Source organism: Empedobacter sp. ULE_I140, assembly GCF_053482575.1.
In genome coordinates this window covers 57,672-115,342 of record NZ_JBQMTX010000001.1, presented here as the reverse complement: position 1 = coordinate 115,342, position 57,671 = coordinate 57,672, and the positions used below count along the sequence as shown (strand labels likewise).

Here is a 57,671-nt window from a genome sequence, read left to right as displayed (position 1 = left end):
ATTTTATTTATTGAGAATTGATTAATACAATTATATTACATTGATTTTACATGCTGTTGTTTACGTTTCGAAATACATTTGTCAAAGAAAATTAATCGAAAATTATTAATAATTAAAACAATAAAACAATGAAAAAATTTTTCGCAGTAGTTGCAGTAGCAGCTTTATCTTTAGGAGCAGTATCTTGTGGTGAGAAAAAAGCAGAAGAAGCAGTAGAAAATACAACTGACTCTTTAGCAACTCAAACTGACTCTTTAGCAGCTCAAACTGATTCTTTAGCAGCTAAAACTGATTCTTTAGTAGAAAAAACTGATTCTTTAGCAACTAAAGTTGAAGGTGCAGCTAAGGAAGTAGCTCCAGCTACTGAAGCTCCAGCAAAATAATTTGAAATAACATTCAGATCATATAAAGAAACCACTTATTAGATAAGTGGTTTTTTTATGCTGTTTTTCGATGTAAATAGCGAGTTAACTTGATAGATAAATCTAAAAGTATAATTTTAGAATTACCATTTCGCTCGATATGATACGACGCTTCATTAATTTCATTTAAAATATCTTCGATATTAGCTCCATGTATAAAAGGCGCAAAACCTTGCCATTTAAAACCTTCTGCATTAATTTGTAAAAAAACTAAATCATCAGATTGATACGTTTTTAACAAAGCTTGACGAAAAATCTCTGAACAATAATTCAAAAAATCTTTTTGTTCACTTCTCGACCAACTTGCAATTTGATTCGACCAATCAATCAAATCTTTTAAAACGGTTGGCGTTTTGGCTGCCATAAAGGCTTTTCGAACCCAAGTCACAAAATACTTATCGATTAAATGTTCGTCATCATTCAATTGATGCAACGCTTCTCGTACATTTCCTTGCGATAAAAAAGCGATATGTTGCGCTTTTTCTGGATTAATATTTTTCTTCTCAATTAGATAATTCTTTATATCCGATTGCGATAAACGAGGAATTTTAACCAATTGACAACGAGAAGTAATAGTTTGTAGAATCAAATCTTCACGTTCTGTTACCAATAAAAAAAGTGTTTTTTGAGGCGGTTCTTCAATTATTTTCAACAATTTATTTGCAGCTGCAGTAGTCATTTCCTCAGCTTGCCAAATAATCATGATTTTATAGCCTCCTTCGTAACTATTTAGCGCTAATGTTTTGACGATTTCATCCGCTTCATCAACAGGAATAACGCCTTGTTTTTTCTCAATACCAAGATGAGACATCCAATCCGTTAAATTTCCATAGACATTTTCGTCTACAAAAGTTCGCCAATCGTTTAATAAATACTTAGCAAGTGGCTTTTTTACACTTTCTGTTGCTGAATAAGGAAAAGAAAAATGTAAATCGGGATGTTGTAATTTATCAACTTTCAGATTGCATTGTTCGTTATTCAAACCACACAAAACTTCACGTGCATAAGCAATTGCCAAAGCCAAAGTTCCCGAACCTTCTGGACCAGAAAAAAGCTGAGCATGACTTATACGACCATCTTTTATAGATTGTTGAAGCTTGTTTTTAATCTCCTGTTGTCCAATTATATTTTCCCAAAGCATAGTCCAAAGTTACTATTTTTATTTTTCAGAATTTATCATACTTTTTAATCGATTGATTTCTTCTAAATTAGCAATTCCAGAATCATCAATCATCGCTGATGAATGAAAGTAAGTAGCGTTTGTATATGAATCAATTTCTTCAATATTTGTTGAGCGCAAACCACCTCCAGGCATAATTGTGATTTGATTTTCTGCTTTTTTAACAAGGTTTTTTAATTCACGTTTTCCATCATAAACATTACTATCTAAACCAGAAGTTAAAATAGTTTTGAATCCTAAATCAATCACGATTTGAAGTGAATTTTCGGCATCAGAAGTTCTGTCAAAAGCGCGATGAAAAGTACAAGGAAAAGGTTTTGCAAGTTCAATTAATTCATGATTTCGTTCAAAATCGATTTCGTTATCTTCATTCAAAATTCCAAAAACAAAACCATCAATTCTAAAATTTTTAATCATGATGATTTCAGATTTCATTTGTTCAAATTCTTCATCAGAATAACAAAAGTCTCCATCACGAGGGCGAATCATCACCATAATTTCTTTATCTGTTTCTTTTCTTAATGTTTTGATATCTTCAAAACTAGGTGTAATTCCGCCTGTTGAAACATCAGCACATAACTCGATTCTATCTGCATTTGATTTTGCTGCAACTAAAGCTGATTCTAAATTAAAGCAAGCAATTTCTATTTTTTTCATTTTGTAATAGATTTTCCGTCAATTAAACGATTTCCAGTTTCATCATAAACCGCAAAGTTAAAGCCAGGATGAATACAATATGAACCATATTCGCCTTGTTTGTTAATTGCAATAAAACCAACTTGAATCGCCGATAAATCTTTTTTACGCGATTTTGTTAATTTAATGATTCGATGAACAGCCTCCTTACATGCATTTTCTGGCGAATAACCTTGACGCATCAACTCCACAACCAAATGACTTCCCGCAATACGAATCACTTCTTCACCATGACCAGTAGCGGTTGCTGCACCAATTTCGTTATCAACATATAAACCTGCGCCGATAATTGGTGAATCACCAACACGTCCGTGCATTTTGTACGCCATTCCGCTCGTAGTACAAGCTCCAGAAAGATTTCCATAGGAATCTAAGGCAATCATTCCAATTGTATCATGATTTTCGATATTGATAGGCATCTGATAATTAGTATCTTTCAACCATTCTTTCCACTCTTTTTCGGAAACATCAGTTAATAAATTCTCTTTTTTGAAGCCTTTTTCCAACGCAAATTGAAGTGCACCATTTCCAACTAACATCACGTGTGGTGTATCTTCCATTACCTTTCGCGCAACAGAAATTGGATGTTTGATATACTCTAAACTAGCAACAGAACCAATATTTGCTTGATCGTCCATAATACATGTATCTAAAGTTACTTTTCCATCGCGATCAGGACGTCCACCATAACCAACACTTCGTTCATTTGGATCAGCTTCGACCAATTTTACGCCTTGCTCTACAGCATCTAAAGCTGTTCCATTATTACCTAAAACTTTCCAAGCTTCGGCATTAGCTTCAATTCCAAAACGCCAAGTAGAAAGAACAATTGGTTTATTGATTTTTGTTGAAGTAGTTGATCTTTTAGATGTAGTTTGCGCATTAAGATCAAGTTTTGTTGTACCTAAAAGTAAGCCTAAAGCTCCAAGATTTTTTATGAAATTTCTTCTATTACTCATGTGTTAATCGATTTCTAAATTGTGTTAAAACAAATATAATCCATATTATTGTATAACAGAATTTCTGTCAATCAAAACACTAAAAACTAATGAGATCAACTTTACTATCATTTATTCTGATGATGTTTTCATCATTAATTTTTGCTCAGAAAAATAATTATGCACAATATGTTAATCCGTTTATTGGAACAGGTGGACATGGACATACATTTCCTGGAGCGACTTTACCATTCGGAATGGTTCAACTTTCTCCAGATACTCGAATTGATGGAAGTTGGGATGGTTGTGGTGGTTATCATTATTCAGATGATTTTATTTATGGTTTTTCACATACACATCTAAATGGAACTGGAGTTTCTGATTATGGTGACATTATGTTGATGCCAACGCTTAATCAGAAAGGATTTATTCAAGCTGATTATGGTTCTAAATTTTCGCATAAAAATGAAAAAGCTACAGCAGGATATTATCAAGTTTTGTTAGATAAATATAATGTCAATGTCCGATTAACAACGACAACTCGCGTTGGTTTGCATGAGTATACTTTTAATAAAGCAGGTGATGCAAAGATCATTTTAGATCTTAATCATCGTGATAAATTAGTTGATGGAGAAGTGAAAATTGTAGACGCTAAAACACTTTATGTTTACAGAAATTCGGAAGAGTGGGCGAAGAATCAAAAGATTTTTGCCAAAATAGAATTTAATGTTCCGATGAAATTAACTGCTTCAAAAGACGGAAATATTACATCTAAAACATTCAAAGGAAATGAAATTGCCTTGGCTTTTGGTAAAAAGGTAAAGAAAGGTGAGAAGATTATGGTAAAAGTGACCTTATCTACAACTGGATATAATGGAACGGATGTTAATAGCAAAGAATTAACAACTTTTGATTTTTCTAAAACGAAAGCCGCTGCTGAAAAAGCTTGGGACAAAGAATTATCGAAGATTGAAGTGAAATCTTCAGATAAGAATAAACTAACTATTTTTTATACAGCGATGTATCACACGATGATGCAACCAAATATTTCGCAAGATTTGAATGGAAATTATCGTGGAATGGACGATCAAATTCATTTGGCAAATAACTTCGATTATTATTCGGTTTTCTCGCTTTGGGATACTTTTCGTGCGGCGCATCCTTTGTATACGTTGATTGAGAAGAGAAGAACGATTGATTTTATTAACACATTTATCAAGCATTACGAACAAGGTGGACGTTTACCTGTTTGGGAATTAGCAAGTAACGAAACCTATTGTATGATTGGTTATCACTCGGTTTCTGTGATTGCTGATGCAATGGTAAAAGGTTTCAAAGGCTTTGATTATGAGAAAGCTTATGAAGCAGCAAAACATTCGGCAATGTTAGATCATTTGGGATTGAAAGCTTACAAACAAAACGGATTTATTTCGATTGACGATGAACATGAATCAGTTTCTAAAACATTAGAATATGCGTACGATGATTGGTGTATTGCGCAAATGGCATTGATTTTAAATAAACACGACGATTATAATTACTTTATCGAACGTTCTCAATATTGGAAGAATTTATTCAATCATGAGACAAAATTTATTCAGCCAAAGAAAAATGGAGGTTGGCTAAAGCCTTTTGATCCGCGTGAAGTAAACAATAATTACACAGAGGCGAATGGTTGGCAATACACGTTTTTTGCACCGCAAGATATTAATGGAATGATTGATTTTTATGGTGGAAAAGATGGTTTTGATGCAAAATTAGATGAATTATTTAATGCACCATCAGAAACAACAGGTCGAGAGCAAGTGGATGTTACGGGACTTATTGGGCAATATGCGCAAGGAAATGAGCCAAGTCATCACGTGGCTTTTTTGTACAATTACATTGATAAGCCAGAAAAAACAAAAGAATTGGTTCATAAAATTTTGAATGAACATTACAAAAACTCGCCAGATGGATTGATTGGAAATGAAGATTGTGGGCAGATGAGCGCGTGGTACGTTTTGGCTTCGATGGGAATTTATAGCGTTACGCCAGGTTCGGGAATGTGGACGACTGTTGAGCCGTATTTTGATGAAATCACGATTAATCTAGAAGATGGAACGAAGCGTATAATCACGAAAAATAATTACAAAGAAAATCAATTTTTAGGATTTGAATTCTTGAAAGATAGAGAGGTTAAACCTATTTCTGAAAGTGAAAAAATTGTAACGGTTCCAGTTTTGATTGCTGAAGACAGATCATTTCAAAATAAAATGAATGTTGAAGTAAAATCTTCTGAACCAAATGCGAAAATTTATGTTTCTGTGAATGGTAAAAAAGCTGAAATCTATAAAAAACCAATTTCAATCAAAGAAACAACTACAATTTCTTCTTTTGTGGAAGTGAATGGAAAGAAAAGTAAAACAATTTCTGGAACATTTACTAAGAAACCAAATGATTATACAATTCAGTTGAATTCTACCTACACACCGCAATATCATGCAGGTGGATATGATCAAAATTTTGATGCAATTGTTGACATGAAAAAAACGAAATCCGTTTCTTCGGTTGTCATGAATTTCTTGCAAGATTCTCGTTCTTGGATTGTCTTACCTACAAAATTAGAAGTCTATACATCGAAAGATAATCAGAATTTTAAATTGGTTGGAATGTTAGAAAAACAAGTTGATGCATTTGATAATAACGTGTTTTCTGATTCATGGAAAATTCAGTTTAAAGAAGAAAAAGCACGTTACATCAAAGTAAAAGCAACAAATTATGGTGCTTTCCCAAAAGGTCATTTAGCAGAACCTTTTCAAGGAAAGTCGTATATTTTTGTAGATGAAATAACAGTGAAATAGTGAATAAAAAGTTAATTGTTTTTAATTTAATCGTTATTGGATTAATACTTTTATTTCCAATAATAAATTTTTGTTGGATACATAGTTCTTCAAATTATACTTTTTGGGATATTTATTATCAAACCGAATATCATGAAATTATTTACATTCTTATTGGAATAATTATTTTCTCAAGTTTAATTAGTTTGTTTAAATACAGTAAGTTGATTAATGTTAATTTAGTTTTAACTTCAGTTTTTTTTATGATTATAATTGGAGTATTTATAAATGACATAATTAAATTAAAAAAGGAAGAAAAAGAATACATAGAAAGAGCAAAAGAAGATATTAAAAATGATAAAATTATTTTTCTTCATTCAGGAGGATTTCCTTTACCAGAATTTAGTTCTGAAACCTATGCTAAAATTGACAGTATTCACAATAAATATGGAGTAGATTATATAAATATTGGAGTTTTAGATTTTAAACATGATAAATTAGAACTAAAATATGAAGAAACTGTAAAGCCTTATCTTGAAAAACGTAATGGTAAAGATTGGAAGAAACGAATGCAAAAAGAATTAGATGCAATAAAAAAGGAAAAACTTTATTAACTAAACTTTAGTTAACTTTTTCGTAACTTTATATTCGAAATCGAAGAAAATGCAAACAGAAATTTTAAACAAAGCATTACAGAATCGTTCTATCAATCCAACAGCGATGCGTTTGTTGGTTTTAGATAAATTGATGAAAACTGACGTTGCATTAAGTTTAGCTGATTTAGAAATTGAGATGGATCAAGCAGATCGCGTTACGATTTATAGAACATTAAAAACGTTTGAAGAAAATAAATTAATTCATTCCATAGAGGACGGAACGGGTTCTATAAAATATGCGCTTTGTGAGTCGAGTTGCAAATGTACGCCTGAGTTTACGCATGCTCATTTTCATTGTAACAATTGTAATCAGACGTTTTGTTTGAGAAATATTCATTTGCCAGAAATCAATCTACCCAAAAATTTCGAAGTCGAACAATCTTCTTTTATCTTAAAAGGAATATGCGATCAATGTAAATCCTAAACTTTGCAACCAGATTGCAGCAACAACTTTATAATTTTGAAATATAAATTTTTAATTATGTCTAAAGCTTGTTGTAGTACGTCAAATGACGAACATAAAGATACTCATAATCACAATCACGAAGGTCATGACCACGAACACAATAATAGTAAAATTTTATTAGGTGCCAGTTTAGCTATTTTCTTTGCCGGAATTTTTGTTCAATATGTTTTAAAACCAACTTGGTTTGTTGATAATCAAATTATTCGTTTGATATGGTTTGGCATTTCTTATATTATAGTAGCATTTCCTGTTTGGGGAGAAGCCTTTAAATTAGCTAAAAAGCTAGATTTCTTCAATGAATTTTCGTTGATGGGAATTGCGACTTTAGGTGCTTTCATTATTGGCGAATATCCAGAAGGTGTAGCGGTAATGTTGTTTTATACAATTGGCGAAATGTTCCAAGAAGCGGCGGTTAATAAGGCAAAAGGAAATATTAAAGCCTTATTAGATGTTCGTCCAGACACAGCGCATGTTTTACGAAATGGTAATTTCGAAACAATAAAACCACAAGATGTGGTAATTGGAGAAACAATTCAGGTAAAAGTTGGGGAAAAAGTTCCGTTAGATGGAATTATGATTTCAGATAAAGGAAGTTTTAATACTGCGGCTTTGACGGGAGAAAGTAAACCTTCAACGTATAAAATAGGAGAAACTGTTTTGGCAGGAATGTTAAATCTTGAAAATGTAATTGAAATTCAAACGACGAAAAAATTTGAAGATAGTTCGATTGCAAAAATTTTACAAATGGTTCAAGATGCAGCTTCTCGCAAAGCTCCAACTGAATTATTTATCCGAAAATTTGCAAAAATATATACGCCAATTGTTTTCTTTTTAGCGGCTGCTTTGGTGATTACTCCTTATTTCTTTGTTGATAATTACGATTTTAATGATTGGTTATACAGAGGTTTAGTTTTCTTGGTTGTTTCTTGTCCTTGTGCATTAGTTATTTCGGTTCCATTGGGTTATTTTGGTGGAATTGGAGCAGCTTCACGCAACGGAATTTTAGTAAAAGGTTCTAACTTTTTAGATTTAATGGCGAAAGTAAACACAGTTGTGATGGATAAAACAGGAACAATGACGGAAGGCGTTTTCGAAGTTCAAAAAATTGAAACTAATCTTCCTGAAAACGATTTTTTAAATCTTGTTTCGGCTTTAGAAAAGCAATCTACGCATCCAATTGCGAAAGCGATTGTGGCAAGTCATCCTTCAGAATTGAAAGCGATAGAAGTGGAAGAAATTTCTGGAAAAGGTTTGAAAGGAAAAGTTGATGGAAAAATAGTTTTAGCTGGAAATACTAAATTATTAGATCATTTCTCGATTCAATATCCACAAGAAATTCATGATATTGTAGAAAGTATTGTGGTGGTTGCAGTTGATGAAAAATATGCAGGATATATTACAATTGCTGATAAAATCAAGGAAGATGCGCAACAAGCAATTCAGAAAATGAAAGCTTTAGGTGTTTCGAAAACGATTATGTTGAGTGGAGATAAAAATACCATTACGCAAAAAGTTGCAAAAGAAGTTGGTGTTGATGAAGCTTTTGGTGGATTGTTACCAGAAGGAAAAGTAGAGAAAGTTGAAGCATTGAAAAAAGATCAAAATCAAGTGGTGGCTTTCGTAGGTGATGGAATCAATGATGCGCCTGTTCTAGCGCTTTCTGATGTCGGAATTGCGATGGGTGGACTTGGAAGCGATGCTGCGATAGAAACTGCAGATGTTGTAATCCAAACCGATCAACCTTCTAAAATTGCAACGGCGATAAAAATTGGTCGTGAAACAAAAAAGATTGTGATTCAGAATATCATTTTAGCAATGGGCGTTAAAATTATCGTGCTTTTCCTTGGAGCAGAAGGAATTGCCAATATGTGGGAAGCTGTTTTTGCAGATGTAGGTGTTGCTTTATTAGCAATTTTGAATGCTGTTCGAATTCAACGAATGAAATTTTAGATAAAAAATAAAGCGATCAATTGATCGCTTATTTTTTTATGTATAAATCTTTCATCAAATCTAAATCAACCTTTAAAATATCAGTTAAATAATTTTCGACTGAACCAAAATTCTTATTAATCGCTTCATAAGAGCTTTCCAAATATTCAGGTAAAACATCAATTAGATATTTATAATTCGGATCGATCTTTAAGATGTGTGCATATTTTTGTTCCAAAAAGATATTAGAAGCCAAGTAATCATCCATAATTGTATCTAAATCGACTTTCAAAGCAGATAAAATCATTGCTGTTGCAAATCCAGTTCGATCTTTTCCTGCAGTACAATGAAATAAAATTGGCGTTCTATTTTTATGTTGAATAATATCAAAAAAGCTTTTGTATTGCGTTTGACATGTTTTATCTAAAACAAAATCCTCGTAGATTTTACACATAAATTCTTTCGGATTTGAAATTCCAGCTTTGAATTGTTTCACTAAATTTTCGAAATGTCCAGAAGAAATATCCAAATGAACTTCGTGATTACAACTATTTGGAATGCGATCTTGATTTTTTAAACGTTCGTAAGTCGTGCGTAAATCAATAATTGTTCGAATTGGAAAATCGTTTAAAATCTCCAAATCATCATCTGTCAAATTTGCTAAATCATCAGATCGAATTAACAATCCTTTTCTAATGACTTCATTTTTTGTGTTAATTATTCCACCTAAATCTCTGCAATTAAATCCGCCTTCAAGTGGAAGAGTTCTTTGTTCGAGCGAGATTTCGCATAAAGTATTTTCCATTTTCTGTTCGTTTTTTAGGTTATTTTTAATATGTAAAAGTTAAGGTTAATTATTTAGTTATCATATTAAAATCGTATTAAAAAAAGTATAACTTTTTACTTTAACATTTTATTATTCTTATTCAATCTAAATTTACTTTATATTCGCATAGAATTAGAATAAATCTAAATAATCTGATGGGAGATAAAGTGAAAATTGCGAAGGAGAAGTTCATCTTAAAAAAGAAAGAATTTGTGACACCACATCTTATTCGCGTTCATTTGGAAAATGATGATGTATCTTTTTTTAAGGATACAACGTTGGGCGGAACATGTAAATTACTTTTTCCACCGCTTGGGATCCGTGATATTCACTACGCTGAGTATGATGAAGAGAATCAAAAATGGATTTCGCCATCAGAAAAATTTAAACCAGTTTCTCGTACCTATACGTTGCGCGATATTGATGCAAAAAACAATGTGATTGTGATTGATATTGCAAATCATGGATTGAATGGTCCAGGATCGCGTTGGGCAAATGAGGCGAAAGTTGGAGATATGATTGGAGTTTCGATGAAGTCAAAAAAGAAAGATTTGGCTCCAAAAACAGATTTCATTTTCTTGGCTGCAGATTTAACAGGCTTGCCTGTAATTTCAGCAATTATAGAGTCGCTTCCTGCTAAAACAAACGGAATTGTTTGTGTGGAAGTCCCAACAGAAGATGATATTCACCAAATTGAAACGAAAGCAAATTTAGAATTTAAATGGATTGTTAATCAAAATGTAGGAAGCGGAACAGCTTTATATAGTTTGACAAAAAATCAGAAATTTCCGAAGCGCAAAGACGGAAAACGATTTGCTTATGTTGCGGGGGAATCTAAATCTGTAAAGGAAATAAAATCATTTTTTAAAGATGATTTAGAATGGAAAAAAGACGAATTTTATTGTACATCGCATTGGAAAGCAGGAAAAGCAGAGAAAAATGCATTAGAAAATTGTCACGATAAAATAGAACAAGAATTGTTGGTAAGAGTTTTCTAAAAACAAGAGGGATATTTAATCAAAAAGCTTTATCAGAAATGGTGAAGCTTTTTTTGTTATCTTTAAATTTCTAATTGCATTAAAATGAAGTATATCTTATTGTTGTTGTTTTCAGTTTCAGTTTTTGGTCAAGAAAAATTTAAAGTAGAATATGAAAGACGGAATTTTATTAATTTGAATGATCCGAATCCAGAATCGAAAAGATTAAGAGAGGAAATGTTTTCGAAACCAAAATATATTGCTCTTTCTGTCGATGCAAATCAATGTCTTTCACAAGAAATAGAACGAATTGATAATTCACAAGGACCAAAATATTCGATGAAAGTTTTAGGTGGTTTTAAAGATTTGGAAAGCTTTTATGATTTCGATACGAATTCAAAAATAATCATGAGAGAAATGGATTCCAAATTGTATAATATCTCTGATTCCATTGCAACTTATAAATGGAGTATTACGCGAGAATCCAAAAAAATAAAAGGTTATGATGTACGAAAAGCAGTAGCTGTTGACGCTAATTTCAACATAGAAGCGTGGTATGTTCCTTCGATAAAATCAAAATGTGGACCAGATGAATACAATGGTTTGCCAGGATTATTATTAGAATTGAAGAAAACTTCTTTGAAAGATGAAAATCAATATACAACTTATAAGTTAGAATCAATTTCGATTGACGATAAGCTGAAACTACAAAAACCAACGAAAGGAAAAGTAATTTCGACATCAGAATTTGATAAAATTGAGAAAGAATATTATCAAAAAATACAAGAAAATATCAACAAAAAAACAGGAGTTGATAAAGATGATTAACAAAAAAACGGCTCAATTTTGAGCCGTTTTTTTGTTATTTTGATTCAATAATCGTAAACTTACTTATTAAGAAATTCATCAATTTCAGTGTGGTTATTCAACCAATCTTTTGCCATTTCGAATGCAGATAAATTTTTGCTTAATTCTAGTGGGTGTTCCTTAAGTAATTTTAAAAATTGTTGATTAATCAAATCAATTGTGTAGCGTTCCGCTTGATTAAGCTGTTGTTTTTCTCGGTTTGATGCGTAATAATTATTTTCATTAATAAAATTGAAATAATCATTGACCAATTCCCAAAGTTCAGGAATTCCTTTTCCGATTAATCCAGAACCGATAATTGATTTTCTTTTCCATTGAGAAGATTTGGTTGGTAAAAATTGCAATGAACGAACAATATCCAATTTTGCATCTTTCACTAATTTTTCTTGAAACGAATCTGATTTATTGACAAAAATTAAATCAGCCATTTCCATAATTCCTCGTTTTATTCCTTGTAAATCATCTCCAGAACCCGGAAGTTGAAGAAATAAGAAGAGATCTGAAATTTCATTTACTAAGGTTTCAGATTGTCCAACACCGACAGTTTCAATCAAAATATTTTCAAACCCTGCTGCTTCGCATAATAAAATTGCTTCATATGTACGTGAGGTAACACCACCTAAAGAACCGTTAGAAGCGCTTGGACGTATATAAGCATTCTCTTCTCGCGATAAGTCCTCCATGCGTGTTTTGTCGCCTAAAATACTTCCTTTTGAAAGGGAACTACTTGGATCAATTGCTAAAATCGCTACTTTTTCACCTTTACTTAGAATATATTTCCCCAAAGATTCGATAAAAGTACTTTTACCAACACCGGGAATTCCTGTAATGGCAATTCTTTTTGAAGTTTTGGAAACAGGTAATAAACTAATGATATGTTGCGCTAATTTCAAATCGTCTAAACGATTGCTTTCGGCTAGTGTAATAGCTCTTGATAAGGCAAAACGATCGCCTTCTTTTATTTTTTGAGCAAGTATTTCGGGGTCAATTTTTCGCATAAGACACAATCTTAGATTAAAGATAAAGTCTTAATTAAGAATAAAAAAATACAATCGAAATTTGTGAATGTATTTTATATAGCTCTTGCATTGATTGGTATAAAAAATAAAACAAATATAATTGTTTATATATTTTAAATTCAATTATATAAACTTCATTAATTCGTAATTATGAATTTTTTTGTTCCTCTTTAATTCTTTTTATAAAAGCAGAAGGAGATTCATTCATGATTTGAGTAAAAGTTGTTGTAAAAGTACTATGAGAAGCAAATCCGCAATCACTTGCTAAATAGCTTACTTTCGTGTTAATGTATTTCGGCTCATTTTGAAGTCGATTGACGATATAATTTACTCTCAATTCATTCAAATAAGAATTAAATTGCTTTTGACGATGAGTTTTAATGATTTCAGAAAGATATTTTGTATTCGTTTCAAATTGTTTTGATAATGAAGCAAGGTTAATATCTTTCTTAGTAAAGCCTTTATTCTTCTCAAATAACTCTAATTTTCGAAGTAAGTCATTCTCGGTTTTAGATGAAATGCTAAGGTTATTCGTTGGTTTTTCTTCAATCATAACCTCTGTTGGTGGAGTTGGAGAAATGATTTTATTTGTAACCTCTTCTTTGATTGGTTCAGAAGGAATTTCTTTAATCTCTTTTACAGAACTTATTTCTTCGACAGAAATCTCAGTTGATTGTTTAGTTTTTTTGGAAACAAAGTAAATAATTAATCCTAAGATAATTATCGCTGAAATTAATAATAAAATGATTAACCAAGTTTCCATTTTTTGTAAAATTTATATTCCGAATTAATAAAATAAAACCAATTGATAATCATTAAAATAATTGATTTTCAATGATTATACTATTTGTAAAAATACTCCGAAATTTTGAAATAAAAAAGGCTAACTTTTAAGAGTTAGCCTTTTTTTTGAAATTCATCTTTGCTTGGAGAACAACCACAGCCTTTTGAGCATCCGCCTCCTTTTGAACTAAATGAGTTTCTAATTAATTTTACAACATACCAAACTGCAAATCCGAAAAGGAAAGCGATAAAAATATATTGTATCCAAATATTGTCCATACTATTATTTTAAAAAATGATATGCAATAAATGCAACTACATATGCCAAACCTGTCATAAACCCTGTCTGAATCAATGTCCATTTCCAAGAATTTGTTTCGCGTTTTACGATCGCAATTGTACTCATACATTGCATTGCGAATGCATAAAATAACAACAATGAAACTCCTGTAGCGAGGTTATATGCTGGTTCTCCTGTGTTTTGGTTGATCTCATTTTTCATACGATGAAGTAAACGATCTTTTTGACCATTGTCCTCTACATCAACTTCTCCTAAACTGTAAACCGTTGACATTGTTCCGACAAAAACTTCACGCGCAGCGAATGACGAAATCAAACCAATTCCCATCTTCCAATCGTATCCTAATGGCTCTACAACTGGCTCTATAACTGAACCTAATCTACCCAAATAAGAATGTTCTAATTTATAAGAAGCAATTTCATTTGCTAAATCTTCTTCATTCATTTTTGGATGATGAGCAGTTACAATTTCTTCTGCATTTTTGAATTGTTCTCCAGGTCCGAAAGCTCCTAAAACCCATAGAATAATCGAAATTGCAAATATGATTTTACCCGCATCAACTAAAAATCCTAACGTTTTTTCCCAAACATTAATTCCAACATTTTTCCAATCAGGAAGTTTGTACGTTGGCATTTCTAAAATTAGGTAACTTTTATGTTTTGCTTTAATGATTAAATTCAATAAAATAGCACTTCCTAATGCGCCTAAAACACCTAAAATGTACATCACAAATAACGCCAAAGCTTGGTAACTTAATCCAAAAATATGTTCGTCGGGAATTACTAAAGCAATTAAAACGATGTAAATTGGTAAACGAGCCGAACACGTCATAAAAGGCGTTACAAGTATCGTTAATAGACGTTCTTTATCATTTTCGATATTACGCGCAGACATGATTGCAGGAACGGCACAGGCAACACCAGAAATTAATGGAACGACACTTTTTCCGCTTAATCCAAATGGTTTTAACCATCTGTCCATTAAATAAACCACGCGGCTCATGTAGCCCGTTTCTTCCATTATTGAAATGAATAAAAACAAAATGGCAATTTGCGGAACGAAAACGGCAATCCCTTCTATACCTGGGATTATTGCACCTCCAATGATTTCGTTGATAGGACCTTCGGGAATTAAACTAATTGCTTTTTCGTCAATCCAACCAAATAAATCTTCGACCATTGTCATTAATGGTGCAGACCATGTGTAAACGGCTTGAAAGATTAATAATAAAATTCCTAAAAAGATGATGTATCCAAAAATTGGATGAATCAATGTTTTATCAATTTTATCGGTTAAGGTTTCATTTCCGTCAAAATTATACGAAATAATATCGTTTAATTTTTCCTCTAAAATTTTATTTCGATCTAAGGCTTCTTTGACTTGTAATCGTTTCGAAACAATAGAATTTTCTTTTTTAATTGTATCTAATTTACTTAAATTTTCTTTCGATTCGAACGGAACTTCTTTCTGTGAAAGATATTGCCAAGCTAAATAATCAGATTTAAGATTAAATTCATTCTTGATTTTTTCTACAATAGAAAGATACTCTTTTGGAATTACGTAATGACGATTATATGGAGTTGCGTCTTTTGTAAAAGCTTCTACTAATTCATCAATTCCTTCGCTTGTACGCGCGTTTGTTAAGTATATTTTTGTTTGAAGAAAATCTTCTAACTTTTTCAAATCAATATTAAGTCCCTTGCTTTTGATTTCATCTTTCATATTGATGACAAAAATTGCAGGAACGTCTAAATCTCGAACTTGTTGATACAACAAAATCGATCGTTTTAGATTAGATGGTTCACCAACAACAACCGCCAAATTTGGGTAATGGTTATTGGTTTTGTCTCCTAAAGTTTTGAGAACAATTTCTTCATCCAAAGAGCTTGGATAAATTGTATACGTTCCGGGAAAATCTGTAATTAGAAATTTATTTCCGTTACGTTCGATATTTCCTTCACGTTTTTCTACCGTCACACCTGGGTAATTCCCAACTTTTTGACGAAGATTTGTTAATTTATTAAATAACGAAGTTTTACCAACATTTGGGTTACCAATTAAGGCAATTTTATAATGATTCATTATTTTTTTGTTATCAAAATTTTATCGGCTTCGTTTCTTCTTAAAGCTAAAACAGACTTGTTAGAGATGATACTAATGCAAATAGGACCACCAAACGGAGCCTTATTTTTTACCAATAAACTTGTTCCTGGAATAAAGCCCATTTCGTAAAACTTAGCAGGTATGTCTTCTGTACTAAATCCAGTTACAACTGCTTGTTCACCAATTTTTAAATCTTTTAAAGAATAATTTTCAACCATTTCTACCAATCTATCTATGATTTTACTAGATGCAAAGATATTTATTTTTAATTAATCCAAATAGAAGATATGTCATAGTTTTTTTATCTTTCTAATTAAATTTCAATGAATTCAAGTATCTAAATTCAAAATTTTGATTATCTTTGCACTCAATTTTCATTTATAAACATTAATTTATGTACGCAATTGTAGAGATAGCAGGGCTTCAATACAAAGTTGAAAAAGACCAACAATTGTTTGTAAACCGTTTAGCTGGTGAAGCAGGTGACGAAGTAAAATTCGACCGTGTTTTATTAACAGATAACGGAGCAATCACTGTCGGCGCCCCAGTTATAGACGGAGTTACCGTAGTAGCTAAAATCGTTGAACACGTGAAAGGAGACAAAGTAATCGTTTTCAAAAAGAAAAGAAGAAAAGGTTACCAAAAGTCTAACGGTCATCGTCAACAATTCACTAAAATTGAAATTGCTTCAATCGGTTAAGATTGAGCAGAGATTAATTATTAACTCTTAAAAACAAAACGAAATGGCACATAAGAAAGGGGTCGGAAGTTCGAAAAATGGTCGTGAATCACATTCGAAACGTTTAGGTGTTAAAATTTTTGGTGGACAAGCAGCAATCGCTGGTAACATTATTGTTCGTCAAAGAGGTACTCAACATCATCCTGGTGATAATGTAGGAATCGGTAAAGATCACACATTATTCGCTTTAATTGACGGAAAAGTAGTTTTCACTAAAAAACGTAACGATAGATCTTACGTTTCAGTTGAACCATTATCTTAATTGATAATTTGACAGCGAAAATGCTAACAATATAAAAGCTCGAACTTATTGGTTCGAGCTTTTTTTGTTTTTTAATATTGAAGCAATTATAAAAATAATGATTCCAATAATTAAAATTGGAAACCAAAATACGAGACAGATTTCAGAAATTTTTATAGCAAATTTGTTGTAATTTCCTCTTGAAGAAAACATTGCAATCGCATAAATAAACATTAGAATTGATAAAGATATCAATCCAATTCCTGTTTTGAATAGCGTGTTATTTATTGATTTTTTAGACATAATTTTAATAATAATCTAAAATACAACTTATTTCAACTAAAAAAGCACTCAATTTCTTGTATGTTTTTGATATTATAAATCTGAAATAATAATTTCTGTTTGAGTAATAATTAAAAATTCAAAGCCGAGAGTTGGTTTAGAATAATAATAATGATGTTGATTATTTTTTAGAGTTTCTAAAAAATCAATTGGTAAATACTTTATATTCTTTTCAATATAATCTTTTTTATGTTCAAGAAAAATATTGAAATCATTTGTATATTCTATCGAACCTTGAATATTTTCTTTATGAAAACTAGAGAAATCTTGCCAAAAAACATCATTAAAAGTAATTTTCTTAATTGCATTTTTTTCAAAAGGTAAATAACCAAGATTCATTATAATTGATTTATTTTTGAAATCGATATTCAAATCAAAAATAGTTAAATCGCCTATTAACTCTGTTAGTTTTTCTGTGTTCATCGAAGTTTTATAAAATCTAAAATACAACTTATTTCAACTAAAAAAGCATCCAATTTCTTGAATGCTTTTTGATTTTATTATTTTGAAGAGAAGCTGAAATGAAATCAGCTTGACACGTTTTGTTTTGATAATTCGTTAAGTCATCTGAACTCGTTTAAGGATCACATTTTTTAATTAGCGAATTATCTCATTAACCTATTCTTCTTCCGTTTCAACTCCCCAACCTTGTGCAGTTAATGGAACCATTTGCTCACTTCCACGAGTAATCAAATAGTTTTCTTCGTTTTTACCAGTTACATGACCAATTACCGTTAAATGTGGATTTCCTTTGATTTTTTCAAAATCTTTTTGATCAATTGTAAACAATAATTCGTAATCTTCTCCACCGCTTAAAGCACATGTGATTGGATTGATTTTGAATTCTTCGGCTGTGCGAATAACAACAGAATCTAACGGGATTTTTTCTTCGTATATATTAATTCCAACACCACTTTCTTTTGAGATATGAATAATTTCAGAAGATAATCCGTCCGAAATATCAATCATAGAAGTTGGTTTAACTTTCAACTCTTTCAAAAGATTGATAATATCCAAACGCGCTTCAGGTTTTAATTGACGTTCAATTAAATATGAATAATTTTCGAAATCTGGTTGATTATTAGGATTCACTTTTGAAACTTGCGCTTCGCGTTCCAAAACTTGCAAACCAAGAAAAGAAGCACCTAAATCTCCAGAAAGAACAACCAAATCATTTTCCTTCGCACCATTTCTATAAGTCAAATCTTTTTCTGGAGCCGAGCCAATTGCAGTCATACTCAAAACAAGTCCGCTAACAGAAGAAGTTGTATCGCCTCCCACAATATCGATATTGTATTTATCGCAAGCGTATTTCATTCCGTTGTAAATTTCGTCCACAGCTTCTATCGTAAAACGATTCGAAATTGCCATCGAAATCAACAATTGTTTTGGAATAGCATTCATCGCCAAAATATCACTAATTGCCGTCACAACCGCTTTGTACCCCAAGTGACGTAAAGGCATATACGACCAGCTAAAATTTACGCCTTCTACTAACATATCAGTAGAAACCACAATTTTCTCTTTTTTATAATCAAGAACAGCCGCATCGTCACCAATTCCTTTGATAGAACTTTCTAATTTGATTGGAAAACCTTCTTTGATTTGGTTAATTAAACCAAATTCTCCAATTTCGGCTAAACTTGTTTTTGAAACGTTTTTATCTTCTAACATGATTTTATTTTTGAGTAAAGATTGAAGGATCTATATTTTCTGAACGAAAAGGTAAATTGATAATGTCCTGTTTCGACATTGTTTTGACGGTTTGTCCTTCAAATGATTTTTTAATATTTTCTAACATTTCTGTTGGTGGTGCTTGCATTTTTCTTTTCGACATCGAAAACCAAACACCTGTCAATTCAGAATGGCAAAGATGTACACCATCTTGGTTATATAAATTATGAATAAATTGATAAATCATTCCATCTTCCGACATTCCACCAATTTCTACCGAAATATAAATTTCTTCACCTTCCATAGCTTCCTTAAAAAAAGAAAATTGTTCGTGCAAAATAGCTGGTCCAATTCCATATTCCTCCAAATTTTTCATCGAAATGCCATAATCTCTCAAAAAAGCAATACGTGCAAAACTTGTAAAATTCATATACGAAGCGTTCGCTAAATGGCGATTAGCATCCAAATCTGACCATCGAATAATGGTTTTTTGAAAATATTTATTATTCATGAATTGAAAAATTATTTAAGGTACAAAGTTACGGATTACTATTTATACGAAAATGATAATATTTTTAATCATCGTAAATAATAAAAAACAATAAGATTTAACATCAAATTAAAATATAGATATTTAATAATTTGTATCTTTAAAAAGCTATTAAACAGACAGATTATGAAAAAAATATTATTTCCAACAGATTTTTCAGAAACAGCAAATAATGCGTTTTTGTATGCGTTAAATTTAGCCGAAAATCAAAATGCAGAATTATATGTTTTGCATGCTTTTCAGTATCCAATGGTAAGTGGAGGAATCGATGCTGGTATTTTGCAAGATGTTTATAATACAATTGAATTAAATAATTTCGAGAATTTAAAAGATCATATTCCGTTCTTGAGAAAAATGGCTGAGGATAATGGTTTTGCAAATGTTGATTTGAAATTTTTCGTAAAAGAAGGAATGCTTTCGTTTGTATTGCCAACATTTATCGAAGATGAAAAAGTGGATTTTGTAGTAATGGGAACGACTGGAAATACAGGATTTGATAAAGTCCTTTTTGGTTCGAATACGATGAATGCAATAAAACATCTTAAAATTCCGGTATTGAGCGTGCCAAATGGTTACGAATTCAAAGGAATAAATAATATTGGATTTACGACAATTTTCCAAGATAAAGACCGCAAAGCCTTAGATTATTTAACCGAAATTGCTTATCGCTATAAAGCAAAAGTGCATTGCTTACACGTTTCGAAAGATGGAAATTACGATATTCCGACGCTTAATCATTGGAAAGAATATTATAAAGATGAACCTGTAGATTTTTTTATTTATACTGCGGATGAATCTGTAGATGCAGTTTTGGAATTTATTAAAGAAGAAAAAATTGATTTGTTGACAGTAGTTAGCCGTAACAAAGGCTTCTTCGAGAAATTATTTTCACCAAGTTTTACAAAGAAAATTTTGACACAACACAACGTGCCTTTGTTTGTTTTCCACGAATAAGATAATTTATACTGAATATACAAAAAGCTTAATCTGTAGAAATAGATTGAGCTTTTTTCGTGTTGAAATAAAATTATTCGTAACTTTTGAGTACAAAACACGAAAAGATGAAAAAAATATTGTTCCCGACAGATTTCTCAGAAACAGCTAATAACGCTTTTTTATATGCACTAAATCTTGCAAAAAGTATCGATGCACAAGTTTATGTGTTGCATGTTTACGAATTGCCAATGATTACAGGAAGTTTGAGTGCTGGATTGATTCAGAATGTATATGAAACGGTAGAATTAGGAAGTTTTGACAACTTCAAAGATAATATTCCGCAATTAAGACAAATAGCTGTTGAAAATGATTTGAATGAAATTCCAATCAAATTTATCTTAGAAGAAGGAAATTTCTTATATATTTTACGTGAAATTATTGGAGAAGAAAGCGTTGATTTTGTAGTGATGGGAACGGACGGAAATTCAGGAATAGAAAAAATGCTTTTCGGTTCGAATACGATAAATGCGATTACGTCGATGAAAGTTCCAATTCTTAGTATTCCGCACGGAATGTCTTTCAAAGGGTTTAAAAATATTGGTTTTACTACTGTTTTTGATCAAAAAGATAAAGATGCGTTGAAATATTTGATTGAAATTGCTAATCGTCATCATGCAAAAATTCATTGTATGCACGTTTCGAAAGACGGAAAGTTTAATGAACAAGCGATGAAAGATTGGCAAGATCAGTTTGCTGGAGATCCAATTGTATTCGAAGTTTATCATGATGCAGATCCTGTAAATGCAGTGTTGGATTTCATTAAGGAAAAACAAATAGATTTGTTGACGGTTGTAAGCCGCAATAAAGGGTTTTTTGATAAGATTTTTTCACCAGGATTTACAAAGAAAATTGCAAATAAAAATATTACACCTTTGTTCGTTTTTCATGAACAAAAAGTTTAGAAGGAGATGTGAAAACATTTCCTTTTTTTATCAAAAATTCTGTTAAAAATAAAACTTTACCTTTGTCTCGTGAAAAGAATAGCCATAGTAGGAGGTGGTGCCGCAGGATATTTTGTTGCTGCAAACCTTGGAAAAACTGTAGGACAACAAACTATATTGTTTGAACAAGCAAATTTACCGCTTCAAAAAGTACGCATTTCGGGCGGAGGAAGATGTAATGTTACGCATGCATGTTTTGATCCGCTTGATTTGGTCGAGTTTTATCCGCGTGGAAGAAAGGAATTATTAAGTGTTTTTTACACGTTTCAACCGGGTGATACAATGGCTTGGTTTGATGAGCGCGGAGTAGAATTGAAAATAGAAGACGATAACCGTATTTTTCCAGTTAGCGATTCTTCACTTTCGATTATAGAGGCTTTGACAAAAGCGGTTGATAAAAATAAAGTTCAGCTTAATTTCTCAGACGGTGTGCAAGAAATTAATAAAGTTGATGGTGGTTATGAATTGATAACAAAATCAGGAAAACATTTTTTCGAAACGGTGATTGTGACAACAGGAAGTACGCCTAAATTTTGGAAAAGTTTGAAAAATATAGGTTTGAAAATCGTTCAACCAGTTCCTTCTTTATTCACGTTTAATTGCAAAGATCCTCGAATTGAAGGATTGATGGGAATTTCTTTCGATAATGCTGAAGTCAAAATCAATCAACAAAAATTAGAAGAAGAAGGTCCGTTACTAATTACGCATTGGGGATTTAGTGGACCAGCGATTTTGAGATTATCGGCTTGGGGTGCTTTAAAATTGAATGAAAGCAATTATAAATTCGAAACTGAAATCAATTTTGTAAATCAATCTAAAGACGAAATCATTTCATTTTTGAATGATAAAAAACAAGTTGATGCTAAGAAAAATGTGCATAAAAATAATCCATTCGATTTTCCGAAGCGTTTTTGGTTTAGTATTCTGAGCTATTGTAATGTAGATGAAAACAAGGTTTATGCAGATTTATCGAAAAAACACATCGAAGTAATTGCAAGAGAATTGACGCAAGGAAAATACCAAATTAATGGAAAAAGTACCTTCAAAGATGAGTTTGTAACGGCAGGCGGTGTCGATTTGAAAGAAATTGATTTTCATTCGATGCAAGCAAAAAAAATCCCACAATTGTTTATGGCTGGAGAGGTTTTAAATATTGATGCTATAACAGGTGGATTCAATTTTCAGGCGTGTTGGTCTGAAGGTTATATTATATCTGAAAAAATCAAAGAAATTTATCAATAGTGTATATTTTACACGAATGTTATTCTGGCTGAAAGCCTTAAGAATAAAGATTTTTTCAAAATTTATTATGTTAACATAACATTATTATAAAATTATGTTATTTTTGTTTAAAGGAATTATTAAAAACGAACAAAAAATATGAAGAAAATTTTCTTAACCTTAGCATTAATCGGCTTATCTTCTTCTGCATTTGCAGGTGGATACCGAGTTGCTTTACAAGGAGTTCGCCAAGCAGCATTGGGGGGAACTTCTGCAACACAAACTCACGATGCGAGTGTTGCGTTTTATAATCCTGCAGGTTTAGCTTTTGTTGATAGTAAATTGAGTATTGCTGTCGGAGGTTTTGGTGTAAAAACTGACGTAAAATGGCAAGATCCAATGACGTTACAAAAAGCAGAAACAGATAGTAAATTAGGAACACCAATGTATTTGGCAGTTAGTTACAAGCCTGTAGATGATTTAGCAATTGGATTGAGTGTTACGACACCTTTTGGTAGTTCGGTTACGTGGCCAGAAGATTGGCAAAACAAAGCAAATATTACACATATTGACTTGAAAGCATTCAATATTCAGCCAACGGTTGCATATCGTTTTTCTGATTGGTTTAGTTTGGGTGTAGGTTTCATTTATACACACGGAACAGCTAAATTAGAGAAAGTACAAACAGTTGCTGGAAATGATATTAAACTTAAATTAGAGGATAAAGATGCTCATGGTTTAGGATTTAATGTTGGAGCAATGTTCAAGCCAACAGATAAATTTGGAGTTGGAATTGCGTACCGTTCTAATGTAGATGTTTCTGCAAACAAAGGTGATGTTACATGGTCGAATGTTCCTTCTGGAATTGCATCTAATGTGCCTTTTAATACAGATAAATGGAATACAACTTTACCATTACCATCAGAGTTTACATTTGGAATGTCTTACAAAGTTTTACCACAATTAGAACTTTTTGGAGATGTAGTTTGGCAAAACTGGACACGTTATAAAAGTTTAGATATCAATTTATATAATGATGCTTCTAATACTTTCTACACATCATCTTCTACGAAAAACTGGAAAGACAATACATTATTCCGTTTTGGAGCTGAGTATACTTTCAGCGAGATGATTGTTGGACGTGTTGGTTATTATCACGATAAATCACCAGTGCCATCAGCTTATTGGTCATCAGAAACACCAAGTTCTAACTTAAATTCAGTTTCAGCTGGATTAGGATTTAGATTCGAGTCAGGATTTAATGTTGATTTATTTGGATCATATGTAAAAGGAGACGAAAGACATATTGATAATATTCAACAAAACTTCTCTGGAGATGTTAAAATGCGTGCTATAAACTTTGGTTTAGGCGTATCGTACAACTTAAAATAAGACAAAAATGAAACACTTAAATAAAATAGTATTAGTTGCATTAGCTGCTACGATGTTTAACTGTAGCGAAGATTTCGAACATCCAATTGAAGATATTCAAGTTTCTGCTGGTGAAGCAAACTTTTCTACATATATCGCATTAGGAAACTCGTTAACTTCTGGTTATAGAGATAATGCATTGTACAAATCTGGACAAGAAAATTCTTACCCAAACATGTTAGCTGGATTGATGAAAGCTGCAGGAGGAGGAGAATTTAAAATTCCATATATGTCAAATGATACAGGTGGATTTACTGATTTACCAGGTTTTCCAGGTAAATTGAATTTACAAATTGTAAATGGAGCTTTAACACCAGTTCCAAGTGCTGCGGGTGGAGCTTTAGATATCTTAGCAGATAAAGGAAAGTTTCAAAATATGGGAGTTCCAGGTGCTAAGTCTTATCATTTAGTTGCGCCAGGTTATGGAAATCCAGCAGGCTTAAAAACTGATCCAGCAACAGCGAATCCTTATTTTGTACGTTTTGCAAGTGGTGCGACAACTTCTGTAGTTGCAGATGCAGTTGCTCAAAAGCCAACATTTTTCTCTTATTGGATTGGGAACAATGATGTATTAGGTTATGCAACATCTGGAGGAGTTGGAGTAGATCATAATGAAACAAATAATGTTGATCCAAGAACTTATGGAAGTAATGATATTTCTAATGTAAATGTGGTAAAATCTACAATTAATGATGGATTAAAAGCATTAACATCGGTAGGAGCAAAAGGAGTTATTGCAAATATTCCTTCTGTAACATCTATTCCATATTTTACAACGGTTCCATACGCACCTTTATCACCAGCAAATCCAAGTTTTGCACCAATGATTGATGAATTGAATGCAACTTATGCAGGATTAAATCAAGTATTTGATGCAGTTGGTGCTTCAGAAAGAAAAATTTCTTTTTCTAAGACTGCTGCAAGTGCTGTAGTAATTAAAGATAAAGATTTAGCGGATTTATCAACAACGATTACTGCTGCATTAATTAAAGCAGGATATGATACTGGTACTGCAACTTTGTTTGGAATTACTTATGGACAAGCTCGTCAAGCAACAGCAAAAGATTTATTGGTTTTGACTTCTTCATCTGTAATTGGAAAAGTTGACACAAATAGAGTTGCAGAATTAATGAAGTTAGGGTTAACTCAAGAGAAAGCTGGTAAATTATCAGTAGTAGGTGTTAGTTATCCAATGACAGATAATTATGTATTAACAGCAAAAGAAACTGCGAAAGCAGAAGCAGCTGTAGTTAAATACAATGCAGCAATTGCGGAGTTAGCAACTGCTTATAATTTAGCTTTAGTTGATGCATATTCTGAAATGAAAAAATTAAGTTCTCAATCAGGGATTAAATATTACGGACAAACATATACAACAACTTTCGTTTCTGGTGGAGCGTTCTCATTAGATGGAGTTCACTTAACTGGAACTGGATATGCAATTGTCGCAAATATGTTTGCTGATGCAATCAACCAAAAATATCATTCAACTTTAAGACACGTTTACCCAGGAAATTATCCAGGTATTGCAATTCCTTAATTGAATGTTTAGATAACAAAAAAAATCCGCTCGATGAGCGGATTTTTTATTTGATTATATTTTTTAGAAATGATTATTTCAATTCTTTATTTTGCATAAATTCTTCTGCTTTTTCGACCATATTTTTCGATCCGCAAAAGAAAGGAATGCGTTGGTGTAATTCTGTAGGTTCAATATCCATAATGCGTTGGAAACCGTCAGAAGCTTTTCCTCCTGCTTGTTCTGCGATAAAAGCCATCGGGTTGCATTCGTACAGTAAACGTAATTTTCCGTTCGGATTATTTGTTCCAGAAGGATAAATATAAATTCCTCCTTTCAGCATGTTACGGTGAAAATCTGAGCATAAAGAACCAATGTAACGAGAAGTATAAGGACGATCTTCTTCATCTGCCTGACAGTATTTGATGTAATTTTTAACCCCTTGAGGGAATTTTACATAATTACCTTCGTTAACTGAATAAATGTGTCCATCTTCTGGAATACACATATTTGGATGAGATAAATAGAACGTTCCGATTCCTGGGTTTAATGTAAATCCATTTACACCATTTCCTGTTGTGTAAACCAACATTGTCGATGTTCCGTAAATCACATATCCCGCAGCAACTTGCTTGTTACCTGGTTGTAAAAAATCTTCTTTTGTAACAGGTGTTCCAGGTTCAGAAACACGGTGGTAGATAGAGAAAATTGTTCCAACAGAAACATTTACGTCGATGTTTGATGAGCCGTCAAGTGGATCAATCAACACAACATATTTACTGTTTTTTGAATTTTTTGAAGGTTGAATCGCGATAAAATCTTCGTTTTCTTCCGAAGCAATACCACAAACAACTTCGCGTTGCGACAACGTTTCGATAAACGTATCGTTTGCGAAAACATCTAATTTTTGTTGTTTTTCTCCTTGGACATTTTCATTTCCGAATTCGCCTAAGATATTTACAAGTCCTGCTTTGTTTACTTTATAATTAACAACTTTTGTAGCTAATTTAATAGAACTCAGTAATCTAGATAATTCTCCGGATGAGTAAATAAAATCTGCTTGATTTTCTATGATAAACTCTCCAAGAGTTTGATGAGAATTTGTATTCATAATTATGTTTTGCTGGTCAAATATCGGAATAATAACTCAATTTTATATCATTTCAAACGTTTGAAATTAATCTAAATACGTGAAAATCATTATTCAAATTTATTTTTTATTTTAATTAAAATCGGTCAACATATAAAGTGTAGTTTGGTTATATTTGCAAGTTAAATATTTACAAAAAAAAGTTTTTATAGAAATGAAAGTTTTCAAATTCGGTGGTGCTTCGGTGAAAGATGCAGCCGGCGTTAGAAATGTTGCGAGTTTATTGCAATCTGTTGGTTACGAAAATACATGTATCATTGTTTCTGCTATGGGCAAGACAACAAATGCATTGGAAGAGGTAGTCAAACGCTATTTTGAAAAACAAGATTTCGAAAAAACAATTAACGAAGTAAAAGAACAACACATTGCTTTAGCCACGGAATTATTTGATAATCCAGCTGAGGTTTCGAACGAAATTTCGCAATTTTTTGATGATATTGTTTCGTTTTTAAGACGTAACAAATCACCAAATTATAGCTATGTGTATGATCAAGTGGTTTGTTGTGGAGAATTAATTTCGACAAAAATCATCAGTATGTATCTTAATTCGATACAAATTAATAACGAATGGTTAGATGTTCGCGATTATATCAAAACAGATAATACATATCGTGAAGGAAAAGTAAATTGGGCATTAACAGAAGAAAGTATTAAACGTTTACCAAACACAGGTTTGTTTATTACCCAAGGTTTCTTAGGTTCTGATCCTAACTTTTTCACAACAACTTTAGGGCGTGAAGGTTCAGATTATTCTGCGGCGATTTTTGCTTATTGTTTAAATGCGGATAACATGACGATTTGGAAAGATGTTCCTGGAGTTTTGAATGCTGATCCACGTTATTTTGATAATGCTGAGCTGTTAAATCATATTTCATATGAAGAAGCAATAGAGTTGGCGTATTATGGTGCATCTGTTATTCACCCGAAAACGTTACAGCCGCTTCAACAAAAAGAAATTCCTTTCTTCGTAAAATCATTTATTAATCCTACAGAAGCAGGAACAGAGGTAGCGAAAGGTCAACCATTAGATCCGAAAGTACCTTGTTTTATCCTAAAAAGAGAGCAACATTTGATTCGTTTATCAAGTAAAGATTTCTCTTTTATTACAGAAGATAAATTGAGCGGAATTTTTAATAAACTATATGATTATCAAATCAAAGTAAATTTGATGCAAAATTCAGCAATTTCATTATCTTTATGTTTGGAGGATAAATATGACAACTTAGAAAAGTTTGTTGCAGATATGAACGAAGAGTATAAAGTGCAAGAAGAAAACAATGTTTTATTGTACACAATTCGCCATTTTGATGCAGATTCTGACAAAGTTGTTTCAAAAGAAAAAGAATTATTGCGACAAACAGTACGCGAAACATTACAAATAGTTGTTAAAGCTTAAATGAGTTTAATCACGACACAAGATATCTATTCAGCTTCGGGTCTTTCTAAAATTGGTGTTTTAGGAAGGCCTGTAGCTTGGGCATTGAAAAAAGTTTTCAGTATAGATCAGTTAAACGATTTGTACAATCGTGGAAAGCATTTGCAATGCGAACCTTTTTTGGATTATTTGATTGATGATTTGGGAATGGATTACGAAATCCATGAAGAAGATTTAAAACGTATTCCAAAAGAAGGACCTTTTATTATTATTTCTAATCATCCGCTTGGAGCGTTGGATGGAATTATTTTGATGCATTTTATGTCAAAAATTCGTCCTGATTTCAAGGTAATGGGTAATTTTTTATTGCAAAAAATTAAACCATTAGAACCTATGATTATTCCAGTTAATCCTTTCGAAACACGTAAAGATGCATACAGTAGCCTTTCAGGAATGCGCGATGCATTAAAATTGTTAAGAGCTGGAGGTTGTTTAGGGATTTTTCCTGCGGGAGAAGTTTCTTATCGAGATGACGAAAGTAGAATTATTGACAGAGAATGGCAAGAATCAGCGATGAAGTTGATCAAAAAAGCGAAAGTTCCTGTTGTTCCAATGTTTTTTAGAGCGCGAAATAGTAATATTTTTTACCGTGTAGCGAAGATTCATCCAGATTTTCAAACGGCAATGTTGCCAGCTGAAATGATGAAGAAAAGAACACGACCAATTCAGATTCGTATTGGAAAACCAATTTTACAAAAACAACAAGACGAGCATGTGTCTATAGAAGATTATTCTGAGTTTTTGAGAAAGAAAACATACATGCTTTCGTCTTATTACAAACAAAAAAGAAGTTTAACTCAAGTATTGAAAAACCCTTCGAATATTGAGTTGAAAATGCCGAATTTACCAAGCTTATCTTCTTCTAGTAAAAAGGTTAAGCCGATTATTTCGGAAACAGCTTTAGACTTATTAATTCAAGATATTGAAACTTTACGAAAAGATGAACAAGCATTATTGTTTACAAATAATAATTACGAATGTTTCTTTTCTACAGCTCAACAAATTCCAAATATATTAAGGGAAATTGGTCGTTTACGCGAGATAACATTCCGTGCGATAGGTGAAGGTACAAATGATGAAATTGACCTTGATCGATTTGATAATCATTATCACCATTTATTTTTGTGGGATAAGGATACGAATAAAATTGTTGGAGCATATCGTATGGCGATTGGTTCGGAAGTGTATGAAAAATATGGAATTAATGGATTTTATGTTCATGAATTATTCAATTTTGATCCAGAAATTCATCCATTTTTCAAGAAATGTATCGAAATGGGACGTGCTTTCGTTTCAGCTGAATATCAACAAAAGCCGATGCCATTGTTCTTATTATGGAGAGGAATTGTGCATGTAACGTTGAGAAATCCAAATCAGAAATTTATTATTGGAGGAGTGAGTATTAGTAATCAGTTTTCTGATTTCTCAAAATCTTTGATGATCGAATTTATGAAATCTCATTATTACGATTCTACTGTAGCGCAGTATGTGAGAGCAAAAAATGAGTTTAAGGTTAAGCTGAAAGAGGAAGATAAAGAATTTATTTTCGATGAATCTGAAGCTGATTTGAATAAATTTGATAAGTTAATTGATGAGCTTGAGCCAAATATGTTGAGATTACCTGTTTTGATTAAGAAATACATCAAACAAAACGCAAAAGTGATTGCTTTCAATGTTGATCCAAAATTTAATGATGCAATTGATGGCTTAATGTATATTAGAGTTTCTGATATTCCAGAATCTACTGTTCGCCCTGTTTTAGAGGATATTCAAGCAGAACTTGATAAAAAAATACAATCAGGAAAATTTGACGGAAATCTACTTTAAGATTCATGATGAATTTATAACATAAAAAATGCGCTCAACCTAGTTGAGCGCATTTATATTTTAGCTTCGCTATAAATTATTTAGCAACTGCTGTAGAATCAGCTACTGGAGCAACTGCTGTAGAATCAGTTGGAGCAACTGCTGTAGAATCAACTGCTGTAGAATCGTTAGCTGCTGTAGCTAAAGAATCAACTGCTGGTGCTTCTTCTACTGGTGCTTCTTCAGTTTTCTCTCCACAAGATACTGCTCCTAATGATAAAGCTGCTACTGCAACTACTGCGAAAAATTTTTTCATCTTTTTAAATTTTAATCGATTAATTTGATATGTCAAAGTTAGAATGATTTTGACCTGATATAATAAAAAATGATTGTAATTATTTTGTAAAACATTTTTTATTTTACAAAATATAGAATTACAATTATTTAAACGTTTATATTTTCCGAAATTATAAAATTTATAAGACAAAAAAATCCTCAAATTCTATAATTTTGAGGATGATTTTTGACTTATTACAAGTGTTTATTTTAAAACTTGTGCTTCTAATTTGAATTTTTCGATTTTATTTGAAATTAAATCCAATCTCAAATTATGAATACTTCCGATATGCGAAGTCTGAAATTCTTTGTGTGGTATATATGTTCCATTTTCTACAGATAAACCAACTTCTTTGTAAGCATCACGGAAAGGTGTTCCATTCTTAATCGCTTCATTAATATTTTCAACGGTATAAATCGGATCATATTTATCCTGATTCATATAGTTATCTTTAATCTGAAGTTGAGGAATCGCAAATGTTAAGATGTCAATAATATTATCAAATTGCATCATTGGTTCGAATAATATTTCTTTCAATATTTGATAATCACGGTGATATCCACTTGGAAGATTATTGATCGTCATCATAATATCATTCGGCAACGCCTGAATTCTATTGCAATGCGCACGAGTTAACTCAAACACATCTGGGTTTTTCTTGTGCGGCATAATCGATGAACCTGTTGTCATTTCGTTTGGCAACTTCACAAAAGCTAAATCTTGTGAATTGTATAAAACCAAATCGTACGACATTTTAGACAACGTTCCACAAATCATTGCCAAAGCTGTTGCGACAGATTTTTCTGTTTTTCCACGAAGCATTTGTGCACCAACAGAAGAAACTAAGATTTCTGAAAAACCTAATTCTTGTGTTGTTTGCAAACGATCAATTGGGAAACTTGTTCCGAAACCTGCACCAGAACCCAAAGGATTTTGATCAGAAATTTTATATGCAGCCTCAAAAAAGTATAAATCCGTCAACAAACTTTCTGCATATGCCGAAAACCACATTCCAAAACTACTTGGCATTGCCGCCTGAAAATGTGTGTATCCTGGTAATTGATGATTCTTGAATTCGTCTGCTTTTTGTAAGAAAATCTCAATTAAATTGACAATTTTTTCAGTTGTATGTTTTAAATACTCTTTCTTAAAAAGTTGAATTGCAACCAAAACTTGATCATTTCGAGAACGTGCAACGTGAATTTTTTTTCCAGCATCGCCAGTTTTTTCAATTAAATAAGCTTCAATTTTTGAATGTATATCTTCGAAATTTTCGTCGACTTCGAAATTATTTTCCGCAATCAGAACCAAAACTTCATCCAAAGCAATTTGCAACGCATCATTTTCTTCATTGGTAATCAAACCTGTTTTTGCCAGCATATTTGCCTGCGCTTTCGACGCTAATGCATCGTATTTCGCAAGATGAGCATCTAATTCTCTGTCTTTTCCAACAGTAAATTTTTCGATTTTATCATTAATGGTAAAACCTTTATCCCAAAGTTTCATATCTATAATAATGAATTAAGGGCGCAAAGTTAGTAAAAAGTTGCATAATATCTCATTAAACTTGTATAATTATTAATAATCATAAATATTTATTCATATTGAATATTTTTGATTGTTTTTTGAGAATGTTTAGACGATTGATAGCATTTTGAAAGATTGATTATTGAATGTTTATTAATATTTCGAAATAATTCAATTTCGTAAAAAAATGACCCAAAAATTATGGAGTTGATATTTTAAGAACCTTTTAATTTTTAACTTCTATTTATTTACGTTTAAAACATTGTTAAAGTGAAATTTAGACCTTTTTTATAATAATTCTAAATTATTGAAATATAACTAAAATATATCATTCTTTGATGAAAAATCTTTACTATAAACGTAATTTTGTGTACCAATTTATAGCTAAACGCGTATTTGTTTAGATGATTGTTAATGTAAGTTTTAGAATAATACTCTGACTCAAATGCTTATGAGTGTTGAGTTTGTGTGAGTTAAATTATTAAAAATTACCCTTCGAAAAAATTACATACTTAGTTTGTATTCTGATAACAGTGGTTACCTATGCCAAAAATGATTTTTGTTGAAAATAATTTTTGCATAAGATGTGACGATACAGCGAAGTGTTATTATATAATTCATTTTGATTGGATGAAATCAGGTGTAAGTAGCTTGGTTTTAAACAATCTTTAATATTAAAAAGAAAAGATAGATAATTATGAGTCTTTACCAAGAGTATCTTAACGAGATTGAAGAAAGAAAAGGTCAAGGTTTACATCCAAAACCAATTGATGGTGCAGAATTACTAAGTGAAATCATTAATCAAATTAAAGATGTTAACAACGAATACCGCGAGGATTCTGTTAAATTCTTTATCTATAACACGTTGCCAGGAACAACTTCTGCTGCAGGTGTAAAAGCAAAATTTTTAAAAGAGATTATTTTAGGAGAAGCTACAGTTGCTGAAATTACACCAACATTTGCATTCGAATTGTTATCTCACATGAAAGGAGGACCATCTATCGAGGTTCTTTTGGACTTAGCTTTAGGAAATGATGAAGCAATTGCAAAACAAGCTGCTGAAGTTCTTAAAACACAAGTTTTCTTATACGATGCAGATACAGCTCGTTTAGCTGATGCTTTTAATGCAGGAAATGTAATCGCAAAAGATATTTTAGAAAGTTATGCAAAAGCAGAGTTCTTTACAGAATTGCCAGCAGTTGCAGAAGAAATTAAAGTAGTAACGTACATCGCTGCTGAGGGTGATATTTCTACGGATTTATTATCTCCAGGTAACCAAGCGCACTCTCGTTCTGATAGAGAATTGCACGGTCAATGTATGATTACACCTGCTGCTCAAGCTGAAATTAAAGCGTTACAAGCGCAACATCCAGATGCTTCTGTGATGTTAATCGCTGAAAAAGGTACAATGGGAGTAGGTTCTTCTCGTATGTCAGGTGTTAACAACGTGGCTTTATGGACAGGAAAACAAGCATCGCCTTACGTTCCTTTCGTAAATATTGCGCCAATTGTTGCAGGTACAAACGGAATTTCTCCAATTTTCTTAACAACTGTTGATGTAACAGGAGGTATCGGAATCGATTTGAAAAACTGGAAAAAACAAGTTGATGCAAACGGAGATGTGGTTCGTAACGAAGCGGGGGATCCTGTTTTAGAAGAAGTTTATTCAGTTGCTACAGGTACTGTTTTAACAATCAATACAAAAACGCAAAAATTATACAACGGAGATCAAGAGTTAATTGATATTTCAAGATCATTGACTCCTCAAAAAATGGAATTTATCAAAGCGGGTGGTTCTTACGCAATCGTTTTTGGTAAAAAAATCCAAACATTTGCTGCTCAAACTTTAGGTATCGAAGCTCCTGTGGTTTTCGCTCCTTCAAAAGAGATTTCAAATGATGGTCAAGGTTTAACTGCGGTTGAAAAAATCTTCAATAACAATGCGGTTGGATCTACTCCAGGAAAAGTTTTACATGCTGGTTCTGACGTTCGTGTTAAAGTAAACATCGTAGGTTCTCAGGATACAACTGGTTTGATGACATCGCAAGAGTTAGAAGCAATGGCTGCTACAGTGATTGCTCCAACAGTAGATGGTGCTTATCAATCAGGATGTCACACAGCTTCAGTTTGGGATAAAAAAGCACAAGCAAATATTCCTAAATTGATGAAATTTATGAATGATTTCGGTGTAATTACAGCGCGTGACCCTAAAGGTGAATATCATGCAATGACTGACGTTATCCACAAAGTATTGAATGATATCACGATTGACGAATGGGCAATCATTATTGGTGGTGACTCACACACACGTATGTCTAAAGGTGTTGCTTTCGGTGCCGATTCAGGTACGGTAGCTTTAGCTTTAGCAACTGGTGAAGCGTCTATGCCAATTCCGGAATCTGTAAAAGTAACATTCAAAGGAGAGATGAAACAACATATGGATTTCCGTGATGTAGTTCATGCTACTCAAGCTCAAATGTTGAAACAATTTGATGGTGAGAATGTATTCCAAGGTCGTATCATCGAGGTACACATCGGTACATTATTAGCGGATCAAGCGTTTACATTTACAGACTGGACTGCAGAAATGAAAGCGAAAGCATCTATCTGTATTTCTCAAGATGATACATTAATCCAATCGTTAGAAATTGCAAAATCTCGTATCCAAATCATGATCGAGAAAGGAATGGATAACAAAAACCAAGTGTTACAAGGATTAATCGACAAAGCTAACAAACGTATCGAAGAAATTAAATCGGGGGCTAAACCTGCTTTAACTCCAGATGCAAATGCTAAATATTATGCGGAAGTTGTAATTGACTTAGATATTATCGAAGAGCCAATGATTGCCGATCCAGACGTAAACAATGCTGACGTTTCTAAACGTTATACACACGACACCATCCGCGATTTAACTTACTATGGAGGTGATAAACACGTAGATTTAGGTTTCGTAGGTTCTTGTATGGTTCACAAAGACGATTTAAAAATCGTTTCTCAAATGTTACGTAACGTAGAAAAAGCGAATGGTAAAGTTGAGTTTAAAGCTCCTTTAGTTGTTGCTGCACCTACTTACAACATTATCGACGAATTGAAAGCAGAAGGTGATTGGGAAATGTTACAAAAATACTCAGGATTTGAGTTTAGCGATTTATTACCAAAATCTACTGCACGTACAGAATACGAAAACATTATGTACTTAGAGCGTCCTGGTTGTAACTTATGTATGGGTAACCAAGAAAAAGCAGCAAAAGGAGATACAGTAATGGCGACATCTACACGTTTATTCCAAGGTCGTGTGGTTGAAGACCGTGATGGCAAAAAAGGAGAATCTTTATTAGCATCAACTCCAGTAGTTGTTTTATCAGCGATTTTAGGACGTATTCCTTCTATCGAAGAGTACAAAACTGCAGTTGAAGGTATTAACTTAACAAAGTTTAAACCAATTTCAATGAACTAATTGTTTGTAGAAAATGATATAATAAAGGCTAACATTTCGGTGTTAGCCTTTTTTTGTGATAAATATATAATATTGCAAATAAATAAGTTAGAATTGTTTTAAATAAGATTATTAGCACGGTAAAGAGTTAGTAGTTTACAAATAATTCAGTATATTGGGGTATGTTTTTTGATAAATTAAAACCAATTAAATAAATCAATTATTATGGCATTTGATATAAATATGATTAAAGGCGTTTATGCAAAAATGCAAGAACGTGTAGATGCTGCGAAAGCCATCGTAGGTCGCCCTTTGACTTATTCAGAGAAAATTTTATATGCTCACTTGTTTGACGGAAAACCTACACAAGCGTATACAAGAGGAGAATCTTATGTAGATTTTGCGCCAGATCGTGTAGCAATGCAAGATGCAACTGCTCAAATGGCTTTGTTGCAATTTATGCAAGCTGGAAAAACCAAAACGGCTGTTCCTTCTACGGTTCACTGTGATCACTTGATTCAAGCTAAAGTTGGTGCAAAAACCGATCTACAAGAGGCAATCAATAAATCTTCAGAAGTATTTAATTTCTTAGAATCAGTTTCTAATAAATATGGAATTGGATTCTGGAAACCAGGAGCAGGAATTATTCACCAAGTAGTTTTAGAAAACTATGCATTTCCAGGAGGAATGATGATTGGTACCGATTCTCACACGCCAAATGCAGGTGGATTAGGAATGGTAGCAATTGGTGTTGGTGGTGCTGATGCTGTTGATGTAATGTCTGGAATGGCTTGGGAATTAAAAATGCCAAAATTAATCGGAGTTAAATTAACGGGTAAATTATCTGGTTGGGCTGCTCCAAAAGACGTTATTTTAGAAGTTGCTGGACGTTTAACTGTAAAAGGTGGAACAGGAGCAATTGTAGAGTATTTTGGAGAAGGAGCAGAGTCTTTATCTGCAACAGGTAAAGGAACAATTTGTAATATGGGTGCAGAAATTGGAGCAACAACTTCAATCTTCGCTTATGATGATGCTTCAGAAAGATATTTAAGAGCGACTGATCGTAATGATGTTGCTGATGCTGCAAATGCTCACAAATCTTATTTACGTTCTGATGATGAAGTTTATGCAAATCCAGAAAACTTCTATGATCAATTAATTGAAATTAACTTATCTGAATTAGAGCCTCGTTTGAATGGTCCTTTTACGCCAGATTTAATGACACCAGTTTCTAAAATGAAAGAAACTGCTGCAGCTAATGGTTGGCCTTTAGATGTAGAATGGGGATTAATAGGGTCTTGTACAAACTCTTCTTACGAAGATTTAACACGTGCAGCTTCGATTGCGCAACAAGCTTTAGATAAAGGTTTAGAAGTGAAATCATCTTTTGGAATTAATCCTGGTTCTGAGGTAGTTCGTTATACTGCGGATCGTGATGGTTTATTAAAAACTTTCGAGGATTTAGATGCGGTTATCTTTACAAATGCTTGTGGACCTTGTATTGGTCAATGGGATCGTGAAGGTGCGGATAAAGAAGAAAAAAATACAATCGTTCATTCATTCAACCGTAATTTCAAAAAACGTGCGGACGGAAATCCAAATACATATGCTTTCGTAACATCGCCTGAAATGGTTGCGGCGATTGCAATTTCTGGACGTTTAGATTTTAATCCATTAACAGATAAATTAATCAATAAATTTGGTGAAGAAGTAATGTTAGATGCTCCAAAAGGAGAGGAATTACCAACAAAAGGTTATGCTTATGAAGATAATGGATATCAAGCACCTGTAGAAGATGGTTCTCGTGTAGAAGTGATCGTAAATCCAAATTCTGAGCGTTTACAATTATTAGAAGGTTTCAAACCTTGGAATGGTGAAAATATTACTGGAGCTAAATTATTAATCAAAGCATTTGGTAAATGTACAACTGACCATATTTCTATGGCTGGACCTTGGTTACGTTTCCGTGGACACTTAGATAATATTTCGAATAATACATTGATTGGTGCCGTAAATGCATTCAACCAAGAAACAAATTCAGTTAAAAATCAATTAACAGGAGAATACGGACCAGTTCCAGATACTGCACGTGCATATAAAGCGGCAGGTGTACCTTCTGTAATTGTTGGTGACGAAAACTATGGAGAAGGTTCTTCTCGTGAGCATGCGGCGATGCAACCACGTCATTTAGGAGCTGTTGCAGTTTTAGTACGTTCTTTTGCACGTATCCACGAAACAAATCTTAAAAAGCAAGGAATGTTAGCGTTGACATTTGCTGACAAAGCAGATTATGATAAAGTACAAGAAGATGATACAATCAACTTTATTGATTTAACGGAATTTGCGCCAGAAAAACCTTTAACAATCGAGTTTGTTCATGCAGATGGATCTAAAGATTTAGTTGTAGCAAATCATACATACAATACACAACAAATTGAATGGTTCAAAGCTGGTTCAGCATTAAATTTAATTAAAGCGCAACAAGCGTAATAATTATTTCAACATAAAAAGTAAAAGCCGATGTATTTCTACATCGGCTTTTTTTAATTGAAAATATTTTTTTTAAGATATTATTAACATTTGAAATACTAAAACAAAAAAAACCTCAATCATTTGATTGAGGTTTTAAGCAGTGGTGCCTCCAGGAATCGAACCAGGGACACAAGGATTTTCAGTCCTTTGCTCTACCAACTGAGCTAAGGCACCGCCTTAATTGTGATGCAAATATAGAGCGAAAATCCGTTCTACCAAACATTATTTAAAATATTTTTTAGACGAAAAAGCTATCTTGTTCATTTACCGAGAAATAAATTTTAAAATATTTTTATCTTTGCAAAAAATGAGTGGTTTTAATATTTTAATAGAGATTTAACAACTCATTTTTGCAATCTAATTTTTACAATTCGCAACAAATCATCATATTTGCGTCTTAGAATTCTATTATACATTCATAATGAAGTGGATTATTTGTAGTTTATCACTATTTAGCGTGGTAACAATAAAAGCTCAGTCAATATCAGTTTCACCTTATTCGGCATACGGAGTAGGGGAGCAATTGTTTGATAATAATACTGAACAAGCTGGTATGGGCGGTATCTCAACGGTTCCTACGAATCCTTTTGGACAAAGTGCGAATTTTTCGAATCCTGCAGCAAACCAAAACTTGCGTATGACAACTTTCAATGCAAGTGGAAGTGGAACTAATTATAATTTCAAATCTGGAACAGATAAAGAAAATGCAGGTCGTTTCAATGTTTCTAATATTTCATTGGCTTTTCCAGTTGGTGAAAAAGGAAGTTTCGGAGTTGGTTTTCAACCTTACACAGCGTTGGGATATGATATTATGAATACTTCTGAGAAAAATAATATCAAACAAACTGTACAGATGAAAGGTGATGGAGGGTTAAATAGTCTTCATGCTTTTTATTCAAGAAATCTTTCAAAAGGATTTTCTTTAGGTTTGCGTGTTAATTATCTTTTCGGAGAGTTGCAACGTAACGAGATTTTAGCTGTAGATGGAGCAAGTTTAGCTGTAGATTATAGCGATAAATCGAACTATCGTGGTGCTCAATTTACGTTAGGATCTATGTATACGAAGAAAATTGGAAAAAATAACAATTTAAACATTGGTGCTACTTATACATTAGGAACTAAGTTAAGAACAGATGTGACAGATCTTACAACTTCTTACACATATATCGGAACAACACAATCTTCTGTAGATACAATTTCTATTATTAGAATTGATAATGGAAAAACTAAGATTCCACAACAATTTACTTTAGGAGCATCATATTCTAAAGATAATACGTGGTCGTTAGCTGTAGAAGCGAAATATAATAATTGGAAAGATTTCTCTCAACCATTAGAAGGTCAAAATACTACAATGTCTTCTGCAGTAGATTACAAAAACAATGTACGTTTGGCAGTTGGAGGATATTGGATTCCAGATTATAACAGTTACAAAAGTTATTTTAATCGTGTAACGTATCGCGCTGGGATGTATTATCAATCAGCTCAGTATTCTATTCACGGAACAGATATTGATGCTTATGGAGCAACTTTAGGTTTTGGATTTCCAATTGGAAAACAAAATGATGGCTCTATGATGAATATTTCGTTAGAGTACGGACAAAAAGGAAAAACAACAAACAACTTAATCAAAGAAAATTATTTAGGAGTTAAAGTTGGATTTGATATTAACGATATTTGGTTTAGAAAAAGAGTTATTGACTAATTTTGGACAAACAAAAATTGTATAAAAAAGCAAACGAAAAAGTTTTAATTAAACCGAGTATTGTATTTGGTCTGATTAGCGTTTTCGTTTTGCTTTTTTCTTGTAAAAAAGAACTTCCTCCTATCAGTAAAAAGAAGGTAGAATTCCCAACACGCACACTTATCAATGCAAATATTATCAACAAAGATTCTGGAAGAATTTCGGGTAATTTGCGTTCACCATTAATCGAAGAATATACAACCGTAGATTCTCCTTACACGATTTTTAGAAAAGGTTTAAACCTTGACTTTTATCAAAAAGGAAGTGTGAAACCAGGTTATTTTCAGGCAGATTGGGGAAGATTAAGTGATGTAACAGGAATCTACGAAGGTAGAGGAAATGTAATTATCGTAAATGAGAAAGGTGATTCGTTGAAAAGCGAGCAATTATTTTGGAATAAGAAAAATAAAACAGTTTATACATCGAAAGAAGTTTACTTAATTAGCAAGGAAGGCGATTCGTTAACAGCGAAAAACGGTTTGCAAGCTACTGACGATTTAGAAACCTATACTTTATTCAATAATCAAGGATTTAAGTATGTTGATGATAATCAAAAATTCTAAAGAGCGTTAAAAAAATTAACAAAAAAGCGCATACTTGTCGCTTCTTCTATTTTATTATTCAATGTATTGTCGTATTTTCGCCACCTATTATAGAAATAACATTAAAATAAAACAATGGCAGTTTTAGGAGAAATTCGTAAAAAAACTTGGCTGATCTTCGTGGTAATCGGAGTTGCAATGTTAGCTTTCGTTGCAGGAGATTTATTCGGAGAGAATTCAAAAATAAAACAATTATTTACTGGAGATCCGTCTGTAGTTGGTACAGTGAACGGAGAACCTATTGGTATTGCAGAATATCAGAGTGCGTACGATCAAACACAAAAGATGTACGAAAATCAAGGTCAAACTGCAACTCCAAATCAAATTGCTCAACAAACTTGGAACAGCTTAGTTAGTCAGAAAGTGTTGAAACAACATGCTGAAAAATTAGGTTTAAAAGTTTCTGATGATGAATTTTGGAGCTATACAGCTCAAAACTTCGGAATGGCATCTGGTGCAGAAGCACAACAACAGATTGCTCAATTAGAAGCGAATGCGGCATCAAGCCCAGAAGCGCAACAACAATATAGAGGTTGGTTGCAAACTGCTGAACAAATAAAATTACAGATTTTATCTCAAAAATATTTTGGTTATGTAATGGCTGGTACAGCGGTTACAGGTAAAGAAGCGGATATTCAACAAGGATACAATATTTCGAATGCAAATATTCAGTATGCATTTGTTGATTATGCAACTTTGGCTAAAAAATTAAATGTAAAAGTAACAGACGAAGAAATTTCTGCTTACGAAGCGAAATATCCAAAATTGTTCAAAGCAGAAGGTTTAGTAAAATTAAGTTACACTTATTTCCCTGCTGGAGCTTCGACTGCTGATGACGCTGTTGCTTTAGCAAACATCAAAAAGTATCTGTCAACTCAAATTGTTCATGACGAAGTAAACAATGTTACAGATACAATTGCAGCATTTGGTTCTGCAAAAAGTGATTCGGTTTATGTGACTCAAAATTCTGAGAAACCATTTATTCCAAATTATTTTACAAAAGCAGAATTGGAACAAGCTCAATTAGGACCAGAAGCTACAAACTTCTTGAAAACTGCTACAGTTGGACAAATTGGTGGACCTTTCAAAATTGGAAATACATACCAATTATACAAACTTTCGAAATCGAAAGAAGTAAAAGATTCTGTAAAATCTAGTCACATCTTAGTTTCTTATACAGGAAGTGCTGCTGGAAACGGAGTAAAACGTACAAAAGACGAAGCAAAAAAATTAGCTGAGCAAATTTTAGCTGAAGTAAAAGCTAATCCAGCTTCTTTTGGTGAAGTAGCTTCAACAAAATCTGATGATAAATCATCTGCTGTACAAAAAGGAAGCATTGGTTGGGTTGGAAAAAACAATCAATTAGATCAAACTTACAATGGATTTATTTTTACAAAACCAGTTGGAACAGTTGATTTGGTAGAATCTCAATTTGGGTTCCATATCATCAAAGTTGATGATGCGAAAAACAAAACAGCTTATCAAGTTGCAAACATTGTAAAAACAATTGAGCCTTCTAAAGCGACAACAGAAAAAGCATTTACAAATGCAAGAACATATGTTCAGAATGTTGAAGGAAAATCATTGAATGATTTCAAAAATACTGCGAAAAAAGGTGGTTATTTAAATAATACAACAGAAGGAATTGAGCGTTATGCTGCAATTGGTCAAGATATTCCAAACGATCAGGACGGAGATATCTTAAAATGGGCTTTTGACAAGAAAACAGATAAAGGAGCAACAAACTTGTTTACATCTTCTACAGGAGATTACATCGTTGTTCATTTAGTTGAAAAATTTGACAAAGGTTTAGCACATCCAAGTGTTGTTCGTCAATATGTAGAGCCAGTTTTGATGCACGAAAAAATTGCTAAATTGGTTGATGAGCAAGTTGCAAACGGTGGATTGAATGCTTTTGCATCTAAATTCGGAGCGAAAAAAGGAAATGCTACGGTTAACTTCTCTAATTCTAATTTAACTGGAATTGGTTTAGAGCCTAAAGTTGTAGGAGCTGCGTTTGGTGTAAAACCAAATCAATCTTCTAAAGCGATTGCAGGAAATGCTGGAGTTTTCTACATTATTCCTTCAAACCAACAAATTCAAAAGAATCAAAAAGGTTCAATGATTTTGGATAATTTAAACCGTCAATTACAAGGACGTTTCCAACAAACATTGTTACAATCATTGATTCAAGCTGCTGATGTGGTTGATAACCGCGATAGAGCTTTACGTTAAGATTTAAAAAATTTCTTATAATAAAAAACTCCCAAACTTATTAAGCTTGGGCGTTTTTGGTTTATGGAAATTGATTATTTATTCTTTTTCAATTTCTGATAAAAAAGATTGAATAGAATCCATTTTATCTTTAGTTGTCATGATTTTGAAGAAAATAATATCACGATCATCATTGTCTTTAGAAATTTCAATTTTATGATAAGAATCGGATTCGGATAATTCAAACCATATATCTTTATCAAAATTAGTTTGAAAAAGATTATATTTTATTAAATCTAAATCCTTTTGAAAATTAAATTCTTGTTTAAGGAGTTTGATAAATTCATTAAAATAAGTTGAATATATCCAAAAATTATTTTCTTCCATATTTTTAATAAATTAACTTACTTATCAAAACCATTCGGATATTCGCCTTTTACAAGCTTTATTTTCGCTTCTACAGCTTTTTGTAAATCTTCTTGGTATTTGATTAATCTTTCTTGCAAAGTTGGATTAGTCGCACCTAAAATACGCGCAGCCAAAATTCCTGCATTCTTCGCAGCATTCACAGCAACCGTCGCAACCGGAATTCCATTTGGCATTTGCAAAATAGACAAAATCGAATCCCAACCATCAATAGAATTTGACGATTTAATTGGAACACCAACCACAGGAAGCGGCGTAATAGACGCAACCATTCCTGGTAAATGTGCGGCGCCACCAGCACCAGCTATAATGACATTTATTCCACGTTCGTGAGCCGTTTTTGCATAATCAAACATACGTTGTGGCGTACGATGCGCAGAAACAATTGTTAATTCGAAAGGTATATTTAATTCTGTTAATAGATCAGCAGCTTGTTTCATGATAGGCAAATCGCTATCACTTCCCATTATAATTCCTACCATAGTTGTTACTTTTTTGCTACGACTTTCACCGTTGCGTTAACTTGTTTTATGTTTTGTTTTAATTGTTTTAAATCATCGTTAACCAATGTAACGTGTCCCATTTTTCGACCTGGTTTTGTGATTGTTTTCGCGTACCAATGTAAAAATGTTCCTGGTATTGTTAATAACTCTTCAATGTTTTCTATTTCAGCTGATCCAGTTTCTCCTTCAGCACCAATTAAGTTAACCATAGCAGAAGTTGTAAACAATTTTGTAGAACCAAGTGGTAATTGCATTAAGGTTCTTAACATTTGGTCAAATTGTGATGAATATGCTGCTTCGATTGTCGAATGTCCCGAATTGTGAACACGAGAAGCTGTTTCGTTAACCCAAATAGATTGGTCTTTGTTAACAAACATTTCTACTGCGAAAACTCCTGAAGATTTCAATGCTTTTACAACATCGCGAGCAATTTGTTCCGCACGTTCAGTGATTTCTTTCGGAAGTGTAGAAGGCATTAATAAATAATCTAATAAATTATATTCTTCGTTGATAACAAATTCTACGGTTGGATAAGTCACGATATTTCCTGAATGATCGGCAACTGTAACCACTGCAATTTCGCGATCTAAATCGGCAGGTGTTTCGAAAATAGAAGGTGCTTGAAGCATTTTGTCTAAATCAGCTTCAGATTTTAAGAATTGTACACCTTTTCCATCATAACCATCTTTTCTTGATTTTTGGAAAATTGGATAATTGATGTCTTGTTTTGATTTCAACTCTTCCCAATTATCTAATCTAAAATAAGGCGCAGTCGGAATATTGTTGTTGACATAAAATTCTTTCTGAACTCCTTTGTCTTGAATAATCGCTAAAGCCTCAGGGTCTGGAACAACTCGCTTTCCAATAGATTTTAGATAACGCAAAGCATCAACATTAACATGCTCAATTTCAATCCCGATTGCATCTAGATCTTTTCCAAAAGCGACAACTGTTTCATAATCTTTGAAATCGCCTTGTATAAAATGATGTGCATGTGGTGCACAAGGTGCATCAGCAGCCGGATCTAAAATACTAATCTCGCAAGGGTATTGTAATGCATTTTGCAAAAACATATATCCCAATTGTCCTCCTCCTAAAATTCCGATTTTTATCATATTGCGAAGTTAATGAATAATATAATTTCTATTTTTACGAGATCAAAAAAAGTATTGACGAGATGTTAACAAAGTGGAGTAAAATTTTATTTTTAGTATTTCTGGGAATTTATTTATCGAGTAGAAGTTTTTACCAATACTTTGTATTTGATATGTTGGTGCAATATTCTGTTTATGCACTAATTATTGCTTTTTTCTTGTGTTTGATTTACAATTATTCGATTCGTAAACAAGAAAAGAAAAATATTTTGTGGTTGATTCCACTCGTTGCTATTCCGATTATTACGTACAAAAATTTAGGAAATTTCTATTTTGGAGAAAATGCGAGAGGTGAGCAATCTAATTTCAAGATTATTTCGATTAATATTTTTTCTCAGAATGATGAATTTCAGCATCTACAAAAATATTTAGGTACAGAAACTGCTGATGTTATCGTTTTGCAAGAACTAACTCCATCTTGGCAAAAAAATGTAGAATTTATAAGAAAAGAGTATCCATATTATAAAGAAGAAGTTAGAAGTAACAATTTCGGAATTGCCATTTATTCTAAAATACCATTTAAAAAAGTGTCTACAAAAAATTACATTGATGAGATGCATCCCTCTATTTTAGCGGAAATTTCTGTAGACGGTAAGTCTGTTAGTATTTTAGCGACACATCCAGTTCCGCCATTACCAAATCAGGCTCGTTTTGAAAGACGAAATAAACAATACGAATTAATGAAGCAGGAAATAGATGCTTTACCGAATGAAAATATCATTTTAGTTGGCGATTTGAATTCAACAGTTTATTCTCCGAACTTCAAATTGGTGCAATCGGATAAAATGAAAGATGCTCGTTCTGGTTTTGGATTGAATAATTCTTGGAATGCTTTTATTCCAATTTTCCGCACAAATATCGACCAATGTTGGGTTTCGAAAAAAATAAAAGTGACCAATTTTTATCGTGGAGATGATATAAAATCAGATCATTTTCCGATTGTTGCAGAACTGAAAATAGATTAAGAATTTGGGTTAATTTTTAAATTTCAAAAAAAAGATTACCTTTGAAGTTCAATCGAAAGGGGTGCTTCTTTACAAGAGGCTGAGATTATACCCAAAGAACCTGGGCAGGTAATGCTGCTAAGGGAACTGGTACTTCACCAAATTACATTCGCGCGTAAATTATAAAAGTGTAAGATGGCTCCTTTCATAATATTTTTTAAAATTAATTATGAAAAGGTCGATTTTTTTATTGTCATTATTTGGTGCATCTATTCTTTATGCACAAGAAAAAGATTCTATTCAAAAAGAAGAAATTCAATTAGGAGAAGTTTCAATTGTCGAAAAACTTCCGATTACAGTTGAAAAGGTAACTGATAAAATGTTACAAAAGAAGAATTTGGGACAAGATGTTCCAAATTTGTTAAATTCTGCTACGTCTGTTTCTATAACTTCTGATACAGGAACAGGAATTGGTTATTCGTCTATCAAAATTCGTGGACTTAATGAACAATCAATCAACGTTACATTAAATGGAATTCCGCTTAATAATCCTGAATCTCAAGGTGTTTTTTGGGTGAATATGCCAGATTTGGCTTCATCTACAAGCTCTATGATAATTCAGAGAGGAGTTGGAACTTCATCAAACGGAATGGCTTCTTTTGGAGCAAGTGTTAATATCGAATCTCAAAATCCGTCTACCGTTCCTTTTGCAGAAGCAAATGTTTCTTTCGGAAATTATAAAACACAAAAATATACAGTTCAGGCTGGTACGGGAAAAATACTAAATAATAAATTGAGTATTGATGGACGTTTTTCTAAGATAAATTCGGATGGATATGTAGACAGATCTTGGTCAGATTTAATCTCTTATGATTTTACAGCTCTATATGAATTGAATGAAAAAACAAAGTTTAGATTTCAGAATATGTTTGGAAAAGAACAAACGTATCAGGCATGGAGTGGTGTAGATGCTGAAACTTTAAAAAATGATAGAACATATAATTTTGAAGGAGAAATTTTAGACGAAAATGGAAAGGTTGAAGGTTTTTATAAAAATCACACTGATAATTACCGTCAAAATCATTATTTTCTTTCGTGGTTACAAGATTTTGGGAATAATTGGAAATCAAATTTAACAGTTCATTACACAAAAGGTAAAGGTTATTACGAGAGCTATAAAAATAATCGCAGTTTGAAACGTTATAAATTGGATTATTTAACTTCAGAAAAAAGAAATTTAATTAATCGTGAATATCTTGATAATGATTTTTATGGTTTTAATCTTGAAGTTGAAAATCAAAAATTAAACGATTTTAAAGTATTTTTCGGATTATCTGCAAACGAATATGATGGCGATCATTATGGAAATGTCTTATGGGTAAAAGGCACAGGTTTTAAGGATAAAGATTTCAAATATTACAACAATCGTTCTGTGAAAAAGCAATTGGCTGCTTATGCGAAAGTATTGTATCAATTGAATAAATTTGAATTGTTTGGTGATTTGCAATATCGTTATGTTGATTATGATGCGAAATATTTACCAAATGGAAAAAATGATGAGGAAGATTTCAGACCATTTTCGGATACATTCAATTTTGTGAATCCAAAAGCTGGAATAAATTTTAAAATCAATTCTTCAAATGTATTGTATGCTTCGTACGGAATTTCTCAACGTGAACCTTTGCGTATTGATTATGCAGGTTTGAATGATAAAGATAAAAAACCAAAAGCCGAATTTTTACAAGATTACGAATTGGGTTACAGAAAAAGTGGTCGTCTTGCTTTGAGTGCGAATTTGTATTATATGGATTACCGTGATCAATTGGTGCCAACTGGAGAATTGAATGATGTAGGAAGTCGAAAAAGAATTAATTCAGGAAAAAGTTTTAGACGAGGAGTCGAATTTGATGCAAACTATAAGATTATTCCAAATCGTTTGAATGTTTTTGGAAATATTACGTTTAGCGAAAACAAACATAATAATTACAAAGAGGAAGTTTGGGATGTTGATGGAAGTTCTTCTGTAAAAGAATACGGAAAGACAAAAATTGCGCTTTCACCAGATGTGATTTCTGCTTTCGGTTTTGAAGCTGTTCCTTTCAAAAATGTATTGATTAATTTGACGAATAAATATGTTGGTGAACAATATTTATCAAATACAGAACCAGCAGATGGAAAATTAGATAGTTATTTAGTTTCGGATCTTTTGATTCGATATTCGCCAAAAGTAAAAGGAATTAAAAACCTTGAATTTTCGTTCTTGATTAATAATTTATTTGATGTAGAATACGAATCAAACGGTTATTATTATGGAGGAGGATATTATTTTCCACAAGCCGGAATTAATGTTTTGGGTGGAGTTGGAATTCGTTTATAAAAAGCTAAAAGCTCGAGAAATTCTCGAGCTTTTTTTATTGTTCAATATAATCAAGAGGAATATGCCAAATTTCGGTTTTATTTTTTTCTCGAAAGAAATCCAAATGTCCAATTTCATCCAACCCATATTCTTTTGGAACGATATTCAAACGTTTTTTCTTCGCATTTTTCAAAACTAATTTCCCAAATAAATCTACAGATTTTGGTGTTGCCATAAAATCATCATCCAAACTAATGATTAAAACAGGTTTTGTAATTTCATCATACAAATTTTGCGTTTCATCAGCGTAACCTAGAATTGAAGTTTCATTCAGAATTAGTTTTCGCCAATCTTTTGCGATCCCGATTGGAATTGGTTCGCCCATTCCAACTTTTTGAGAAGGAAAAAAACCGTAAAAAGCAGATAAAACAGGAATCGCAATGCGAAAAAAGAAATTCACTTTAGTTTTATCTTTTTGATGAAAATTTTTGATATAGCCATATTGAGAACCAATCGTTACAATTTTATCATAAACTTTGTAAGCGCGTGTCAAACCAATCATAATTCCACCGATACTATGACCAATTAAGAATTTTTCGTGATTGGGATAAAATTCTTCGATATATTGTGTTAAACTTAAAAAATCTTTGTCGGCCCAATCTGTAAAATGCGCTTTAAAATCTTTTAATTTTTTGGGTTTAGAATCGCCGATTCCGCGATAATCATACGTAAAAACCAAATATCCCTTATTAGCTAAATACGTTGCATATTTGGCATAAAAAGTTTGTTTAACACCAATTGCAGACGAAATGACAATGATTTTTTTGGTTGCATTGTTTTCGCCAAAAGAGGTTATGGCAATTGGATATTTGTCGGAAGTTTCTAGTATGAATTTTTTCATTCTTTTTATTTGATAAGGTAAAAAATATACCTTTACAAGGTAAATCAATCTTATGAAAAAAATTATTTTAATTCTATTAATCTTATTCTCTTCAAAAATGTTTTCTCAACAATTAAAACCTGATAATGTGATTGGTTTTTGGAAGTTACAAGAATCAGGCTTTTATGAAAATGGCAAAAAAGTGTCTAAAGAATTTGATGATTGTCGGTTAATGAGAAATTATACAATTTGGGATAATGGATATGCTATTTATAACTATGTAGAAGGAAGTAATGGCAATTGTTTTCCTAGTGAGCCTCGATTAACATTGTGGCGAATTGTTGATAATAGAATTCAATTTTACATTGATGATTATATTTTTGAGGATAGAATTGTGAAAATTAATCAAGATAAAACGATAACTTTTGAAACATATATTGATAAAAAAATTGTAGATTCTGATAAGGAATTCGAGAAAATAGCAAATACAATCAGTTATGATATTTTACGTAAACAATAAATAAAGAAAATAAGTTTTCAGGTTTATTTTTTATATTCACTTTACGTCATTCAAAATCTTTATTTTTACCACATAATTATTGAACCGAATGAAAAATATATTCAGCCTATTTTTAGCATCAATTTTATTGCTTTCAGCTTTTTCGTGCAAAGAAGACGATTCGTTGGCAATATCGCAAGATCAATTGTTGCGATCTGGAAAATGGCAATTGAAAGAAATTAGAAAAACGAAAGGGAATATAACGGAAACAGACAAGTTGTTGGCTTGTGAACGACAATCTACATTAGATTTTTCGGATGTTACGAATTATAATTCTAACATGTATAAAACCGAAAAAGGAAATTGTGTACAAGAACAAACGATAGGAACGTATGTGTATAATACGTCTAAAACAAAACGTTTGTTGACAATGGAAACAAAAGATACAACGTACAATTATTATGTGAAGCAGTTAGATCCAAAATATTTGATTTTGCAAGATACGTTGAGTAAAATAGATACGATAAAGCTTCGTTTGCAAGTTTTTGAAATTGTAAAATAATAAAGAAAAATACCTTCCATCTTGGAAGGTATTTTTTATTCGAACATTTTTCGTGTAATAAAATCTTTGTCTAAACTCCAAGCGCGTGCAGGAGAATATTCACGTCCATAATAAATGATTTGAATATGTAATTTGTTCCACAACTCTTTTGGAAAGATTTTCTTCGCATCTTTTTCTGTTTCCTCAACATTTTTACCTTTTGTCAATTTCCATAATTTCATCAAACGATGAATATGTGTGTCGACAGGAAAAGCAGGATGACCAAACCATTGAGACATCACTACCGAAGCGGTTTTGTGTCCAACGCCAGGTAATTCTTCTAATTCTTCAAAACCTTCTGGAACTTCGCCATCGTATTTCTCGATTAAAATTTCGGACAACCGTTTGATATTTTTGGCTTTTGTGTTTGATAAACCAATTTCGCGGATATAATATTTTATTTCATCTACTTCTAATAACGACATTGCTTTTGCGTTAGCAGCTTTCGCAAATAATTCGGGTGTTACTTGATTCACTTTTTTATCTGTTGTTTGGGCAGATAATAAAACGGCGATCAATAATGTAAAAGCATCTTGATGGTCTAATGGAATTGGTGGAACTGGATATAATTTTTCCAATTCATCAATCACAAATTGGATACGCTCTTTCTTTAACATCATAAGTTCTGAAACTTTTTGTGTAAAAATAATGAAACATCTTTAATTATGTTTTAAATAATCAGCCACAAGCGTTCTTACAAAAAAATAAAAGTAAATATTTAGCGACTTATTTTGGCGTTATATAACATTACATTTGTAGTATAAATAAAAGATTAATTAGTTAAATCAGTTACGATTCAAGATTTAATCATTATTTTTACGAGAAGTTCTAAAGACAAATCAAGATGTTAAAAATAGGAGATAAAGTTCCAGATTTTAAAGGAATTGATCAAGATGGAAACGAAGTTTCATACCAAGATTTTGCAGGAAAAAAATTAGTCGTTTTCTTTTATCCAAAAGCAAGTACGCCAGGTTGTACAGCCGAAGTATGTGATTTACGCGATAACGAAAATGCGTTGAAGACACAAGGTTATCATTTGGTTGGAGTAAGTGCAGATTCTGTGAAAAGACAAAAGAATTTTGCTGAGAAAAACAATTTACGTTTTCCTTTGCTTGCAGATGAAAATCATGAAATTCTGAATGCTTTCGGTGTTTGGGGACCAAAGAAATTTATGGGACGCGAATTTGATGGAATTCATCGTGCAACTTTCATTATTGATGAAAAAGGAATGATTACGGATGTAATTGAAAAAGTGAAAACAAAAGAACACGCAAAACAAATTTTAGAAAAATAAAAAATAATATAATGAGCGATTTAGACAATAAAAAGAAAGCGTTACAGCTAATCTTAGATAAGATGGACAAAGCTTACGGGAAAGGGACTGTAATGCGTATGGGAGATTCGGCTGTTGATGATAAAATAGAAGTAATTCCTTCTGGATCTTTGGGATTAGATTTAGCGTTAGGAGTAGGAGGTTATCCTCGTGGACGTGTTATTGAAATCTATGGACCAGAATCTTCTGGTAAAACAACATTGACATTACACGCTATTGCTGAAGCTCAAAAAGCTGGTGGTATCGCTGCTTTTATTGATGCTGAGCATGCATTTGACCGTTATTATGCAGCGAAATTGGGTGTTGATGTAGAAAACTTAATTATTTCTCAACCAGATAATGGTGAGCAAGCATTAGAAATTGCAGATAACTTAATTCGTTCGGGAGCGATAGATATTATCGTAATTGACTCTGTTGCGGCACTTACTCCAAAAGCGGAGATTGAAGGTGAAATGGGAGATTCTCGTATGGGATTACAAGCGCGTTTGATGTCTCAAGCTTTACGTAAATTGACAGGAACAATTAATAAAACGAAATGTACAGCGATTTTCATTAATCAATTACGTGAAAAGATTGGGGTAATGTTCGGAAATCCAGAAACAACAACTGGTGGTAACGCCTTAAAATTCTATGCATCTGTACGTTTGGATATCCGTCGTTCTACTCAAATCAAAAATGGAGATGAGGTAATCGGAAATCACTCGAAAGTAAAAGTGGTTAAAAATAAAGTTGCTCCTCCATTCCGTCAAGCAGAATTTGATATTATGTACGGTGAAGGAATTTCTAAAGTTGGAGAAATTTTGGATATGGGTGTTGAGAAAGGAATTGTAAACAAATCTGGTTCTTGGTATTCATACAACGATAGCAAATTAGGACAAGGTCGCGATGCTGTAAAAGAAGTATTGAAAGATAATCCTGAATTGGCAGAAGAAATTGAAGCTAAAATTGTCGCATTAATCAAAGGTGAGCCAGTAGATGGAAAACCATCAGTTGATAATCCAGCTGACGAAGCAGAATTATTTGCTGAAGATTAATTCGAAAGAATTTTTATATAATGATAAAAACCTCTCAATTTTGAGAGGTTTTTTTGTTATTTTGTATAATTAATAAAAAAGGCGTCCTCATCTCCAAATGAAATTCTTAAACTATTTTTTGTTAATATTTCGATATTTTCTATTTCAGTATCATTAGTGTTATTTTCTGTTAAGGTAATTCGTTTGTTTTTTAAACTCCATTTTCCTTCAGACGGGCTATGATAACAAGGGTCATTTCCTCCTCCTTCATAAAAATCATTATAATAAGTAAAATTTTTATTAAAAGTTATACTTGTTTTAGAATCACATTCATTGTATTCTTCAATTATTTCTTTTCCATTCAAATAATATCCAGAGTTTTTAATCTGCCATTTACCAATTAATAATTCTTCATGCGATTCTACATTAGAATCATCATCGTTATTACAAGATGCGAAAAATGTAGTCGCTGAAAGTGTAGCAAATAATAATAGTTTTTTCATAAGTTATTTTTTTGATTGGTAATAAAGCTATGAAAAATGATATTAATTAAACGTTTTTAAGTATTTATAATAAAAAACCATTTCTGTAGAAGTGGTTTGTCATGTTGAATTTATTTCAACATCGCATATTGTTTATGATGAGAATGAAACGAATTCAGAATATTCATATTTATTAGTTAAATAGTAAAGCTTTTAAGTAGGGAGGTATTAATAAAAAAAAAGACAATCAGATTGATTGTCTTTTTTGCTCCTCCTCTTGGGCTCGAACCAAGGACCCTCTGATTAACAGTCAGATGCTCTAACCAACTGAGCTAAGGAGGAAAATCCGATATTTTAAAATTTTATTTTTAAGTCTTTGTTTGACATTTCACTAAAAAAGCTCCTCCTCTTGGGCTCGAACCAAGGACCCTCTGATTAACAGTCAGATGCTCTAACCAACTGAGCTAAGGAGGAATGTTGCTTAATTGTGGGTGCAAATATAGAAGTATTTTTTACACCCACAAAAAATATTTTAAATTTTATTTAAAAATCATATTCACAATATCGTTTCCGAAGATGAATACCATTAATCCTAAGATAATTACAACGCCAACCATTTGTGCTTTTTCTAAAACTTTTTCACTTGGTTTTTTACCTGTGATCATTTCATAGATGGCAAAAACAGCATGTCCACCGTCCAAACCTGGAATTGGTAATAAGTTAATAAATGCTAACCAAGCAGAAATCATTGCCGTAAATGACCAGAAAAATAACCAGTTCCATTCTTTTGGCATTTGTTTTACCATTCCAATTGGTCCAGCAACTTGCTTACGACCGTCTTTTACTTGGAACAATGTCCCAATTCCACGAACTTGCGTTGCAATCGCTTCAAATGGCTCTACAATTCCTTTTGCGATTCCTTCACCAATTGTATAATCTTCCTTAGAAATTAATGAATCTAAATATGCTGTTGATCTTAGGAATCCAATGCTTCCATCTTTATCTACATTTACCATCAACTCTACAGGCTCGCCTTTTCTTTCAACACTTAAAGAAACTGTTTTTCCTTTGTATTCTTTTAATTTATTTGTTAAATCTGAAAATAGAGGTGTTGTGAAACCATCAATAGCAATTACTTTATCATCTTTTAATAAACCTGCTTTTTGTGCTGCACTATTCTCAACAACAGAATCCACAACGGTTGGCATTTGAGGAATAAAGAAAGCGCCTTTAGCGTTTAAAATTTCAGTTCTGAAATCTTCTGTAATTGGTAAAGAAACTTCTTTTCCTTGACGTTTTACATCTAAAGTTTCACCACCCAACAAGGCTTCTTTTCCTATTTCATTTAATGCTTGATATTTAACACCATTTACACCAACTGGAATATCACCTTTTTGCAAGCCGAATTTAGTTTGCGTTGCATTCGCTTCGATTCCATATTGCATTTTGTTTACATCAACAAAGCTTTTTCCTTGAGAAATGAATAAAATAGTATAAATAATCATCGCTAAAATGATATTTACAATAATACCTCCTAACATGATGATTAATCGTTGCCAAGCTGGTTTTACACGGAATTCCCACGGTTTTGGCTCTTGTTTCATTTGTTCCAAATCCATGCTTTCGTCAATCATTCCCGAAAGTTTTACGTATCCTCCAAGAGGCAACCAACCGATACCGTAAACAGTATCACCAATTTTCTTTTTCCAAATGGCAAATTTCACATCGAAAAAACAAAAGAAACGTTCAACACGAACGCCAAACCATCGCGCTGTTACATAATGTCCTAGTTCGTGCAACATTACTAAAAGCATCAAACTAAGCATTAAGGTAGCTATCTGTATTAACATATTGTTTTAAATTTATTTATGTTCTAATTTTATTAAACGATTACAAAATTAATCGAATTTATTTATCAAAGCGGTTTATTTTTTCCATTCTAAGGTTTCTAACAATTTTTTTACATCTTTTTTGATATAATCAACTGCTGGAGCTAAAGAATCGGGTTTTGGTTGAGTTTTGAAATAAACCGAACCTGCTAAAAAATTCTTTACACTATCCGTCGCATGAAACTGAATATTAATCGCTGATTCTCCTCCTAATTCATACATAGTACCAAAAACCTTTTTTTCTGGAAAAGAAAATTCTTGTGGCGAGATAAAACTGGCTTTAACCGTCTGTTCTTGCACAAAACTCTCACTTTCTTTTATTTGAACGATTAAATCTTGTGGAGACTGAACCGGAAAATATGTCAGGTAAATTGTCGCTTTCATTCTTGGATAAACAATATTGAAAGAGTTTGGTTTTTTACCCATAATGACCTTCCCAAAGTTTGAGTATTGAAAAGTATAGGGTACATTTTCTTTGAAAGACAGATAAGTTTGTTGCGGATATTCGAGGCGAACTTGTCCTAAAGGTTTGGCAACTTCCTCGCTTTTATTGCACGACACAAAAAAAATAGCACTACTACATAATGCTATTATAGTTTTAAAATTCATTGTATAACGTAAAACGTTAAGTTTTTTAAAATTCATTTAATTTTTTAATTTCTAAAAAGGCAAATCGTCTTCTCCTTCATCTATAAAAGGTGGCTCGACAACTGTTGTGTTTTGTTGACTTTGCTGAACTTTGTTCTGATCATTTTGCATGGCTTGACGTTGTTCATTGTCAATTTTTGGTGTCAAAAACTCGATTGAATTTGCTACGATCTCTGTTGTATAACGCGTTTGTCCATTATCGTCCCATTTGCGCGTTTTGATGCGTCCTTCAACAAAAACTTTATCTCCTTTTTTCAGATAACGATCACATAATTCTGCCAATTTATTGCGTGTCACAATATTGTGCCATTCTGTTTCTGTAATTCGTTCTCCTGTTCTCGAGATGTAAGACTCTGTCGTTGCAATAGGAAATCGTCCAATACAATTTTGTTCATCAAAGTGATGCAATTTTATATCATCACCCAAATTTCCGATCAAAAGTACTTTATTCGTTGTTCCATTCATAGTTGTAATAGATTTTTAGTGGCTTGTTACTTACAAAGTTAATCCAAATAATGTTTATTTATAAATTTTTCTATTGGTTTTGGAAGCGGATAATGTTCTAGATCATTTAAAGCAATCATTTCAAAATCATTTTCGGCTTGCAAATTTGTTATATCTATTAAAGATACATTTAATTTCCAATATTTTATAAATAAATTTTGATGCGACAAAATGTGTTTCTCTTCTTCTATAAAAGTTAAATTATTTTCAAGATTTTGATCTAAAATCCAACCTTTATCCAACAAGTCAGTTTCAGTTTCTATTTTTGGAAAAGTGAATAAATTTTTCCAAACATCATTTCCAATTCGTTTAGACAAGGCAATTTTATCTTCATTTTCGATGAGAATAAAATGTAAAAAACGATTCGAAACTTTTGTCTTTTTCAATTTTATAGGCAATTCGTTGACTTTATTTAATCGAAGCGCTTCACAAGACTCATTAAGTGGACAAATTTCACATTTTGGCTGTTTTGGTGTACAAATTGTTGCACCCAAATCCATTACCGCCTGATTAAAATCGCCTGGACGTTTTTTATCAATGATTTCTAAGCCCAAATCCCAGAAAATCTTCTTTGTTTTTGGCGAACTTATATCATCTGTAATATTAAAATATCGCGCAAAAACTCGAAACATATTTCCGTCTACAGCAGGTACATTTTCATCATATACAATAGATGCAATTGCAGCTGCAGTGTAATCTCCTACGCCTTTTAGCTTTTTTAAATCTTTGAAATTATTCGGAAATTGTCCATTTAATTCATCAGCAATCGTCTTTGCTGTGAAGTGTAAATTTCTGGCACGGGAATAATAACCCAGTCCTTGCCAGAGTTTTAGGACTTTTTGTTCGTCGGCATTTGCCAAATCGAAAATAGTCTCAAATTCTTGTATGAAATTATTGTAAAATTTCATACCTTGGTCAACCCTTGTTTGTTGGAGAATAATTTCCGACAACCAAATGTGAAATGGGTCTTTTGTATGACGCCAAGGTAAATCTCGTTTATTTTTGTCAAAATATGACAAAATCAGATAGTTGAAGTTCATAAAAACTGAAAAAATCTTTTTTTGTTGGGATACTATCGTTATATTTGCACCCGCTTTCAAATTTAAGAATAATAAGAGGAATTATGACAAAGGCAGAAATAGTAAATAACATTTCAGGTAAATTAGGACTTGAAAAGAGCGATACTCAAAGAGTGGTAGAATCGTTTATGGAGGAGGTGATTAAATCATTAGTAGAAGGAGAAAATGTATACTTAAGAGGATTTGGTTCTTTTACTATTAAAACTAGAGCTGAAAAAACAGGTAGAAACATTACAAAAGGTACTTCTATCATTATCCCAGCACACAACGTTCCTACATTTAAACCAGCTAAGACTTTCATCGAAGATGTAAAGACTAGCGAAGCAAACGTAATCAAATAACAATAAAATAATTGTATCATGCCAAGCGGAAAAAAACGTAAAAGACATAAGGTAGCGACGCACAAACGCAAAAAACGTCGTCGTCTTAACAGACACAAAAAGAAAAAATAATTAGTAGCTAAGCTATTAATAATTTAGTCTTTTTACAAGATAGCACTTTTCAATGGAAATTTTGGAAAGTGCTTTTATCATTTTTAAAAACATAATTTTTTGATGAGTAAAGAATTAGTGATTTCAGCCTTAGCTGATCAAGTACGCATCGCAGTTTTAGATGAAGGTCGCTTGATGGAATTTCATCAAGATACTGCAAATGATGGCTTTGCAGTTGGCGACATTTACTTGGGTAAAATCAAAAAATTAGCTCCTAGTTTAAATGCAACCTTTGTTGACATTGGTTATTCGAAAGATGCATTTTTACATTATCATGACTTAGGTCCACAAATACGTTCGTCAAATGCGTACAACAAAATTGTAGCAAATGGCACGTACAAAACCGAAAAATTGAAGAACTTCCGTATGGAAGAACCGATTGACAAAGATGGACAAATTACAGAAATCTTTGCTCCAGGTGATTCCGTTTTGGTTCAAATTACA

At 32.3% G+C, this 57,671-nt stretch carries 53 protein-coding genes and 3 tRNA genes (1 of these 56 only partly in view); 29 read left to right on the top strand and 27 right to left on the bottom strand.

Going from position 1 to position 57,671, the window contains the following annotated elements:
* Positions 1-128: 128 nt before the first annotated feature.
* Complete coding sequence (locus ACTS9J_RS00525) at positions 129-383, top strand: hypothetical protein (protein WP_038334756.1); 255 nt, start codon at positions 129-131, stop codon at positions 381-383.
* A gap of 55 nt (positions 384-438) precedes the next feature.
* Here ACTS9J_RS00525 and ACTS9J_RS00520 read toward each other — a convergent pair whose 3' ends face one another.
* Genes ACTS9J_RS00520 through ACTS9J_RS00510 form a run of 3 tightly spaced genes read right to left on the bottom strand, consistent with a single transcriptional unit; the run spans position 439 to position 3,257 of the window.
* Complete coding sequence (locus tag ACTS9J_RS00520; protein WP_448352687.1) at positions 439-1,563, bottom strand: DNA polymerase III subunit; 1,125 nt, start codon at positions 1,561-1,563, stop codon at positions 439-441.
* Between the two features lie 18 nt (positions 1,564-1,581).
* Positions 1,582-2,259 carry a copper homeostasis protein CutC gene (locus tag ACTS9J_RS00515; protein ID WP_221854122.1) on the bottom strand — a complete coding sequence of 226 codons (678 nt, stop codon included), beginning with the start codon at positions 2,257-2,259 and terminating at the stop codon, positions 1,582-1,584.
* Positions 2,256-3,257 (bottom strand): isoaspartyl peptidase/L-asparaginase family protein, encoded by a 1,002-nt coding sequence (locus tag ACTS9J_RS00510; RefSeq protein WP_448352686.1) that lies wholly within the window; start codon positions 3,255-3,257, stop codon positions 2,256-2,258. The genes ACTS9J_RS00515 and ACTS9J_RS00510 overlap by 4 nt, the downstream gene beginning before the upstream one ends.
* Positions 3,258-3,346: 89 nt before the next feature.
* Between ACTS9J_RS00510 and ACTS9J_RS00505 the strand changes: the two genes are divergently transcribed.
* Genes ACTS9J_RS00505 through ACTS9J_RS00490 form a run of 4 tightly spaced genes read left to right on the top strand, consistent with a single transcriptional unit; the run spans position 3,347 to position 9,130 of the window.
* Positions 3,347-6,079, top strand: coding sequence for a GH92 family glycosyl hydrolase (locus tag ACTS9J_RS00505; RefSeq protein WP_448352685.1), 2,733 nt, complete (start codon positions 3,347-3,349; stop codon positions 6,077-6,079).
* Entirely contained in the window at positions 6,079-6,672 is a 594-nt protein-coding gene (locus tag ACTS9J_RS00500; RefSeq protein WP_219034963.1) for an FEKKY domain-containing protein, read from the top strand. The genes ACTS9J_RS00505 and ACTS9J_RS00500 overlap by 1 nt, the downstream gene beginning before the upstream one ends.
* 49 nt (positions 6,673-6,721) lie before the next feature.
* Positions 6,722-7,138 carry a Fur family transcriptional regulator gene (locus ACTS9J_RS00495; RefSeq protein ID WP_219034962.1) on the top strand — a complete coding sequence of 139 codons (417 nt, stop codon included), beginning with the start codon at positions 6,722-6,724 and terminating at the stop codon, positions 7,136-7,138.
* A 57-nt stretch (positions 7,139-7,195) separates the two neighbouring features.
* Positions 7,196-9,130, top strand: coding sequence for a heavy metal translocating P-type ATPase (locus tag ACTS9J_RS00490; protein WP_291051881.1), 1,935 nt, complete (start codon positions 7,196-7,198; stop codon positions 9,128-9,130).
* 28 nt (positions 9,131-9,158) lie between these two features.
* On the opposite strand, the gene ACTS9J_RS00485 is transcribed toward ACTS9J_RS00490, so the two are convergent.
* Positions 9,159-9,914, bottom strand: a complete 756-nt coding sequence (locus ACTS9J_RS00485; protein WP_416410384.1) for a tyrosine-protein phosphatase — start codon at positions 9,912-9,914, stop codon at positions 9,159-9,161.
* A 176-nt stretch (positions 9,915-10,090) separates the two neighbouring features.
* Here ACTS9J_RS00485 and ACTS9J_RS00480 point away from each other — a divergent pair, with 176 nt between their 5' ends.
* On the top strand, positions 10,091-10,933 hold the full coding sequence (locus ACTS9J_RS00480) for a siderophore-interacting protein (protein WP_312355095.1): 843 nt from the start codon (positions 10,091-10,093) through the stop codon (positions 10,931-10,933).
* Between the two features lie 84 nt (positions 10,934-11,017).
* The gene (locus ACTS9J_RS00475; protein ID WP_313303889.1) at positions 11,018-11,740 is read left to right on the top strand and encodes a GLPGLI family protein; all 723 of its coding nucleotides are present in this window, start codon (positions 11,018-11,020) and stop codon (positions 11,738-11,740) included.
* A 59-nt stretch (positions 11,741-11,799) separates the two neighbouring features.
* On the opposite strand, the gene meaB is transcribed toward ACTS9J_RS00475, so the two are convergent.
* The 4 genes from meaB to ACTS9J_RS00455 all read right to left on the bottom strand — a co-directional run bounded on the left by meaB (position 11,800) and on the right by ACTS9J_RS00455 (position 16,203).
* Complete coding sequence (meaB, locus tag ACTS9J_RS00470) at positions 11,800-12,777, bottom strand: methylmalonyl Co-A mutase-associated GTPase MeaB (protein WP_125349934.1); 978 nt, start codon at positions 12,775-12,777, stop codon at positions 11,800-11,802.
* Between the two features lie 169 nt (positions 12,778-12,946).
* Entirely contained in the window at positions 12,947-13,561 is a 615-nt protein-coding gene (locus ACTS9J_RS00465; RefSeq protein ID WP_114998328.1) for a helix-turn-helix domain-containing protein, read from the bottom strand.
* Between the two features lie 303 nt (positions 13,562-13,864).
* Positions 13,865-15,964, bottom strand: a complete 2,100-nt coding sequence (gene feoB, locus ACTS9J_RS00460; protein WP_416410387.1) for a ferrous iron transport protein B — start codon at positions 15,962-15,964, stop codon at positions 13,865-13,867.
* On the bottom strand, positions 15,964-16,203 hold the full coding sequence (locus ACTS9J_RS00455) for a FeoA family protein (protein ID WP_038334874.1): 240 nt from the start codon (positions 16,201-16,203) through the stop codon (positions 15,964-15,966). The genes feoB and ACTS9J_RS00455 overlap by 1 nt, the downstream gene beginning before the upstream one ends.
* Before the next feature lie 176 nt (positions 16,204-16,379).
* Between ACTS9J_RS00455 and rplU the strand changes: the two genes are divergently transcribed.
* Both rplU and rpmA read left to right on the top strand, forming a co-directional pair.
* Positions 16,380-16,685 carry a 50S ribosomal protein L21 gene (gene rplU, locus ACTS9J_RS00450; RefSeq protein ID WP_188319372.1) on the top strand — a complete coding sequence of 102 codons (306 nt, stop codon included), beginning with the start codon at positions 16,380-16,382 and terminating at the stop codon, positions 16,683-16,685.
* A gap of 43 nt (positions 16,686-16,728) precedes the next feature.
* Complete coding sequence (gene rpmA, locus ACTS9J_RS00445; RefSeq protein ID WP_038334883.1) at positions 16,729-16,986, top strand: 50S ribosomal protein L27; 258 nt, start codon at positions 16,729-16,731, stop codon at positions 16,984-16,986.
* Positions 16,987-17,340: 354 nt separating this feature from the next.
* Here rpmA and ACTS9J_RS00440 read toward each other — a convergent pair whose 3' ends face one another.
* From ACTS9J_RS00440 to ACTS9J_RS00430, 3 genes are all read right to left on the bottom strand, one after another.
* On the bottom strand, positions 17,341-17,730 hold the full coding sequence (locus ACTS9J_RS00440; RefSeq protein WP_114998319.1) for a hypothetical protein: 390 nt from the start codon (positions 17,728-17,730) through the stop codon (positions 17,341-17,343).
* A gap of 195 nt (positions 17,731-17,925) precedes the next feature.
* The gene (gene thiL, locus ACTS9J_RS00435) at positions 17,926-18,981 is read right to left on the bottom strand and encodes a thiamine-phosphate kinase (RefSeq protein WP_125349928.1); all 1,056 of its coding nucleotides are present in this window, start codon (positions 18,979-18,981) and stop codon (positions 17,926-17,928) included.
* 4 nt (positions 18,982-18,985) lie between these two features.
* On the bottom strand, positions 18,986-19,492 hold the full coding sequence (locus ACTS9J_RS00430; RefSeq protein WP_114998316.1) for an acyl-CoA thioesterase: 507 nt from the start codon (positions 19,490-19,492) through the stop codon (positions 18,986-18,988).
* A 165-nt stretch (positions 19,493-19,657) separates the two neighbouring features.
* Here ACTS9J_RS00430 and ACTS9J_RS00425 point away from each other — a divergent pair, with 165 nt between their 5' ends.
* The 5 genes from ACTS9J_RS00425 to ACTS9J_RS00405 all read left to right on the top strand — a co-directional run bounded on the left by ACTS9J_RS00425 (position 19,658) and on the right by ACTS9J_RS00405 (position 25,660).
* Positions 19,658-20,485 (top strand): universal stress protein, encoded by an 828-nt coding sequence (locus tag ACTS9J_RS00425; protein ID WP_114998314.1) that lies wholly within the window; start codon positions 19,658-19,660, stop codon positions 20,483-20,485.
* A 107-nt stretch (positions 20,486-20,592) separates the two neighbouring features.
* Positions 20,593-21,429: a universal stress protein gene (locus ACTS9J_RS00420; protein ID WP_125349926.1), complete on the top strand. Its 837-nt coding sequence runs from the start codon at positions 20,593-20,595 to the stop codon at positions 21,427-21,429.
* 69 nt (positions 21,430-21,498) lie between these two features.
* A complete protein-coding gene (locus ACTS9J_RS00415; RefSeq protein ID WP_416410393.1) occupies positions 21,499-22,710 on the top strand; it encodes a BaiN/RdsA family NAD(P)/FAD-dependent oxidoreductase in 1,212 nt (403 codons plus the stop codon).
* A 138-nt stretch (positions 22,711-22,848) separates the two neighbouring features.
* Entirely contained in the window at positions 22,849-24,081 is a 1,233-nt protein-coding gene (locus ACTS9J_RS00410) for an OmpP1/FadL family transporter (RefSeq protein ID WP_221854422.1), read from the top strand.
* A gap of 7 nt (positions 24,082-24,088) precedes the next feature.
* On the top strand, positions 24,089-25,660 hold the full coding sequence (locus ACTS9J_RS00405; RefSeq protein WP_286495448.1) for a G-D-S-L family lipolytic protein: 1,572 nt from the start codon (positions 24,089-24,091) through the stop codon (positions 25,658-25,660).
* Positions 25,661-25,733: 73 nt separating this feature from the next.
* On the opposite strand, the gene fbp is transcribed toward ACTS9J_RS00405, so the two are convergent.
* Positions 25,734-26,750: a class 1 fructose-bisphosphatase gene (gene fbp / locus ACTS9J_RS00400; RefSeq protein WP_416410395.1), complete on the bottom strand. Its 1,017-nt coding sequence runs from the start codon at positions 26,748-26,750 to the stop codon at positions 25,734-25,736.
* 193 nt (positions 26,751-26,943) lie between these two features.
* On the opposite strand from fbp, the gene ACTS9J_RS00395 reads away from it, so the two are divergent.
* Together ACTS9J_RS00395 and ACTS9J_RS00390 are read left to right on the top strand one after the other, a co-directional pair.
* Positions 26,944-28,185 carry an aspartate kinase gene (locus ACTS9J_RS00395; protein WP_219034269.1) on the top strand — a complete coding sequence of 414 codons (1,242 nt, stop codon included), beginning with the start codon at positions 26,944-26,946 and terminating at the stop codon, positions 28,183-28,185.
* The gene (locus tag ACTS9J_RS00390; RefSeq protein WP_416410397.1) at positions 28,186-30,051 is read left to right on the top strand and encodes a GNAT family N-acyltransferase; all 1,866 of its coding nucleotides are present in this window, start codon (positions 28,186-28,188) and stop codon (positions 30,049-30,051) included.
* 76 nt (positions 30,052-30,127) lie between these two features.
* Here the strand turns inward: ACTS9J_RS00390 and ACTS9J_RS00385 are convergent, their stop codons facing one another.
* Positions 30,128-30,346 carry a hypothetical protein gene (locus ACTS9J_RS00385; RefSeq protein ID WP_219034267.1) on the bottom strand — a complete coding sequence of 73 codons (219 nt, stop codon included), beginning with the start codon at positions 30,344-30,346 and terminating at the stop codon, positions 30,128-30,130.
* A 225-nt stretch (positions 30,347-30,571) separates the two neighbouring features.
* The gene (argH, locus tag ACTS9J_RS00380) at positions 30,572-31,873 is read right to left on the bottom strand and encodes an argininosuccinate lyase (protein ID WP_219034266.1); all 1,302 of its coding nucleotides are present in this window, start codon (positions 31,871-31,873) and stop codon (positions 30,572-30,574) included.
* A 718-nt stretch (positions 31,874-32,591) separates the two neighbouring features.
* Here argH and ACTS9J_RS00375 point away from each other — a divergent pair.
* Positions 32,592-35,354, top strand: a complete 2,763-nt coding sequence (locus tag ACTS9J_RS00375; protein ID WP_219034265.1) for a bifunctional aconitate hydratase 2/2-methylisocitrate dehydratase — start codon at positions 32,592-32,594, stop codon at positions 35,352-35,354.
* 204 nt (positions 35,355-35,558) lie between these two features.
* Complete coding sequence (locus tag ACTS9J_RS00370) at positions 35,559-37,823, top strand: aconitate hydratase (protein WP_125349916.1); 2,265 nt, start codon at positions 35,559-35,561, stop codon at positions 37,821-37,823.
* A gap of 143 nt (positions 37,824-37,966) precedes the next feature.
* Here ACTS9J_RS00370 and ACTS9J_RS00365 read toward each other — a convergent pair.
* Positions 37,967-38,039: transfer RNA gene (locus ACTS9J_RS00365), tRNA-Phe, on the bottom strand.
* A gap of 247 nt (positions 38,040-38,286) precedes the next feature.
* Between ACTS9J_RS00365 and ACTS9J_RS00360 the strand changes: the two genes are divergently transcribed.
* The 3 genes from ACTS9J_RS00360 (at position 38,287) to ACTS9J_RS00350 (ending at position 42,446) form a co-directional block, all read left to right on the top strand.
* Complete coding sequence (locus tag ACTS9J_RS00360; RefSeq protein ID WP_260392519.1) at positions 38,287-39,570, top strand: OmpP1/FadL family transporter; 1,284 nt, start codon at positions 38,287-38,289, stop codon at positions 39,568-39,570.
* 2 nt (positions 39,571-39,572) lie between these two features.
* Entirely contained in the window at positions 39,573-40,172 is a 600-nt protein-coding gene (lptC, locus tag ACTS9J_RS00355; RefSeq protein ID WP_221855718.1) for an LPS export ABC transporter periplasmic protein LptC, read from the top strand.
* Positions 40,173-40,286: 114 nt separating this feature from the next.
* Entirely contained in the window at positions 40,287-42,446 is a 2,160-nt protein-coding gene (locus ACTS9J_RS00350) for a SurA N-terminal domain-containing protein (protein ID WP_219034264.1), read from the top strand.
* A 78-nt stretch (positions 42,447-42,524) separates the two neighbouring features.
* On the opposite strand, the gene ACTS9J_RS00345 is transcribed toward ACTS9J_RS00350, so the two are convergent.
* The 3 genes from ACTS9J_RS00345 to ACTS9J_RS00335 are packed head-to-tail and all read right to left on the bottom strand — an operon-like array spanning position 42,525 to position 44,469.
* On the bottom strand, positions 42,525-42,812 hold the full coding sequence (locus tag ACTS9J_RS00345; protein WP_221855716.1) for a hypothetical protein: 288 nt from the start codon (positions 42,810-42,812) through the stop codon (positions 42,525-42,527).
* 17 nt (positions 42,813-42,829) lie between these two features.
* Entirely contained in the window at positions 42,830-43,333 is a 504-nt protein-coding gene (gene purE / locus ACTS9J_RS00340; RefSeq protein ID WP_221855714.1) for a 5-(carboxyamino)imidazole ribonucleotide mutase, read from the bottom strand.
* A 5-nt stretch (positions 43,334-43,338) separates the two neighbouring features.
* Positions 43,339-44,469, bottom strand: a complete 1,131-nt coding sequence (locus ACTS9J_RS00335; RefSeq protein WP_291046300.1) for a 5-(carboxyamino)imidazole ribonucleotide synthase — start codon at positions 44,467-44,469, stop codon at positions 43,339-43,341.
* Positions 44,470-44,531: 62 nt separating this feature from the next.
* Between ACTS9J_RS00335 and ACTS9J_RS00330 the strand changes: the two genes are divergently transcribed.
* Both ACTS9J_RS00330 and ACTS9J_RS00325 read left to right on the top strand, forming a co-directional pair.
* Positions 44,532-45,473, top strand: a complete 942-nt coding sequence (locus ACTS9J_RS00330; RefSeq protein WP_291046302.1) for an endonuclease/exonuclease/phosphatase family protein — start codon at positions 44,532-44,534, stop codon at positions 45,471-45,473.
* 208 nt (positions 45,474-45,681) lie between these two features.
* Positions 45,682-47,829 carry a TonB-dependent receptor gene (locus tag ACTS9J_RS00325; RefSeq protein ID WP_291046304.1) on the top strand — a complete coding sequence of 716 codons (2,148 nt, stop codon included), beginning with the start codon at positions 45,682-45,684 and terminating at the stop codon, positions 47,827-47,829.
* Positions 47,830-47,863: 34 nt separating this feature from the next.
* Here ACTS9J_RS00325 and ACTS9J_RS00320 read toward each other — a convergent pair whose 3' ends face one another.
* Positions 47,864-48,709: an alpha/beta hydrolase family protein gene (locus tag ACTS9J_RS00320; RefSeq protein ID WP_291046307.1), complete on the bottom strand. Its 846-nt coding sequence runs from the start codon at positions 48,707-48,709 to the stop codon at positions 47,864-47,866.
* A gap of 52 nt (positions 48,710-48,761) precedes the next feature.
* On the opposite strand from ACTS9J_RS00320, the gene ACTS9J_RS00315 reads away from it, so the two are divergent.
* Both ACTS9J_RS00315 and ACTS9J_RS00310 read left to right on the top strand, forming a co-directional pair.
* Complete coding sequence (locus ACTS9J_RS00315; protein WP_291046310.1) at positions 48,762-49,208, top strand: lipocalin-like domain-containing protein; 447 nt, start codon at positions 48,762-48,764, stop codon at positions 49,206-49,208.
* Between the two features lie 88 nt (positions 49,209-49,296).
* Complete coding sequence (locus ACTS9J_RS00310; RefSeq protein ID WP_291046313.1) at positions 49,297-49,749, top strand: lipocalin family protein; 453 nt, start codon at positions 49,297-49,299, stop codon at positions 49,747-49,749.
* Between the two features lie 35 nt (positions 49,750-49,784).
* Here ACTS9J_RS00310 and nth read toward each other — a convergent pair whose 3' ends face one another.
* On the bottom strand, positions 49,785-50,405 hold the full coding sequence (gene nth, locus ACTS9J_RS00305; protein WP_038333161.1) for an endonuclease III: 621 nt from the start codon (positions 50,403-50,405) through the stop codon (positions 49,785-49,787).
* Positions 50,406-50,626: 221 nt separating this feature from the next.
* On the opposite strand from nth, the gene bcp reads away from it, so the two are divergent.
* Positions 50,627-51,082: a thioredoxin-dependent thiol peroxidase gene (gene bcp / locus ACTS9J_RS00300; RefSeq protein WP_291052633.1), complete on the top strand. Its 456-nt coding sequence runs from the start codon at positions 50,627-50,629 to the stop codon at positions 51,080-51,082.
* An 11-nt stretch (positions 51,083-51,093) separates the two neighbouring features.
* The gene (recA, locus tag ACTS9J_RS00295; RefSeq protein ID WP_038333157.1) at positions 51,094-52,155 is read left to right on the top strand and encodes a recombinase RecA; all 1,062 of its coding nucleotides are present in this window, start codon (positions 51,094-51,096) and stop codon (positions 52,153-52,155) included.
* Positions 52,156-52,211: 56 nt separating this feature from the next.
* Here the strand turns inward: recA and ACTS9J_RS00290 are convergent, their stop codons facing one another.
* The 7 genes from ACTS9J_RS00290 to mutY form a co-directional block, all read right to left on the bottom strand.
* Positions 52,212-52,637, bottom strand: a complete 426-nt coding sequence (locus ACTS9J_RS00290) for a lipocalin-like domain-containing protein (RefSeq protein ID WP_286496160.1) — start codon at positions 52,635-52,637, stop codon at positions 52,212-52,214.
* A 247-nt stretch (positions 52,638-52,884) separates the two neighbouring features.
* Positions 52,885-52,958 (bottom strand) — tRNA-Asn (locus ACTS9J_RS00285).
* A 58-nt stretch (positions 52,959-53,016) separates the two neighbouring features.
* Positions 53,017-53,090 (bottom strand) — tRNA-Asn (locus ACTS9J_RS00280).
* Positions 53,091-53,155: 65 nt separating this feature from the next.
* The gene (rseP, locus tag ACTS9J_RS00275; protein ID WP_221854425.1) at positions 53,156-54,466 is read right to left on the bottom strand and encodes an RIP metalloprotease RseP; all 1,311 of its coding nucleotides are present in this window, start codon (positions 54,464-54,466) and stop codon (positions 53,156-53,158) included.
* Positions 54,467-54,541: 75 nt separating this feature from the next.
* Positions 54,542-55,150, bottom strand: a complete 609-nt coding sequence (gene gldD / locus ACTS9J_RS00270; protein ID WP_260392386.1) for a gliding motility lipoprotein GldD — start codon at positions 55,148-55,150, stop codon at positions 54,542-54,544.
* Positions 55,151-55,165: 15 nt separating this feature from the next.
* Entirely contained in the window at positions 55,166-55,618 is a 453-nt protein-coding gene (locus tag ACTS9J_RS00265) for a single-stranded DNA-binding protein (RefSeq protein WP_280037958.1), read from the bottom strand.
* A 38-nt stretch (positions 55,619-55,656) separates the two neighbouring features.
* On the bottom strand, positions 55,657-56,676 hold the full coding sequence (mutY, locus tag ACTS9J_RS00260; protein WP_280037957.1) for an A/G-specific adenine glycosylase: 1,020 nt from the start codon (positions 56,674-56,676) through the stop codon (positions 55,657-55,659).
* Positions 56,677-56,780: 104 nt separating this feature from the next.
* Here mutY and ACTS9J_RS00255 point away from each other — a divergent pair, with 104 nt between their 5' ends.
* A complete protein-coding gene (locus ACTS9J_RS00255) occupies positions 56,781-57,077 on the top strand; it encodes an HU family DNA-binding protein (protein WP_019975652.1) in 297 nt (98 codons plus the stop codon).
* Positions 57,078-57,290: 213 nt separating this feature from the next.
* Positions 57,291-57,671 carry the 5' portion of an Rne/Rng family ribonuclease gene (locus ACTS9J_RS00250; protein ID WP_448352684.1) on the top strand. The gene runs 1,191 nt beyond the window's last position, so the window shows 381 of its 1,572 coding nt (coding positions 1-381); its start codon is at positions 57,291-57,293; the stop codon falls past the right edge of the window.

Coding starts and splice junctions, on each gene's coding strand:
- rseP (WP_221854425.1), bottom strand. CDS start 54,466: ATGTTAATACAGATAGCTACCTTAATGCTTAGTTTGATGCTTTTAGTA.
- ACTS9J_RS00520 (WP_448352687.1), bottom strand. CDS start 1,563: ATGCTTTGGGAAAATATAATTGGACAACAGGAGATTAAAAACAAGCTT.
- ACTS9J_RS00510 (WP_448352686.1), bottom strand. CDS start 3,257: ATGAGTAATAGAAGAAATTTCATAAAAAATCTTGGAGCTTTAGGCTTA.
- rplU (WP_188319372.1), top strand. CDS start 16,380: ATGTACGCAATTGTAGAGATAGCAGGGCTTCAATACAAAGTTGAAAAA.
- ACTS9J_RS00345 (WP_221855716.1), bottom strand. CDS start 42,812: ATGGAAGAAAATAATTTTTGGATATATTCAACTTATTTTAATGAATTT.
- ACTS9J_RS00455 (WP_038334874.1), bottom strand. CDS start 16,203: ATGGTTGAAAATTATTCTTTAAAAGATTTAAAAATTGGTGAACAAGCA.
- thiL (WP_125349928.1), bottom strand. CDS start 18,981: ATGTTAGAAGATAAAAACGTTTCAAAAACAAGTTTAGCCGAAATTGGA.
- ACTS9J_RS00310 (WP_291046313.1), top strand. CDS start 49,297: ATGAAAAATATATTCAGCCTATTTTTAGCATCAATTTTATTGCTTTCA.
- ACTS9J_RS00410 (WP_221854422.1), top strand. CDS start 22,849: ATGAAGAAAATTTTCTTAACCTTAGCATTAATCGGCTTATCTTCTTCT.
- ACTS9J_RS00290 (WP_286496160.1), bottom strand. CDS start 52,637: ATGAAAAAACTATTATTATTTGCTACACTTTCAGCGACTACATTTTTC.
- ACTS9J_RS00390 (WP_416410397.1), top strand. CDS start 28,186: ATGAGTTTAATCACGACACAAGATATCTATTCAGCTTCGGGTCTTTCT.
- ACTS9J_RS00465 (WP_114998328.1), bottom strand. CDS start 13,561: ATGGAAACTTGGTTAATCATTTTATTATTAATTTCAGCGATAATTATC.
- ACTS9J_RS00475 (WP_313303889.1), top strand. CDS start 11,018: ATGAAGTATATCTTATTGTTGTTGTTTTCAGTTTCAGTTTTTGGTCAA.
- ACTS9J_RS00495 (WP_219034962.1), top strand. CDS start 6,722: ATGCAAACAGAAATTTTAAACAAAGCATTACAGAATCGTTCTATCAAT.
- ACTS9J_RS00325 (WP_291046304.1), top strand. CDS start 45,682: ATGAAAAGGTCGATTTTTTTATTGTCATTATTTGGTGCATCTATTCTT.
- ACTS9J_RS00370 (WP_125349916.1), top strand. CDS start 35,559: ATGGCATTTGATATAAATATGATTAAAGGCGTTTATGCAAAAATGCAA.
- ACTS9J_RS00490 (WP_291051881.1), top strand. CDS start 7,196: ATGTCTAAAGCTTGTTGTAGTACGTCAAATGACGAACATAAAGATACT.
- ACTS9J_RS00405 (WP_286495448.1), top strand. CDS start 24,089: ATGAAACACTTAAATAAAATAGTATTAGTTGCATTAGCTGCTACGATG.
- ACTS9J_RS00320 (WP_291046307.1), bottom strand. CDS start 48,709: ATGAAAAAATTCATACTAGAAACTTCCGACAAATATCCAATTGCCATA.
- ACTS9J_RS00430 (WP_114998316.1), bottom strand. CDS start 19,492: ATGAATAATAAATATTTTCAAAAAACCATTATTCGATGGTCAGATTTG.
- gldD (WP_260392386.1), bottom strand. CDS start 55,150: ATGAATTTTAAAAAACTTAACGTTTTACGTTATACAATGAATTTTAAA.
- ACTS9J_RS00350 (WP_219034264.1), top strand. CDS start 40,287: ATGGCAGTTTTAGGAGAAATTCGTAAAAAAACTTGGCTGATCTTCGTG.
- ACTS9J_RS00515 (WP_221854122.1), bottom strand. CDS start 2,259: ATGAAAAAAATAGAAATTGCTTGCTTTAATTTAGAATCAGCTTTAGTT.
- ACTS9J_RS00440 (WP_114998319.1), bottom strand. CDS start 17,730: ATGAACACAGAAAAACTAACAGAGTTAATAGGCGATTTAACTATTTTT.
- ACTS9J_RS00395 (WP_219034269.1), top strand. CDS start 26,944: ATGAAAGTTTTCAAATTCGGTGGTGCTTCGGTGAAAGATGCAGCCGGC.
- ACTS9J_RS00315 (WP_291046310.1), top strand. CDS start 48,762: ATGAAAAAAATTATTTTAATTCTATTAATCTTATTCTCTTCAAAAATG.
- ACTS9J_RS00255 (WP_019975652.1), top strand. CDS start 56,781: ATGACAAAGGCAGAAATAGTAAATAACATTTCAGGTAAATTAGGACTT.
- ACTS9J_RS00335 (WP_291046300.1), bottom strand. CDS start 44,469: ATGATAAAAATCGGAATTTTAGGAGGAGGACAATTGGGATATATGTTT.
- ACTS9J_RS00425 (WP_114998314.1), top strand. CDS start 19,658: ATGAAAAAAATATTATTTCCAACAGATTTTTCAGAAACAGCAAATAAT.
- meaB (WP_125349934.1), bottom strand. CDS start 12,777: ATGCGAAAAATTGACCCCGAAATACTTGCTCAAAAAATAAAAGAAGGC.
- ACTS9J_RS00385 (WP_219034267.1), bottom strand. CDS start 30,346: ATGAAAAAATTTTTCGCAGTAGTTGCAGTAGCAGCTTTATCATTAGGA.
- feoB (WP_416410387.1), bottom strand. CDS start 15,964: ATGAATCATTATAAAATTGCCTTAATTGGTAACCCAAATGTTGGTAAA.
- ACTS9J_RS00525 (WP_038334756.1), top strand. CDS start 129: ATGAAAAAATTTTTCGCAGTAGTTGCAGTAGCAGCTTTATCTTTAGGA.
- ACTS9J_RS00480 (WP_312355095.1), top strand. CDS start 10,091: ATGGGAGATAAAGTGAAAATTGCGAAGGAGAAGTTCATCTTAAAAAAG.
- ACTS9J_RS00485 (WP_416410384.1), bottom strand. CDS start 9,914: ATGGAAAATACTTTATGCGAAATCTCGCTCGAACAAAGAACTCTTCCA.
- ACTS9J_RS00505 (WP_448352685.1), top strand. CDS start 3,347: ATGAGATCAACTTTACTATCATTTATTCTGATGATGTTTTCATCATTA.
- ACTS9J_RS00375 (WP_219034265.1), top strand. CDS start 32,592: ATGAGTCTTTACCAAGAGTATCTTAACGAGATTGAAGAAAGAAAAGGT.
- ACTS9J_RS00330 (WP_291046302.1), top strand. CDS start 44,532: ATGTTAACAAAGTGGAGTAAAATTTTATTTTTAGTATTTCTGGGAATT.
- nth (WP_038333161.1), bottom strand. CDS start 50,405: ATGTTAAAGAAAGAGCGTATCCAATTTGTGATTGATGAATTGGAAAAA.
- ACTS9J_RS00360 (WP_260392519.1), top strand. CDS start 38,287: ATGAAGTGGATTATTTGTAGTTTATCACTATTTAGCGTGGTAACAATA.
- fbp (WP_416410395.1), bottom strand. CDS start 26,750: ATGAATACAAATTCTCATCAAACTCTTGGAGAGTTTATCATAGAAAAT.
- ACTS9J_RS00420 (WP_125349926.1), top strand. CDS start 20,593: ATGAAAAAAATATTGTTCCCGACAGATTTCTCAGAAACAGCTAATAAC.
- recA (WP_038333157.1), top strand. CDS start 51,094: ATGAGCGATTTAGACAATAAAAAGAAAGCGTTACAGCTAATCTTAGAT.
- argH (WP_219034266.1), bottom strand. CDS start 31,873: ATGAAACTTTGGGATAAAGGTTTTACCATTAATGATAAAATCGAAAAA.
- rpmA (WP_038334883.1), top strand. CDS start 16,729: ATGGCACATAAGAAAGGGGTCGGAAGTTCGAAAAATGGTCGTGAATCA.
- purE (WP_221855714.1), bottom strand. CDS start 43,333: ATGGTAGGAATTATAATGGGAAGTGATAGCGATTTGCCTATCATGAAA.
- ACTS9J_RS00265 (WP_280037958.1), bottom strand. CDS start 55,618: ATGAATGGAACAACGAATAAAGTACTTTTGATCGGAAATTTGGGTGAT.